The sequence below is a fragment of the Terrimonas pollutisoli genome (assembly GCF_029360765.1).
GTDB classification, from domain to species: Bacteria; Bacteroidota; Bacteroidia; order Chitinophagales; family Chitinophagaceae; genus Terrimonas_B; species Terrimonas_B pollutisoli.
The window spans coordinates 403,699-461,369 of the sequence record NZ_JARKNA010000003.1 but is presented as its reverse complement, the minus strand read 5'-3'; the positions used below and the strand labels follow the sequence as shown (position 1 = coordinate 461,369).

The following is a 57,671-nucleotide window of genomic DNA, read 5'->3' as shown; positions in this document are numbered from 1 at the left end:
TGGTTTTAAAAATAGTACATTTAGCTTTTACAACAATCTTAATTACAAATCTAACGACATGCAAGCTGTAAATAGAAATCAACTTTTCCTGGCTAGTTGTATTGCTTTAATTTTTACCTCACTCACTTTCGCTTTTCGTGCATCTTTAGAGGGAGTATGGGGTGCTGAATTTAATCTCACCAAAGAACAAGTAGGATGGATATTTAGTCCCGCCTTCTGGGGATTTACTCTGGCGATGGTAATTGGGGGGCCTTTGTGTGACGTACTTGGTATGAAACGATTGTTAGTCTTCGCATTTATAGGTCATATTGCCGGAGCTATTATTTATATTATAGCTAAAGATGCCACCATGCTGTTTATTGGTACACTTTGTATTGGTATTGGGAATGGAATGGTAGAAGCAGCTTGCAATCCACTTGTCGTTTCGCTGTATCCAAATAACAAAACCACTATGTTGAACCGTTTCCACGTTTGGTTCCCGGGAGGAAATGTAATTGGCGGATTGTTAGCTTTTGTTGTTCTTACACAACTGAATCTTGACTGGAGAATTCTTCTTGTGCCACTATTTATAGCAGTTGCTATCTATGGTTTTTTGTTTTTCAAATTGAAATTTCCTCAAACAGAAAGAGTAACAACAGGTGTAAGTACAAAGGAAATGTTCGCCGCTTGTTTGAACCCACTATTTCTCATCATGCTGGCTTGCATGTTTTTGACTGCCGCTACTGAATTGGGTACTACTACGTGGATATTGGCTTTGCTTGAAGGGTCAGGTGTTTCCGGAATCCTGGTGTTGGTTTTCATTTTCGGAATTATGGCATTAGGAAGATCATTTGCAGGCCCTGTTGTTCATCGTCTTAATCCAAACGGAATGCTGATCTTTTCAGCTTTATTTGCAGGAATTGGTTTATTGCTATTAAGCCAGTCAAGCGGATATGCTGCATTTGGTGCTGCCGCTGTCTTTGCAATAGGAATTTGTTTTTTCTGGCCCACCATGCTCGGTTTTGTGTCTGAATATGTACCCAAATCCGGCGCACTTGGTCTTTCACTAATGGGAGGCGCCGGCATGTTTTCTGTTTCCTTGATTTTGCCTGTTATGGGAAAATGGCTTGATGAGGCGAAAGCAAAAGCTATTGCTGAGGGAATTGATCCATCCAGAGCAGAAGCAATAGCAGGATCGGAGACTTTCATGAAGGTGGCTATAATGCCAGCTATCCTGTTAGTCATTTTCACAATTATTTATTTCGTAAGAAAGAGCAAACTTAAACCAGCGGTAGCCTGATCGCATTAAAAAAGTTAGGTACTCATTTCTTAATTATTTTCTGATTACATGAAATCAACAACTCGTATCCAGCTCTCCCTGATGATGTTTATTGAATTTTTCATTTGGGGAAGCTGGTTTGTTACACTCGGAACATTTTTAAGTGTTAACCTAAGCGCAACTGGCGGCCAAACAGCGAGTGTATTTTCTACCCAATCATGGGGCGCCATTATCGCACCCTTTATCATCGGCCTAATTGCAGACAGGTATATTAATGCTGAAAAAATATTAGGCTTCCTTCATATTGTTGGCGCCATCCTGATGTACCAGATGTATAGTGCCGATAGCATCGCTGTATTCTATCCTTACGTGCTGGCATATATGATTCTTTACATGCCAACTATTGCCCTGGTAAATTCAGTTTCATTTAATCAAATGAAAGACCCCGAGAAAGAATTTTCCAGCATCCGGGTATGGGGAACAATTGGCTGGATCGTGGCAGGTTTGTTGATCAGCTTCTTATTTCATTGGGATACCGAAGAAAACACAGCTAAGGGATTTTTAAAAAATACTTTTTTAATGGCTTCCGTTGCCTCGCTTATTTTGGGATTATTTAGCTTCACATTACCCAAAACACCACCTTCTAAAAAAAGTGGCGAAAAAGTGAGTGTAAAAGAAATTGTTGGACTGGATGCACTAAAATTGCTGAAAGACAAAAATTTCGCTGTTTTCTTTATTTCTTCTATTCTCATTTGCATACCCTTGGCGTTTTATTATCAAAATACCCATGCCTTTTTATCAAACATTGGTATGACCAATCCAACTGGTAAAATGACGATTGGACAGATATCGGAAGTATTATTCCTGTTGCTGCTTCCTATCTTCTTTAAAAAATTTGGCTTCAAGAAAACGATTTTAATAGGCATGCTGGCCTGGGCTCTTCGCTATGTTTTATTTGCATTTGGCAATGCAGGCGATCTGAGTTTTATGTTGCTGATCGGTATCGCCTTGCACGGTATTTGTTATGATTTCTTTTTTGTTTCCGGGTACATATATACCAATTCAAAGGCCGGAGAAAAATACAAAAGCGCTGCACAGGGCCTCATTACGCTGGCCACCTACGGTGTGGGCATGTTGATTGGGTTTGAAGTAGCCGGTATGATCACCGACTCATACAAGATCTCGGATAAAGAATTTGATTATAAAATGATCTGGCTTATCCCCGCTATCATTGCTGCGGTGGTATTTTTATTATTCTCCGTTTTATTCAAGGATGAAAAAAAGACAAATATTACAATCTGATTCTGGCGATACCATAATTCATTTGTAACTTGTAAGGCTCAAAAAAATGACAAACAAAACAACATCCCGACGTAAATTATTAAAACAACTGGCAGCCGGAACTTTAGCGACGGCGATCATTCCTCCATTCCAGGCATGTGCCACCGATACTATGGACGAACAAAAATTAAAAGGCAACATTAATCATTCAGTTTGCCAATGGACCTATGGCTTTATGCCGCTTGATGAACTTTGTGCAGAAGCAAAAAAAATGGGGCTAAAGGCCATTGACCTGATTGGCCCGAAAGATTGGCCAACGCTCCAAAAACACGGGCTTGAATGCTCCATGTGTTATATAGGTGGAAAAGTTAGCCTCAATGAAGGGTGGAACAATCCAAAATTTCATGATCAGTTGATAAAAGATTACCTGGAAGCAATTCCTCTGGTGGCAAAAGCAGGATACAAAAACCTGATCTGTTTTAGCGGCAACCGCAATGGTATGGACGACGTCACTGGCCTGAAGAATTGCGTGGAAGGATTAAAAAAAATCTTACCACTGGCCGAACAACACAATGTGATAATCCAAATGGAGTTGCTGAATAGCAAAGTGGATCACAAAGATTATATGTGTGATAAAACGCCGTGGGGAGTAGAACTCTGTAAACAATTGGGTTCACCCAATTTCAAACTTTTGTATGACATCTATCACATGCAAATTGACGAAGGCGATGTGATACGAACCATCCGGGACAATCACCAATATATCGGGCATTATCATACCGCAGGTGTTCCGGGCCGGCATGAGATCAATGAAACCCAGGAATTGTTTTATCCCGCTATCATGAAAGCAATCCTTGACACCGGACACAAAGGATATGTAGCCCAGGAATTTATTCCTACCGGTAAAACAACAGAAGATAAACTGGCAGCATTGAAATATGCGGTTAAGGTGTGTGATGTGTGAAGCCGGCCCCCTTCCGATCCCGACCTATCATCGGGACCACCAATACACAGCTCTTGCTTTTCAAAGAGAACGATAACAATTAATATTTCCGAAAGTGGTAAATAGGGTTATAATGTTGATGTGGTGGTTATGAATGTGATTAGAAATTTGCAGCACCGCCTCCTTTCTTTTAGAGCGGTAACCGAGAAACCGAAAGTTAGGAACGAAGTTCGGGGAAGTGAGGCTGGGCAGTGAACAGAGCCCTGAAGAGTGCGACGCAACGAAGCTGATAGTAGTAATACAGTTGGGGCAATAATAAATTAAAAATTAAATCTCTTCCCCTGAGATTTAAAAATTGAAACCGATTTAAAAACACCCCTTCAGGGGATGGGGGTTAAACTTATATCATGGCAGACAATGTATATGATGCAATTGTGGTTGGTTCCGGTATCAGCGGTGGCTGGGCAGCGAAAGAATTAACCCAAAAGGGTCTAAAAGTGCTGATGCTGGAGCGTGGCCGCAATGTGGAGCATGTAAAAGATTATGTAAATGCGAACAAAGAGATTTGGGAATTTCCTCACCGGGGTGAAAGGACGCAGCAGATGATCGAAGACTATCCCAACCTGAAAAGGGATTACCCTTTGAATGAGACAGTGCTTGATTTTTGGGTAAAAGACAAAGAATGTCCTTTCACGGAAACAAAACCTTTTACCTGGTTCAGGGGCTATCATGTGGGTGGTCGTTCGCTAACCTGGGGAAGACATAGTTATCGTTTTAATAAATGGGATTTTGAAGCCAACTTAAAAGATGGCCATGGTGTCGACTGGCCAATACGTTATGAAGACATTGCTCCCTGGTATAGCTATGCAGAAAAATTTGCAGGCATACAGGGCACAAGAGAAGGCTTAGAAGTATTGCCCGATGGTGAATACTTGCCCGGTATGGGTTTGAATGTGGTGGAAAAAGATGTGGCAGCAAGAATCAAAGAACATTTTAAAGGCACCCGTCATATGATCAATGCACGGACCGCCAATATTACCGAATCCAAACCCGAGCAGGGAAGAACAAATTGCCAATACCGTAATCGTTGCTGGCGTGGCTGTCCCTTTGGTGCTTACTTCAGTACTCAATCTGCTACCTTGCCTGCCGCCATGGCCACCGGTAATTTGACATTAAGACCGTTTTCCATTGTTACAAAAGTGTTATACGATAAAGACACTAAGAAAGCAACCGGTGTGGAAGTCCTGGATGCGGAAACAAATAAAACATACGAATACAAAGCAAAAATAATTTTCCTGAATGCTTCTGCATTTAATTCAACCTGGGTGCTCATGAACTCAGCCACTGATATCTGGCCTGATGGTTTGGGCAGCAGCAGCGGCGAGTTAGGTCACAACGTAATGGATCACCATTTTCGTTGCGGTGCATCAGGCCGCATGGAAGGTTATGATGATAAATATGAATACGGCAGAAGACCAGGGGCTATTTATATTCCCCGCTACCGGAACATTTACGATGATAAAAGAGATTATGTTCGGGGATTTGGTTACCAGGGTGGAGCAAGTCGACAGGGTTGGAAACGCCAGGTAGCTGAGCTGGCAATCGGTGCTGATTTCAAAGAAGCATTGACCGAACCAGGCAACTGGACCATCGGCATTACGGGCTTTGGTGAAATTTTACCCTATCATGAAAATAAGATCACATTGGATAAGAATACCAAAGACAAATGGGGATTGCCGGTGCTGAATATGGATGCGGAAATCAAGGAGAACGAACAAAAGATGCGCAAGGATATGATGGAGGATGCAAAAGAAATGCTGGAAGCAGCCGGCGTGAAAGATGTAAAGACAAGTGACTCGGGCTATATCTATGGAATGGGTATTCATGAAATGGGTACTGCCCGAATGGGGCGTGATCCAAAAACATCGGTGCTGAATGGCAACAACCAGGTATGGGATGCCAAAAATGTATTTGTTACTGACGGCGCCTGTATGACCTCGGCTTCTTGTATAAATCCTTCATTGACTTATATGGCAATGACAGCCAGGGCCGCAGATTTTGCAGTGAATGAATTAAAAAAGGGTAACCTCTAACCAATGCCCGATACTACAAAAGTCAATATCAATAACAGGGCTGAGCAACAAAATACCTATGATGCTATCGTAGTTGGTTCAGGTATCAGTGGTGGCTGGGCTGCAAAAGAGCTTTGTGAAAAAGGGCTCAGAGTATTGATGCTCGAAAGAGGTCGTGATTTTGAACATGTAAAAGATTATAAGTCGGCAGCTACTAATGTTTGGGACTTACCTCATCGGGGAAAAACAACACAGGAGCAAAAACAAAAATATCCGGTGGTGCATCGTGGCTGGGCCGCATCGGAAGCTGTGATGGACTATTGGGCCAATGAAGAAGATTGTCCTTATACAGAAAAAAAACCTTTTACCTGGTGGCGTAGTTATCAAATGGGTGGCCGCTCCATTTTGTGGGGCAGGCAAAGTTATCGCCTGAGCGATCTTGACTTTGAAGCCAATGCAAAAGATGGCATTGCGATCGATTGGCCCATTCGTTATAAAGATCTTGCTCCCTGGTACGATCATGTTGAAAAATTTGCTGGCATCAGCGGATCATTTGAAGGACTTGCCCATCTACCGGATGGACAATTTTTACCACCCATGCCCTTGAATGTGATAGAAAAAGATGTAGCGGCCAGGATCAAACAACAGTATAAAGGAAACAGGCATTTGATTATTGGGCGTGTTGCTAACCTTACCCGGGCAATCCCGGGAAGAACGGCTTGCCAGTTTCGCAATCGTTGCTGGGAAGGTTGTCCCTTTGGTGGTTATTTCAGTACACAATCCTCTACCCTTCCCGCTGCACAAAAGACAAACAATCTTACAGTAAGACCTTTTTCAATTGTAACAAAAGTCATTTACGATAAGGACACCAAAAAAGCAAAAGGTGTTGAAGTATTAGATGCAGAGACAAACCAGACCTATCAATTTTTCAGCAAAATTGTTTTTCTCTGTGCCTCTTCTTTAAATTCTACCTGGGTATTGTTTAATTCCGCTACAGATATCTGGCCGGAAGGCTTGGGTAGCAGCAGCGGTGAACTGGGGCATAATGTGATGGATCATCATTATAATCTCGGTGCACAAGGTAAAGTAGAAGGCTATGAAGATATGTACGTATATGGCAGAAGAGCCAACGGTTTTTATATTCCCCGCTTTGTGAATTTAGCAGGAGATAAAAGAAGTTACCTGCGTGGATTCGGTTACCAGGGCTCAGCCAGCCGGCAAGGCTGGAGCCGGGAAGTAGCTGAGCTAAATATAGGCGCTAATTTCAAAGAAGCTTTAACAGAGCCGGGGTCATGGACGATCGGTGCAACCGGTTTTGGCGAAATGCTTCCTTATCATGAGAATAAAATTTCATTGGATAAGAATAAGAAAGACAAATGGGGCTTACCTGTTTTGGAAATGGATGCAGAGCTTAAAGAAAATGAAATGGAAATGCGGAAAGATATCAAGCTCGAATTAAAAGCCATGCTTGAATTGGCGGGTGTAAAAGATATCACTACCTGGGATTCCGGTCATGCCGTAGGTCATGGCATACACGAAATGGGCACCGCCCGGATGGGTCATGATCCCAAAACATCGGTATTAAACAGTAACAACCAGGTTTGGGATTGTAAAAACGTTTTCGTAACAGATGGAGCCTGCATGACTTCTTCTGCTTGTCAAAATCCATCACTAACCTATATGGCTTTAACGGCAAGAGCAGCAGAACATGCGGTGAAAGAATTACAGAAAGGAAATTTATAACCGTAATAAGATAAACAGTGTTGATTTCATTTGAATTTTAAACTTTTTAAACTTAAAATATGGAACGCAGGGAACTTTTAAAAATGATTGCTTTAGCAACCGGTAGTGCATTGATCGGTGGTGAATTATTTCTTTCCGGCTGTAAAAACTCCCCGGCTCTTGGCGGTGCTACTTTTAATGAGCAGGACATTAGCTTCCTTGATGAAGTAGGTGAAACAATCATTCCGAAAACATCATCCCCCGGTGCAAAAGAAGCCGCTGTAGGATCATTTATGACAGTGATGGTAAATGATTGTTATACCAAAAATGACCAACAAATATTCCATGAAGGAATCAGGAAACTGGATGATGCTTGCAAGAAGGCCAATAATACCAGCTTCATGACTGCTACCCCTGAACAGCGCACCAGCTTGTTGACAGCTCTTGATAAAGAAGCAAAACAATACCAGGAAACAAAAAAGAAAGAAGACCCTTCTCATTATTTTACCATGATGAAGCAACTGACCTTATTGGGATTCTTTACTTCAAAACCAGGTGCTACACAAGCATTGCGTCATGTGCCTGTTCCGGGCAAATATGACGGAGCTTTCCCTTACAAAAAAGGTGATAAAGCCTGGGCTGAGTAATTATTTTATCAATCAATTAAAACATTGAAAAATGGATTTTAAAAGACGAACATTCTTGAGATTGACGGGCAATCTCGCCGCGGGCCTTGTGATAGCTCCTATGGCTTGTAAGCTGGATTCAAATAAAGAAAAGGAAACAGAATCAAAAGATTCAACTGCAGCAGCAGGTCCTTCAGCTACAGAAGCTGGTACCGCACTTACTACATTTGGTTTGCAGTTGTATACATTGCGTGATGACTTGCCAAAAGATCCCAAAGGTGTTTTAAAACAAGTAGCTTCATTCGGTTATAAGCAGATTGAAAGTTTTGAAGGTAAAGACGGAATGTTTTGGGGCATGAGCAATACGGATTTCAAAAAATACATGGATGACCTGGGCATGGTGATTGTGTCCAGCCATTGTGATATCAACAAAAATTTCGAAAAGAAAGCAGCAGATGCTGCAGCCATCGGAATGAAATATTTGATCTGCCCATGGATTGGTCCGCAAAAGAAAATCGATGATTTCAAAAAAATCGCTGACACTTTTAATCAACGGGGCGAAATATGCAAAAAGAACGGGATAAAGTTTGCCTATCACAATCATGCCTACTCGTTTGAACTATTAGATGGTCAAATGGGCCAGGATGTAATGATGACTAATACCGATCCTGCATTGGTAGATTATGAACTGGACATGTATTGGGTAGTAGCCGGTGGGCAAGACATTGAGACCTGGTTGAAAAAATATAAAAACCGTTTCAAACTTTGCCACGTTAAAGACAGAACTAAAGGAGCTACTGAAGCAGCCGATACCTGTACGTTAGGGGAAGGAAGCATTAACTACCCTGCTATCCTGAAAACGGCAAAAGAAACCGGAATGGAATACTTTATCGTTGAGCAGGAAAAATATGCCGGCACAACACCATTAAAAGCTGTGGAAGCAGATGCAGCTTACATGAAGAATTTGAAGATCCTGTCGTAAAGGAGCATTCATACAATTAATCATTCGGGAGTTATGTTCTGCATACTCCCGTTTTTTTTTAAAAAAAAAGCCTGAAAGACATTCGGAATTTTACTCTTTAACTTCTGCAAATTTTAATGAAAACCGTTTATTCTTTATAATTAGCCCGAAATAAGACAGGGCAAACGCTCCTCCTTCCAATATATAAAAATACAGGGGCATTTTCAGTGTGCTGGTAATGCAGTGAATCATTACCTGTGTGGCCAAAATGATGATACTGATTCTGAACAGGCCGTCTTTCAACATAGTCCTGATATTGTAGTTTCTGTCTTCTGCATATCCAAAAATGATCGACGCGGAAAAACTTATGATTATTGCAGTGACCCCCGCAGATTGATACCCGAAAAGAGGCACAAAAAACATGTTTAACCCAATACTACATAACACGGCAGAAATGTATGTAATGGAAATGAGCCGAACCTTATTCCTGAATTTCAGTTTCCACTCCGGAAGCCGCCCAAAACCCTTCACGAACTCGACGATGGCAGCCATAAATATGATAGGGTACCCGATACGAAATTCTTCGCCCAGCATGATAACGCCTATTTCCCTGGCATATAAAATAAAATAAACAGTGAGCGGCAGAAAGAGCAAAGCCCATGTATTAAAAGTCTGGGAAAGGCGTTTTTTGGTTACTTCGCTATCCATCTGAAATTCCAGCGACTTCAGCAAAGTCGCGTCCAAAGCAGCCCAGTAAACGTATACCAACGCTGCAATGCTTATCTGTGCGATATTATAATTTTGGTTATAAATCCCCACTTTAGACAACCCGTCGAAGTGTTCTATCACAAACCGGTCAGAAGATACTAACAGCGTCATGCAAAGATTCGCAACCAGCCCGATTTGTCCGTATTTATACAAAATGGTTAAATCTTCTTTGTTGACCCGATTAAATGATATTTTCATTTTGAGAATGTACGGAATAACGATAACGAGTATCAAAACAATATTTAAGAAAATGATACTGGTCAGGAAGGATTCGATACCATAGTCAAAAACAAAAGTGAGTAGCAATAACAAAACAAAACTGGCAACAGAGCGAATGATCTGTATGACGTTATACCTAAAGGCCCCTCCTTCCAGGCGAAGCGGGATCAAAAAAAGGTTAACTATTTCGGAAGTAAAAAATTGCAGGAAGCACAAAAAAATGAGCCTCTTGAGCAACGGATGGTCTGCTAACATGTGCCAAACCGCTGAAAAAATTAATATCAGGATAGAAAATAAAAGGAAAAGAAAAACCAGGTTGGAGAATAATACGCCCGTCCTGCCGTTCTGTTTATACTGGTAATAATATCGCCACCCGCAAGTCACGATCCAAGAGTAACAAATAATCGACACATAACTAAAGAATAAAAATACCAGGGAATAAATCCCGAAATCCTCCGTGGAAAAATGCCTGGTATAGATGGGCGACCTTACAGCCCCGATCAAGATCGGCACCATAGCGCCTACCAAGTAGAAAAAAGTATCCTTGAAAATAATATTTCTGCTACCTTTTTCCAATCCAGATAGAATTCATTAGTATCATTCTGTAATAGGTTTTAGCAAGCCACATTCGATGAGCGACTGCGGCGATTCATATTTTTTGGAAACCTCCGGATCAAAAAATGATACCGGAGAAGACGCTGAAAATTTATCCATATATCCTTTATACTCCATTCGCTCATGTATATTTTCCGCTGTCACTCTTTCCCTGTAATTTTCAAAATCCTGTGGCAAAAACTTATAATGTAACCATGCAAGTCGTTCAACACACTGTATATTGATTTTTCGGGGAAAAATCACATGTGTTTCAAAGAAAATACCTTTCTGATAATAAATCAGCCTTGTAATATGCAGCCAGGGCTTTACACCTAGGCAGCGGCTGCGCATGCCACCAAGAATGATCCTACCCATTTTGTCGTATTCATAGCCTGTTTTGTCAAAATAATCCATGCCCTCATAAAGGTCTTTCGCTTCGTTTGGATGTGGAGGCAAGGCTTCTTTGGGGTATACATCTACTACGATACCCGATACTGCAGTAATGCCCCTTTGCTGAAGATGGTCTGTCAGCGAAGGGATATCAGGCAATTTACGATTATCATACACCAACAGTTCATCTGCATCCAGCACCAGGAACCACCTGTTAAATCCATAGTAAGCCAGCATCCTGTTTATCCACGCAAGCCGGGCGTTGCTGGTATACCGAAAATTACTTTCAAACAGTTCCACATCCGGATGATTATAGAGGTATTCTCTTGTACCGTCGGTGGACTGATCGTCCAAAAAAGCAAATTTATGTACTCCAAGAGCGTTATAATAGGCAATGAATTTTCGGACACGAGCCAGCTCGTTTCTTACCACACAGATGATGATCAAACCATTGTCCCTCACTGAAACGGAAGGGTTTTTTCTGGCCACCCTGATATCTATATTCAAGAAAAGAGGTATTACGGTAAATGGATCTTCCTGAAAACGCATGCCTCCAAGGTAATTTACCATCCCGGCAAAAACTCCGCGGGGAATGGGCAGCCCCTCTTTTGGCGCATTAAAGAAGAATTGATAAAAAATACGGATCAACCCGGGCAGGTTTATGAACGCCCTGGCGGCCACCTTCCAAAACCCAAAAAATTTTGAATTTACTATTGCCATTAAATATCCCGTTGCTATCTCAGAAAAATATCGATTAGGTTCATCATGAATAAATCGTACTAACGCTTTTTAAGAGGAACTCTCTTTGTCTAACAACCCGCGGTAAACCCCTAAGAATTCTTTTTCCATAATTCCCCAGTTGTATAGCTCATTTACTGCCTTTACCCCATTTCGGGAGCATTTTTCATACAATGCCTCATCCGTTAAAAGCCTGATAATCGCATCTGCCAGTTCCCTCTCATTGCCTGCCTCAGCAGTGAGCCCGGCTTCATTTTCTTCCACATACTTTTGCATGTAGCCAAACCTGCTGGCGATGACCGGTATTCCAAAGTTCATATATTCAAACAGCTTGATCTGTATGATATCCCGATGTGCTTTCACATCCAACAACGGGTTCAGCCCGATTTTAACCTGGTTGTAAAAAACCGATATATCACGGTAGGGAACCGGTTCATGCAAAATAATATTATCCGAAAGTCCTGCTGATGCAATATATTCATTCATTTCTGCTGCCAGCCCATCTCCGTAAACTGGTCCCAGCAAAAGGAGCTTAAAATCCGGCAGCCTGCTCGCAACTATCCGGGCTGCTTGTAGCATGACCATGGCACCCCTTACTTTTGACAATCCGCCCACATAGGCTGCACCATATTGCCTATCTTTAACCGGCAAGTCTTTCCGCTTATCTGCCAGATTGGTAAAATTGTATATCACTTTCAGCGGTACCCCCGTTTTTTGCAACTGAAACCTTTCAAACAATCCGTCATCTACCGCGAACAGATAATCATATAGCCGGACCTTTTTATATTCCCAGTTTTGAATATACCTTGCATAGAGATTTATCAGGAATGCGGGTAGCGAAGAATTGCCAAATTCAATATCTTTTAAATTATTATCATGGGGCTCCCGTGCATCATAAATCAATTTTGGTTTATGGGGTAAGTTTTTCAGCTTATGCACAATGCGGTTTAGCCGCAAATCTTCAACCTGATAGGCATCCGCTTCTATTTCCCTGCAATAAATAAAAGCCGCATCGTATTCGGTCGTCAGGGGCAAAATCTTTTTAACAATCCAGTTAATGTATTTATTCTTAAAATACCTCCTGGAGCTTATCAGTTTAAAAAAAATACCTTCCGGAGTAATACCCTGCCCGTCTTCATCACCTATAACGAGATAATGTACTTCATAACCATTGTTCCTTAAAGAAAGGGCCTGCTTCCAATAAGTCCTGTCATCATACAGGCCATGCCTGTCAGCCAAAAAACATACTTTCTTCATTGCATCCGGAAGCTACTATTTCAGACTAAGTATTATCTCCCCAAATTCATCCGCCTTCAATGAAGCTCCACCCACCAGGCCACCATCAACATCCGGGCAGCTAAACAATTCTTTTGCATTGCTTGCTTTTACGCTTCCGCCATATAAAATGGAAATTTGATCCGCGATATTTTTGCCATACTGATCTGCAAATACCGAACGCAGATAGGCGTGCATCTCCTGTGCCTGTTCGGTTGATGCAGTTTTTCCTGTTCCTATCGCCCAGATTGGTTCGTAGGCAATCACAATATCTTTTATTTTATCGGCTGATAAATGAAAAAGCGATTCCTTCAGTTGGGTTGCAACAAATTCATTTTGTGTACCAGCTTCACGGATTGACAAAGGCTCCCCGCAACAGAAAATCGGCGTAACAAAATTTTCCAAACAAAGATTCAATTTCTCTGCAAGCATGGTATTACTTTCATTAAAATACTCCCGTCTTTCGCTATGCCCCAGTACACAATAGGGAACGCCGATAGAATGGATCATTTCGACGGACACTTCCCCGGTATATGCTCCCGACTTTTTATTGTAACAATTTTGTGCGGCTACATAATAATTTTTAGCATCATCTACTTCACTTCTTGCCATAAGAAGATAAGGATAGGGAACTGCAAATATTGCCTGCTGATGAGCAGCTAATACGATATTTTGCTTAAGTATTTCATTCAGTAAATTTTCTCCCTGTTGAAAAGTAAGATTCATCTTCCAGTTGGCTGCGGCGATCTGCTTTCTCATATTTTTTGATTAGGAATTTGGGGTTAAACTTTAAAAATGTTTAAAGATATATTTTAAAATACTTTTTTCGTTATCTGTGATCGAATGTTTTTTTAACTTCTTCCATCCGGTGATATCCTCGAGAGCCTTATCGAATCCATACCGGTCTATACCATCGCTTCCCCATGAAAAATTGGGAATATGTTTTGGTGTGAGCCCGTTGCCAAACACATTGCAACAAACGCCGATTACGGTTCCGGTGTTGATAGCTGTGTTAATCGCCGTTCGTGAGTAGTCCCCCATCATGACACCACATTTGTTACCGGCACTTAACTGACCTTTGGGTGTCCAAACCTTTACAATACCCGCATTATTTTTCAGATTAGAATTGGTAGTACCGGCCCCTATATTGCACCATTCGCCAATAACGGAATCACCGAGGTAACCGTCATGAGCTTTATTAGAGTAACCAAACAAGACCGAATTTTTTATTTCGCCAGAAACAATACAATAAGGACCTAACGAAGTTCCTCCATAAACCCTTGTTCCCATTTTTATAGAAGCTCCCTCTCCCATGGCAAAGGGTCCCCTGATCATCGCCCCTTCCATCACCTCAGCGTTTTTACCAATATAGATGGGGCCGTCTGATGCATTGAGATAACTATATTCTACACTTGCACCCTTCTCAATAAATATTTTACCACTGCCTACAATCTTATTGCTTGGAGAAATGGGCTGCGATTTTCTTTTTTTAGTAATTAGCTCAAAATCCTGTTGGATCGCCCAGTTATTCAATTGAAAAATATCCCAGGGGTATTGAATAGTTTTTATTTCTTCTTCGATTATAACCGGATTGGTGACTTTGATCTTGTGTTCTTCACTAACCTCTTTTTTCGAAAAACAAAAAACAATGCCCGTGTTATTGTTCACTGAAATAAACTCACCTGCCTTGAGACTGCTAACGGCTTTTATCAGTTTATTAGTTGGAAGTACATTTCCATGAATCATGATACAAATGCCATCCTCAGCGGCTTGCTGTATCGTTAGTGCCCGATCCAGGTCTTTATAGTCATCCTCATTCCTGTCATAAGAAATCAAACCAAGCGCTTTTTCCCATTTTTCCCTTATGGTCAAAATACCAACCCGGATGTCCTGTATTTGCCTCGTAAGAGTAAAGGGATAAAGATTCTCGGGCTGGCAATATTCTTCAGTAAAAAGGATCTTATTCATGGATATGAAATAACTGATACTATTTGGAAAGATACTTGAAAATAAATAGCCGGAAAAAAGCTGTCAACTTTTAAATAAAGGAGGTAATAAAAAAGCCCCCGATATATTCGGAGGCTGATAAAATATTTGAAGAATGAGAATCAGATTATTCTCCCTTCTTAGCGTATTTCTTTTTAAACTTGTCGATACGTCCCGCTGTATCTACCAATACATTTTTGCCAGTAAAAAAGGGGTGCGACATATTTGAAATCTCCAGTTTTACCAGGGGATATTCATTTCCGTCTTCCCATTTCACAGTTTCTTTAGACGCAGCAGTGGAACGGCTCAGGAATGAATAGTTGTTACTCATATCTTTGAATACTACTAACCTGTAACTTGCCGGATGGAGACCTTTTTTCATAACTCTTTGATTTTAAGGCTGCACGGATTTTGCCGTACTTATTTTATAATTTTTTGAGTGTGCGAAGATAAGCGCCATCTGCCTTTTTGCCAAATCTTAATTAAAACATTCTCCCACCCCACTTTAATTCGCCTGCCTTGCCATAAATTGAGCTTTTATTGTAAACATTTCACTCTAAGCGTTGCCATGAAGCCTCTTTTTACCCAGATAGGTAAAACCCCACAGGACAACCTGATTGTTGTCAAAAGAGAGGTTCCTTATTGGGATACCCCCTTTCATTTTCATCCGGAATGTGAATTAGTTTATACATTAAGCGGCACAGGAAAAAGAATAATTGGGGATAGTATTGAAGTATTTGGACCAGGCGATATGGTTTTTCTCGGTCCCAATATTCCACATGTTTGGTACAGCGATCCTTCTTTCTATAAAAACGACAACAACCGGCAGGCAGTAGCCATCGTCGTGTATTTCAGCAAAGAAATTTTTGGCGAAAAATTCTTTCAATTAGAAGAAACCCAACAGCTGAAAGAATTTTTAAAGAAAGCGGAAAGAGGTTTGAAAATACAAGGCCGGACATTTGAACAAATTGCTGAGATGTTGAGCAATATGGTTGAAAGCAACGGCATGAAAAAAATTGTGGGTCTCATGCAGGTGTTGGAACGCTTGGCCGGGTCAGAAGAAGTACGATCCCTGGCCAGCATCACTTATAAAAACTCTTACGACACCAAGGATAATCACAAGATCGACGAGGTTTTTTTATACCTCAACAAAAATTTTATGCGTGACATATCTATGCCGGAGGTAGCTGAACTATGTCATATGACGCCGCAATCATTTTGCCGTTTTTTTAAAGCAAGAACCAAAAGCACTTTTATCGATTTTTTAAACGATATCAGGATTAGCCATGCCCGTAAATTATTGATCGAATCAGAAGAGCAGACAATTGCCGAGATCGCCTATCTATGTGGGTATAAAAACTTGTCCAATTTCAACAAGCTTTTTAAGATAAAAACAAAGCTGACGCCAAAGGAGTATAAGAGGAACTTAAAAGCAAATTGGATCAAGGAGCTATAAAATAAGAAAGCACCAGAATCGATTCCTATACTTGCTTGCGCAGATATATTCCTTTTTTCCTGATGCTCTCGGGAGTTGTATTTATCCTGTTACAGATATTTACTTCTCCAAGCCACAATTTTATTTGTTTTACCAAATTTCTTGTAGCTATTGTTCATTGAAGGTACGTTACCGGAATAGCGTTTTCCAAATTTTTTTTCGTCTTGTTACGCACCTGTTTGCCACTTTTTTTTCCACCGTTTTCGGCAGTTGTGAAGATTTACAGGCCGGATATGCACATTTAGCTGCGCATATTCTCAAACTGAAGGGGAATACCCAGGTCCCAGCTTTTTGATGCCTGAATTACCTCCTGCAAATCGTCGATTTTTTTGCCCGTTACCCTTACGATATCGTCATTGATTGAGGCTTGAACTTTAAGCCCTGAATCTTTTATGTGTTTTACGATCTTTTTGGCATCCTCCTGTTTTAATCCATTTCTCACCACAACTTCTTTCTTCCATACCTTACCGCTCAGGCTCCCTTCTTTGGACAGATCAAAGGCCTCAGGAGCTATCCCCTGCTTGTGAGCCCGGTTAACCAATACATCCAGCAGCTGGCGCATTTTCATATCATCCTCTGTTTCCAGGTTTATTTTAAACTCTTTTTTATCCAGCTTAATCACTACATGTGATCCTTTAAAATCAAACCGGTTGGTGATTTCTTTGGTAACCACATTTACAGCATTGTCCAATGCTTGTGCGTCTACTTTGCTTACAAAATCAAATGAAGGCATACACTAATTAGCGCCAATTTTAACGGATGAACGCTAAGGTGCGAATGTACATGATTAATTGGATTCATTCCATTAGCGTCCATTCGCATTAATTCGAAAATATTGGCGTTTCAAACAGGTCCCCCGTAGAAACGGGAGACCTGTTCACATGAGAAAATTATTTTTATGGATTGGCGCCGCCTACCCTGTTTTGCTCATCCTGCGAACTTGAATTTCTGCGGCGTGGCTGACTTTGCTGGCCATTCTTACCAAACCTCCAGGTGAATGTAGCTGTAACCTGGCGTATGTCAGGCCGGGCAAGAAACTCGCCATCAACTTTTCCATATTTATTTATACCGGAAAATTTTTGCCATGCAAATGGGTCACGTACATTAAGCCGAAGCGTTCCTTTTCCTTTCATGATCTGCTTTTGTCCGCCCATACTTAGCTGGTAAATAGCTTTCATTTCGGTCAAGCCGTTGACTCCCCTGTGACGATAAAATCCACTCAGTTCCGCAGTATAGCCTTTGCCCAATGTGAAATTATTCGTGATATTGATCATAAATGAAGTGAAGTTGAAATTAATTTTAGTCGTATCGTAAACACCTTCATATTGATTGTTGAATACATTGGTGAAAACATTCGCATTCCACCATTTGACAAATGTGAAAGGCGCAGTAATGGAAAGACCAATATTGCGAAACTCAGCCACATTATCAACGGTAAGAAATCTCACTTTACTTTCAGGATTATTGGGATCCAATTTTATAATCTGTGAAATGACATCATCTGTTTTGCTATAATTTAAGGTGGTAATATATTTTCCCTTAAATGAATGAGACAACTCAATATTATGAGTGTATTGCGGACGCAGATAAATATTGCCCTGCCTGTAGGATAAAGAATCAAGGAAGTACGTAAATGGATTCATATCCTGGTAGTTGGGCCTATTGATGCGCCGCCCGTAAGAAAGGGTGAAAGTATTTTTTTCGCTCGCCTTATAACTTGCAAATGCCGTTGGAAACAGGTTGGTTGTATCTCTTTTAAATTTTGTTTGAGCAACTACACGATTACCTAGCTGATTGCCATGTGCAATTAAGTTTTCTACCCTGAGTCCTGCCTGGAATGACCATTTTTTTATTTGCCGGTTATAATTCACATAAGCGGCATTGATATTTTCATCATAAATAAAATGGTTTGACCGCACAAGGTCTTCTTCCCACTCTTCATTGATCAGATTTTCATAGTTCACTTCGTTATCATTTTTCACATAGCTGAATTTCAATCCTGCTTCTATACGGCCATTCTTTACCGGACGAACATAATCTGTTTTGAAAGTATAAATGTCAATATCAGAAGGCAAATGCCCACGTAAAGACGAATTACCTGTTTTTTGTAAATAACTGTTGTAATAATCAGTTTCCAGCACCATATCGGAAACATTACTGTAAACAACATAATCAAAATCAGCAGTGAGCTCCCTGCCGGTAGTATCAAAGCTATGTTTCCAGTTCAGGTTAAGTGTTCCGTTTTTAAATTTTATCCTGTTATCTGTCTTGGACACAAGCCTGCTCTCCAACTGGTGATTTGCATCGCTTAGATCACCAACAGTAGTAGGCCGCGGATGACCGCTGAAAGCAAAACCGCTTACTACTATCCCAAAAATATTTTTCTTATTGGCATACCAATCAAGCCCCAGCTTGAGTGTATGATTATTGTTACCAAATCGGAAACGGGTTTCTGTATTATTATAGCCAATTATATCATCACTGTTGGCAGCCAGGAAACGGTTTTCAAAAGTGAGTGTGTTGCGGCCGCGGAAAAAGTTTGGATTATAATTTCCAAAAAAATTAATCTTATTCTTTCGCCAGTTAAAGTTGATGCTGTTTTGAGATTTGGGAAGGAAATAGGTTGCATTGTGTATCCGGTATATACTTGACGTTGCTCCCACCATGACGCTACCGTTAAAACCATCATTCTTTCCTTTTTTAGTTTTAATATTTATAACACCGGAGTTACCTGATGCATCATATTTAGAAGAAGGATTTGTCATGATCTCAATCTGATCGAGAGCCGAGGCCGGCATATTTTTTAGCATATTTGCCAGGTCTGCAGCCGATAAATAAGATAACTTCCCATCAAGCATAACAATTACACCTGATTTTCCCCGTAGGCTTATATTACCATCATTATCCACTGTAATGCCCGGTGATTTTTCCAATATTTCCAATGCCGTGGCACCTGCACTGGTGGGTGATGATTCCACATTGACTATCGTTTTATCAATCTTTGTTTCAATAAAAGGTTTCTTACCGGTTACCGTCACCCCGGCAAGGCTTTTAGCTGTTTCAGTTATGTGGATAATCTCCAGGTTGATCTGGGGCACCGCTGCGGTAATTTCAAACACAGGACTAAAAGCTTTTTCATACCCTACAGATGAGACGGCTACCCGGTATTTTCCTGCCGGAATATTTACAAATTCATATTCACCACTCTTATTGGCGACAGCAAATTTTATGGATGATGAATCGGAAGCTTTTATAAGTGAGATAGTAGCAGACTGAATATTCTTTTGAGAACCATCTTTAATACTGCCGGTGACCCTTCCTATTTTTGATTGTCCGAATATAGCAGTAATCATGCTAAGAAAAACAACAGATAAGATTAAGATCTTTCTCATAATGCGGTTTAAGAGCATGAAGATGATAAATACAGAACTGATTTCTCAGTGAAATATGACAAGTTTCGTAGTTTCCGTGACGAAGGGTAAAAATTACTTATCAAACCACTGCAGTGATTTTTAAGAGTATCTAAGGAAGCCATCACCAAAACAAAAGTTCCCGCCCTTTGATCAGGCGGGAACTTGCTGAATTTTCTTTTAAAGGTCTAAAGGAAATGATCTTGATTGTCGATTAGTTTCCACCACCTGTATTAACTCTGTTTTGTTCGTCGCTTGCACCGCCTCTCTTTCTTCGTTCAGGAGCGATATTCTTTTTACCAAACCGATAGTTAAATGAAAGATTGAACTGGCGGCTATCTCTTTTGCTATATACATTCACATCCACATCGCTGTATTTTGCAAAACCACTGAATTGCTGCGTGTAGAAAACATCACGAACGCCTAACTTAAGTGTTGCTTGTTTTTTGAATAATTGTTTGGATATAGCTGTATTAACAGCGCCCATATCATTTGCTATTAATAAACCTTCGGCTACTTTCGAGCGATACCAACCACTTATTTCAGCAGTCCAACCTTTTTTCCCTATGGTGAAGCTATTTGTCATATTACCTCCAAAGCTGGTGAACTGTATATCAATCGGATCGTTCTTAGCTCCATCCTGGTAGATGCCTGAGTAATGATTGTTGAATACATTGGAATAGATATTCATATTCCACCATTTTGCTACCGGGAAGTTTGCCATCACGGCAAGGCCTATCTGCTTCATTTGATTAAAATTTTCCCGGGTTTGATAAGTCACTTTCTTTTCAGTATTCTGTTTCAGCATTTGCGTGATGATATCATCTGTCTGCGTGTAGTTCAACGTTGTTGTCAAAAATTTGTTGAAAGTATGGCTTGCTTCAAAATTGTGAGTAAACTGGGGTTGCAGGTAAGGGTTGCCCTGGCCATAAGTCAACGAATCCAAAAAGAAAACAAAAGGATTCAGATCATCATAGTTGGGGCGGGAAATCCTGCGGCTGTAACTGAAGTTGAATTGATTTTTTTCACTTGCACTATAACTTAAGCCAACATTCGGAAACAAATTGGTATAATTTCTTTTGAAAGAAGAATCTGTTTTGATCTGGTTGCCTTTTGCATTTGTATTTTCCAAACGAAGGCCTGCAGAAAGTTCCCATTTCTTCATTGACTTTGAAAAAATAGCATATACCGCATTTACATTTTCTTTGTACACAAAATGGTTGCTTCTGTCATCAACGGTCCAGCCTGCACCATTATTACGCATATACTCCACCTGGTTGTCTGTTGTTACATAACTTGTTTTAAAACCCGTTTCTAATTTTACACCGTTTTTGAAAGGATGTAAATAATCAACCTTAGCACTGTATATATCTATATTAGAAGGAATATCACCTCTTAAAACAACATCATCGCCATCTTTAATATTATTAGCATCAAAAATTTGGGTGGTAAGCTCTGTTTTGCTTTTGTTATTGTAAAAAGCATAATCCAAGTCTGCTGTAATCTCACGTCCTGTTGAATCAAAAGTATGTTTGAAGTTGATGTTGCTTGATACACCTGCCCATTTTCTTGTATTGTTACCGCTTGATCCTATCTTATAATCCACGGCCCCGGATGGAAACCTTACAAAGGAAGTGCTTGTAGGATCTTCATCATTATCGTTAAAATTTCCATTTGCAACAAAGCCCAGCACGGTTTTTTTAGAAAAATAGTAATCCATTCCTGCTTTTACACCATGATAGATACCTTTAAAATGCGGTCTTGATCTCTGGTCTGAAGATCCTTTTAATGTAACATTATCCGCTTCATAGAATTTACGGTCAATAGTAAGATTATTGTATCCTTCATACTTTCCTGTATTATATCCGCCAAACAGGTTTACTTTCTCATTACGATGGTTAAGATTAAACCCGCCGTTAAATCTTGCATAAAGCCCTTGTGTGTAGGATGCATTAGCAGATCCGTTTGTTCCGGTTACGATACCTTTTTTCGTTTTAATATTAATGATACCTGAATTGCCGGCCGCATCATATTTAGCAGGTGGGTTGGTCATTATTTCAATTTGCTCCAGGCTACTGCTCTGCATATTTTTCAATAAAGCTGCCAGATCGGCGCCGCTCATATAAGTGGGTTTGCCATCTACCAATATCATAACTCCCTGTTTGCCTTTAAGGCTGATGTTACCGTCATTATCAACAGTCACGCCAGGAGATTTTTCTAATAATTCCAAAGCATTTAAACCTGTATTAGTAGGAGAAGCTTCAACATTAATGAGTGTCTTTCCGGCCTTTTGCTCAATAAAAGGCTTTTTGGATGTAACGGTAACACCAGAAATTGATTTTGCCTGTGGTACCAGTTCAATGGTCTTGAGTGTAACATCCAGGTTGGTAGCTGAAATCTCGATTGGTTCAGAAAACCCTTTGTTGTGACCGATTGCCGAGATAGCGACAAAATATTTTCCCAGCGCAACATTTTCGAATTCAAACTTGCCGGTTTTATTGGCCACACTCATTTTAGCAACAGATGAATCTGCGGCTTTATGTAATGTGATGGTCGCGGATTCAATTGTTTTAGTGTTGCCGTCGATAACGGTGCCGCTGATTTTCCCTGAAACCCTTTTTTCTGTTTGAGTTTCGTTACTAAGTTGTGCGTAGCTGGCTAAGGATAAGGTCAAAACGACCGCCAGCAAAGTCAAAATCTTTTTCATGTGCGAGTTTTTATTGGTTTTTGGTTTAATGTTATTTTGGTTAGTACTTGTCTTTAATTATTACAGTCCAAAAGTAGGTACTATGCAATACAAAGAACATTGTTTTAAATTAAACGGCCATATTTCCTGATGAGTGGCCGTTTATTCTAAACACTTAGTTTGACGCAGCTCGGGAAATGGGGTTACAGGATGAGTTGAGTTTCTGATGAGTGGTTAAAAATCCATATAAATGGGAATATTTGCTAATAGACTCATTTTCAGTTGAAACTAGCACAAGAAAATATCCCAACAAGAGACAAAAACGGTAGCGGATGCTTCGGCGCAGCAGCCGCACAATTTATTTTTGGCTGAATTGATCAGAGGCTAAACTCGGCCCGTATAGCGTCATAATAGGTCCGGCCAGAGGTTAGGCGGGAGCCAGCCTTATCATCCATTAAGAAGAGATAGCGGCCGTTGAAATGCCGGTGCATCTCCTTTACTCTATCTTTATTTATAATATATGATTTTTGGATCCGGTAAAATTGCCCGGGAAGTTTCTCGCATAATGCTGCCAATGATTGATCTGTCAGATGCTTTTGCCCATCGGCGGTATAAACAAATACATATTTATCCTGCGCCTCCAGGTAAACAATATTTTCGAAACGAAGCAAAATAATCCTGTCCCCTGTTTTTATAGTTAGTGCCGTCGTTTTTGCCGGGGCCTGGAACTGGCGGATAATATCCTGCAAACCGGCAATATTAATCGACGAGTTTAGCCTGCCAAATTGTTTTAGTTTTTCAATGCTTTGCCTGAGCCTCTCTTCTTTGATTGGTTTTAATAAATAATCAATGGAAAAAGATTCAAATGCCTTGATAGCATATTGCTCATAGGCGGTGGTAAAGATGATATTGGGCTTTCGGCTTAACTTCTCTATCACTTCAAAACCGGTGAGATCCGGCATCTGGATATCCAGGAAAATGAGATCTGGATTTAGCTCTTCAATTTTTTGGATAGCCTCCTTGCCCGTTCCTGCTTCACTAATTATCTCAATTGTTTCTTTATAATCGTGTAAAAGGTTTCTCATCAACCTTCTTGCAGCCGGTTCATCATCGATCAAAATGGTTTTAAATAACGGGCTCATTTTTTATCATCTTTTGAACGTGTACAGAAACTTTTTTACGTGGTTCGTTACTGAAATGAATTTCATATTGGCCGGGGAAAAGCAGGTCCAGCTTATCGTACACACTCTTTACTCCATACCCTGCATTCAATTCATTTGGGAACGCCGGGCCTGAATCGGTAATGCTTAAAACAAGTCCGCCGTTATCTTCCCTGACTTCCAATTCTATCTCCGTCATTCTACCGGTGGCTTTCAGGCCATGCTTCACCGCATTTTCAACCAATGGCTGCAGCACAAACCTTGGAACCAGGTAATGATTTAACTCCGGGTCTACTTTTATCGTGTAATTAAGTTGATCTTCAAATCTTATTTTTTCAATTTGTAGGTACACTTCCGCCATCTCCACTTCATCTTTTACAGTAGAAAAATTGTTGTTGCTGTAATTAATACTATAGCGAAACAGATCGGCTAAGGCCACTGTCATTTTCCTTGCCTTGATTCCATCTGTAATAGAAAGATCAGCAATAGAATTAAGCGCATTGTATAAAAAATGTGGGTTTACTTTTGAATGAAGAGCTTCCAACTCTGCTTTCGCCTTCAACTCTCTTAATTTACTTAGCTCCAATTCTTTTTCATGAAATTTCCTTTTACGTTCCAGGTCGAGATAATCGATGACGGCATATACAAGACCGGTAGCTCCGGCAAGATAAATACCGGAGACAACAGCGTATTTCATATACTGTGCCGAAAACCCATATAGAATGTAATTCAGCGGCACATTGATGGCAAGGATAGTGACGATCAATGTCGCAAACACCAGTAGTTTATGTTTTACAAAAGATAATTTTTGTAATCGCCTGCTTTCTGCAACAATCCTCGCCAGGTTAAAAACAATTAATGTCAACAGGGTAGTCGAGATAAATTGCCCGGCTACCGCCCAGCCCCAGCCAAATTTGCCAAGTATATAAAAAAAACCGCCGCTCATCGGGATCATACCGCAGGAGATGCAAAAGATCACCACCCATGCAGCCAGGTTTCGGCGCAATATTTCGTTTTTGATTCGTCCCCGGAACAAGCGGCTAAAGTTTGCCAGCAGGTAAAGACCCAGCAGTGACATGATAAGACTGAATGCTATCAGCAAACCATATTCGAGGAAAGTTGGTTCTTTCATACAAACGCCAAATTAGCAAATCACTATCATTTATTATGCTGAGACCCGTCAACTGCCTGATTTGAGGAGTGAACTGATTATATTGCAAATAAATTCGGTGAATGTTTATTGATTTTCGTTCGGATACTGTTACCAAGCCTACTCCCGCCATGCTGGATGCGATGATGACGGCCAAAGTAGGCGACGATGTGTTTGGAGAAGATGATTCAATCAATGAATTGGAGACGTTGGCCGCCGGTATGTTCGGCATGGAAGCGGCCCTGTTTTGCCCATCGGGCACGATGACCAACCAAATAGCAATCAAATGTCATACACAGCCGGGGGACGAAGTTATTTGTGATGAAAGCTCTCATATCTATCAGTATGAAGGAGGTGGTATTGCATTTAATTCCGGGGCATCGGTAAAATTATTGCACGGAGACCGTGGACGCATTACCGCAGAGCAGGTGAAAGCAGCCATTAATCCCGAGGATGTACACCGGGCCTATAGCAGTCTCGTGAGTCTTGAAAACACCAGTAACCGGGGCGGAGGCAGTTGTTATGATTTTTCTGAAATCAAAAACATCCGAAAGGTATGTGACGAACACAAGCTGGGATTTCATTTGGACGGGGCCAGGCTTGTCAATGCGCTTGTGGCAAAAAAAGAAACACCCGAGCAATATGGAAACGTGTTTGACAGTATTTCTATTTGCTTAAGCAAAAGTCTTGGCTGCCCCGTAGGAAGCCTGCTATTGGGAAATGCCGCGTTTATAAAAAAAGCGAGAAGAATAAGAAAAGTGTTTGGTGGCGGTATGAGGCAGGCCGGTTTTTTAGCGGCGGCGGGCATTTATGCGTTGCAAAACAATATCGGCCGTTTGCAGGAAGATCATGAGCATGCTGCACAAATAGCAGTGGCCCTCGACAAGAAAGATTTTGTAGAAATGGTGCTGCCGGTTGAAACGAATATTATCATTTTTGAATTAAAGGAAAAACAAGGCGCCCCTGCATTGGTGGCTAAGCTCAAAGAAAAAAATATTCTCAGCTATGCCATTGCACCCAACAGGGTACGTTTTGTTCTCCATCTTGATATTACCAAAGAAATGGTTGCAAAAACCATTGACATCATCTCAACTTTATAATTGAACAGCATGTTACCAAAGATCAATCCAACTACTACCACTGCATGGTCACTGTTACAGGATCATTTTTCAGAAATGAAGACCGTGAAAATGAGAAGCCTGTTTGAAAGGGACAAAGACCGTTATCACAAATTCAGCACCCGTTTTGATGATATCCTTTTTGACTACTCCAAAAATATCATCACCGATAAAACCATTGAATTGCTGTTGCAACTGGCGCAGGAGTGTAAATTGAAGGAGGCGATCAGTGCCATGTTCAATGGTGAAATAATCAATGCAACGGAGCACCGGTCTGTGTTGCATACCGCTTTGCGCAATTTTTCCAAACAACCTGTCTATTCTGAAGGGAATAATGTGATGCCCGAAGTGAAAAAGGTATTACGCAAAATGAAATCTTTTTGCGAAGCAGTGCATAGTGGCGAACACCGGGGCTATACCGGCAAGCGGATAAAATATATTGTCAATATCGGTATCGGCGGCAGTGACCTGGGACCATTGATGGTAACAGAAGCATTGAAGCCTTACCAATCGCAGGACATCGAAACATTCTTTGTCTCAAACATTGACGGTACACACATTGCTGAAACATTAAAAAAAGTTAATCCTGAAAGAACGCTTTTCCTGGTTGCTTCTAAAACTTTTACCACGCAGGAAACTATGACCAACGCACATACGGCCAGGGAATGGTTCCTGATAAAAGCAAAAAACGAAAAACATATCGCCAAACATTTTGCCGCTCTATCAACCAATGAAAAAGAAGTAGTAAAATTTGGGATCGATAAGGATAATATGTTTGAATTCTGGGATTGGGTAGGCGGACGTTATTCCTTGTGGAGCGCCATCGGCTTGTCTATCGCTTTGAGTATCGGCTATAAAAACTTTGAACAGCTACTAAAGGGTGCCCATCATACCGATCAACATTTCCAGGAAACGCCTTTTGATAAAAACATCCCGGTGCTAATGGGGATGATCGGCTTATGGTACACCAATTTCTTTGGATCACAAACGGAAGCCATTCTTCCTTATGATCAATACATGCATCGTTTCCCGGCCTATTTTCAACAGGGAAATATGGAAAGCAATGGCAAAAGCATTGACCGCAATGGTGAGGCTGTCGAGTATGCAACCGGCCCGGTGATTTGGGGCGAACCCGGCACCAATGGTCAGCATGCATTTTACCAATTGATACACCAGGGTACACCACTTATCCCCTGTGACTTTATAGCACCTGCCCAGACACATAATCGTGTTGGCGATCATCATCAAAAACTATTGTCCAATTTTTTTGCCCAAACAGAAGCATTGATGAATGGAAAGACAGATGAAGAAGCAGAAAAGGAATTGGAGAAACAGGGATTAACACCAGAACAGATTTCGAAATTGTTGCCCTTTAAAGTCTTTGCGGGCAACAAGCCGACGAATTCATTTTTACTAAAGAAGGTTACACCTTTTACACTGGGCCAACTTATCGCCTTATACGAACATAAAATATTTACCCAGGGTATTATCTGGAATATCTTCAGTTTTGACCAGTGGGGTGTTGAACTGGGCAAACAACTCGCTAATAAAATCCTGCCCGAATTGGAAACGAAAGAAGATGTCAGCAATCATGATTCATCGACTAATGGATTGATCAATGCGTATAAAGCCTGGAGGAAATAACTAATGCCAGGATCTTTTTCAGAGATAATCAGTTTACTAAATTGTTCCGTAGGAACACATCATGGGTAACTGCTCATAGAATAAAGGCACCAAACGTTCCTTTGGAACGTCTTGTGCCTTTTCCGCTGATACTTTTACACCACAAATCATCCCTAATGGGATGAGAAACTCATATTAATTGTCATACTAACAACAATAACCACAACGATAACAGAATAAGCAAATAAAAATGCCTCCCAAAAGGAGGCATTTAATTATTTACACAAACGGTTATTACCATTTGTCAACTTCTTCCTGACTGTTGTTTTGCACATTGGCAGCAGTTTCAGTTATAGGAGCCACTGCAACTGGTTCTACCTTTGGTGCAATACCATTTGTTTTAACCTCAGAAGCTGGAGTTTCTTCAGTCGCAGCCGCAGATCCTTCTGCACCATATTCATCTACCTCATCGTGATTGAATGCATCAAAATCGAAATCAGGCATCAATTCTGTTTTCACGTAGTCAACTGATTCACCCAATGCCTTGATAAATTTGTTGAAGTCCTCTTTGTACAAAAAAATCTTGTGCCTGTCATACCCGTTATCATCAAAACGCTTACGGCTTTCCGTAATGGTCAGGTAATAATCATTACCACGGGTTGCTCTTACATCAAAAAAATACGTTCTTCTCTTTCCGGCACGGATTCTTTTGCTGTAAATACTTTCCATTTTCTTGTCGTTGTTCTCGTACGCCACAATAGTTAATTTTCAGATTTAAAAAATACTTCCCTTTTTATGAAGTCACAAATATAGAGATGTTTTTGAAACAGCCAAAAGAGATTGAATTTTTCAGTAAGTTCCCGCGACCGGGTTTATCGTTGAACGTGAATGGCTATAACCGGGGATTCAGGACATCCAATTTTATAGCATGCCTGCATATTCTCCATTCTCGGGAGTACCCTTTTCTTCCTGTTGTTGTCGCTGATACAAGGCCGCATAGAATCCTTTTTGAGCCAGCAATTCCCGGTGGGTGCCCTGCTCTACTATTTCACCATCCTCCAGCACTACGATCTTATCAAAATCAAATAGAGAGAATATCCGGTGAGTAATGATGATGGCGGTTTTATCCTGCAGGTATTCATTGAGGCTGCTGATGATCTCCTTTTCCGTTTTGACATCAACGGCGCTAAGACAGTCATCAAAAATGACCATGGCAGGATCTTTTATCAGGGCCCTGGCTATGGAAATGCGTTGCTTTTGTCCGCCGCTTAAGGTGACGCCCCGCTCCCCGATCATGGTACTGTATCCTTCAGAGAAGCCATGGATTTCCTTATGAACATGGGCCTGCGTGGCCGCTTTTTCCACAGCTGTGGCCGTCGTTTTTTCCAACCCAAAGCCAATGTTATTAGACACTGTTTCACTAAACAGGAATACATCCTGCGGCACATAGCTGATTTGCTCCCTCAGGGTGCGCAAGCTGATGTTTTTTATATTAACATCATCCAGTTCCACTTTTCCTTTCTGCGGATCATACATACGAAGCAGCAACTGGGCGACAGTTGTTTTGCCACTGCCGGTCCTTCCAACAATAGCGATCTTCTCTCCTTTGTTTACCTGCAAACTAAAATTCGACAAAGCCTTTATACCTGTATCCCGATAAATAAAATCGACATTCTCAAAACGGATATTCCCCTGCAGCTTTATGTCAACAGGCTTTCCAGGTTCTCCGATCGAAGGTTCCGTATCTAAAAATTCATTAATGCGTTTTTGTGAAGCAGCCGCCCGTTGTATCATACTTGCCGTCATACCAATGGCACTAACCGGGAATGTAAGCATGTTGATATACATGATAAATTCCACGATGGTATCTACCCCTATATTATGACTTCCGGTAATATAATAAAGCCCGCCGATCATTATCGTCAGCAACGTACTTAAGCCCACCAATAAAGTAATAGAAGGAAAATAGATGGCTTCCACTTTCGCCAGGCTTATCGCATTCTTCCTGTATTCTTCGCTGTTATTGGAAAAAAAGCCCAGCATCGCTTTTTCCTGCACAAAAGATTTAATAACGCGGATACCAGAATAGGATTCCTGCGCATTAGTAGTCAGATTTGAAAGTGAAGCCTGGATCCGTTCACTTTTTTTATGGATCATGTTGTTGACATAATAAATAGTAATGGCTAATATGGGTAAAGGCGCCAACACATATAAAGTCAATAAAGCATCTCTTCTGATCATAAAAAATACAGCCAGTGAGATAACAGCAATCAGGTTGACGAGGTACATGATCGCCGGACCTGTAAACATTCTCACCCTGCTCACGTCTTCGGCTATGCGGTTCATCAGGTCGCCGGTGCTGTTTCGTTTATAAAAAGCGGCGTCCAATTTCTGATAATGCCGGTAAACTTCATTCTTCTGATCAAATTCAATGTGCCGGCTCATCACGATAATAGTTTGCCGCATCAGGAAAAGAAAGAACCCACGCAACAGTGCCAGCGCCAATATCACGATGCCACATAGAACCACCACATTTGCGGGGCTATAGTTTACCGATTCCACCTTTGCAATGAACTGGTTTACCAATACATCATAACCGGGGCCATTATTTTTGGGTTTATAACCCGGCAGGTTCAATGCCTTTTGCACAAAATCGATTACATACCCGGTGATCTGGGGCGTCAGTACGTTGAAGTAGTTGGAAAGAAAAACAAACAGGATACCTATACCCAAACGGATACGGTATTTCCAAAAGTATTTATAAACGGCCTTGAGATTTTTCATGCAAGTATGCAAGTTATAGAACACCAGCGAGAGATAGGCTCCGTTCAAGGAACTCAGCTCAAATTTGAAAAGAATTTAACGCAATCAGCCCTGTTAAATAGTTTATTGGTATACGAGAAGAAAAAAGTAAGAGCCAAATCTGCCCTTAGCGACATGCTCTGTTCCACTTGTACTCAAAAAAAAACCGCCGACCTGCGAAGAGCAGACTAGCGGCTGGACGGTTCAACAAATCAGGAAGATAGTGGTTGTCTTGAAGTGGACGGGATTTTCAAGGACTAATATCTTTGTTGTTCTTCAGTATAGGGTACGGATTAATGATACAAAGTAAAGAAAGCAGCAGGCCCATGCAAATAGAACAAGTCCTCAATTTCCGGTCATAATTACTATAAGCGAATTGTAGAGTAACTACTACACTTTATACTAGCCCTATTGATTGCAATCAATGATTTTGCAAAAATTGCAAAAATCTTTTGTCATTTGATGCGTCCGTAACCCAACACTTTATCCATTCTCGTTTTTACATAGGAGAAGCCGGCAACATTCGCAGCTTTGTTGCCTTCTATTGTATATAAAAAACCGTCCTTAAAATGATGTACTATTCCAATATGCCCAAAGCCGGAAGCCATGCTCACCCGCCACCACGCTACTATATCGCCCGGTTGCGGTGAAGTAAGATTGGCATCATAGATCAATCCATTTTTTTTTAGTTGATTGTAAATATTTCTCGCACCTGCATTATACCGGAATGGCATACTCTTTTTTTCACCACCAGCTGCTTGTAAAAAACACCAACTAACAAACGCAGCACACCAACTATACCCCTCACCCAGTCCTGCCGGTTGTAAATATTTATGGACCCATGGCCCTTTATTATTACCACCTTCCTCTCCCGCCCCGGCATTCATTTCCCTGATAGCTGCCTGCAGTGCATTTCTTCCAACGACGCTACCACCAAAAGAAAGCTCCGGCATAATACCATAATTAATAGCTCCACCTTCCACTTTATTGCGAGGATTTTTAAGAGCCCACCAGGTTATATCACCTACCTCGCCATCTATTTCAAGCGGAAGATTGTGTTTGTCCAAATGACAGCTTTGAAAATTCCTCACCGCCTTATAAGTAGCTGTATCAAAAATGCCGGTGACCGGGATATTATAATCCAGCTCCCGTAAAATATTTTGCAGCTCTGTAACTGCTGGCCCCTGGCTTCCTTTTTTTATAAATGTCATAGTCAAAAATTTGAAGTTTGAGGTAGAAAGTGTTACCTGTTGCCGGTTACCAGTTTCCAGTAGCCGGAAACAGGCAACCGGTAACCTGAAGCTTACAATATCCTTTCCAATTGGTTTCGCATATCACTAATCTTTGCTTTCATCGCAATAGCCGTTTTCTTTTTGCTTAACGACAGCGCATCAGTTAAAAAATTAAAATGATCTATCTCACCCAGTTTCTTGCCCTTTGATCCGGCTTTATCCCATGTTTCTTTGTAGAGATCAAATGTTTCCTCATAGGTAGGAAGCTTTGACCTGCCTGTTTTATAATCGAGCATCAACAGGCACAGCCGGATATTGGCAGCAGACGCCCATTCCCAGTAGCTCAATTCATCGGGTGAAGAGCTGGTCAATGCATCAAGCATGTTATCGAGATCTTTTACTGCATCCTTAATGGTTGGTAAAGTATATTCGGTATTTTCCATTTTTACCACCTGTCCCCATTTTCTTATTTCCAGCAAAACAAGAATGTTTTCGATCTCCAGCCAGTTGGTAAGTGAATACGCTTCTTTCTTTTGATTATAGGCTTTATAATATTGCAGTGCCGCCTGTTTATAAGCATTCACTTTCTGTGTCTTTACTGAACTAATCAATGCTTTGTCTTTATAAGCACTACCTAACATATTCAGCCGTTCGGAAGTAGGGCTGTAATTGATCAGCAGGTTTAAGTCGTTAATTACATTATCAACCTTCGCCAGCAGCTCCTGCTGGTTGTTCTTATTTTTTCCATACTCACTCACATAAAACTTGGGCCGGATATTGCAATATTTTTCCATAGCCGAAAAAGAGAAAGAGGCATTTTCCATTTTCAGCAGGCTTTCATACTTGATCATCGCTTGTTCATACATGCACAAGCCGCCATAGATTAGGGCCTCTAATTCTGTTATCTCACCATTCCGGATATTAGCCTTATCAACGGCGGTGGCTATAGCGTTTAACTCAGCCAGGTGCCCTTCTGTGGTGTAACCAGTTATTTCAAGCTTATTCAACAAATTGCTCAGTTCTATTTCAGCCTCACGGGCAATGACAAATTCTTTTGGCGGCTGTTTTTTATAACCTCGTCTCAGGGTATAAAACTGGTCGCCATAACACTGATAAGCACCCCATGTATTGGTGTATTTGTATTTTTCATAAATAATTTTCCTGGCCTGCAATACGGCCTGTCCAAACTCCTCTCCATTAAACATACATTGATAAAACACATCAGTGAACTCTAATGCTGCTGCATCATCCACGGCCCAGCCTGCAGCAATCACTACTTTTACGCCGTTCTCAATCAACTGGGTTCCGATATTGGCTGCCAATTTAAACCGGTTTCGATACAAGTTTTCAGCTGCTCCATCTGTTTTGCCCAAATGGCAACAATTGACAAAAACCAATTCCGGCACTGAACTCATCTGGCATATTTCACGGGTTGACAAAAACACATTATCACCAATCAGCATGCCCGAACCTTTGGATGGATCTTCATTGAACACGCCATGTCCTGCGAGGTGAATGATCTTATAATCATCACTAAAAAGAGCCTGGATAATATCAGAGACCGATCCTCTCGAAATTTTCGTGGTAGTAAAATCTGTACTGCCTAAAATTTCGTTAACCAATTCTCCTTCCTGCAAAGCTCCCTGCAGTTGATTAGCGAATCCCTTCAAATCGGGATCGGCTATGATCAGTGCTGAGTCTTTTGTGACCGAATTAATCTTCATCCTATAATCGGAAGTTGCTAACTGGCGAACCATCCCGGCATTAATGCACAAAGGCTTTGCATTATGTGTACTATCCTGCAACAACTCCCAGGGATAAGAAGCGGTATCCTTATCCACGATCCAATTGATATTCGCTTGTTTTTTTAGCTGCTCTTTAAAATCATTCGGCACCAGCAATTCAAAAATTGTTTTAGCTAATTGCGGCGTCCATTGATTATTGCCAGACAGATCATTGATCAACTCCTGGATCATTTCACGACTGGTAAACAAGTCCCGCTGTTCTTCCCTTGCACCGCCAGTGGAGATATTAAACTGCATGCCTTTGATCCTTGCCGATCTTATTTCATACTCTTTCAATTTTACGTTGATCCGGGTCCACCATTCGTCTGTATTATCCAACGGCAATCGTTCTCTTGACCCCAATAGTTTTTTAATCCGCTTTTTCTCAAAAACGATGTTCACAGTATGATCATCTTCTTTTTCTATTTCATTTAAAACATAGAGACAACCCAATGCCCGGTCCTGGTATTGCTCAATAAATTCCAGGTGGGTGATGGTTTTGGCGCCCTCTCTTAATGTTTGCCTGATCTTAGTATTGGCATTTTGGACTCCCATTATAATGGCCCTGATCGATTTTTCAACTGACAGACCGCCATAAGAACAAGCTATAGCGAGTGATGAAACACCCACCTGTTGTATGCCCACACCGTTCGTAGTATGCGGAGCCTTACTGTTCAGATATAGTAAATACTTGGCCACTCCCTGTTCAACACTTTGTGTAAGCTGGTAAGCCGTCAACGAACCGGGATCGCCGAGCCCTACGATAATGGCTCCATTAAAATCTTTTTGATGTGTAATCACTACTTCGCTGGTACCAATCTCACCGGGATAAAGTCCCAATTGGTATCGTTCGGTCAATACGCCCCTCAAATTATAATCAATCGCTTTTTCTGCATACAGGATGCCATCATTTATAAAGTGCCCTGCCATCAAAGGATAAGAAGAATATTTCAGATCTCCGTTACTGATCGAAACACGAATAGGCACTTCGCCGGCTTCAGTTACTTTCTCCTCACCTAATCCCAAAATAGTATTCTCTACTCCTTCAGCTGAAAGATCAAAATCATTTACGACCGGTGTTCTAAACTGTAATTCGGCACCACGGATCACCGGTTTTGTTTTCTTTAATAGAAGAGTAGATCCATGCTCCAGTATCTCATCGATGCTTTTAAAAAGTGACGGATCATTAGACAATGCACCATGAGAAGCATCCGAATAATAGACTGAATTATTTTCAATCATTTTTTTAGGAATACCTGTTTCCCATGTCACACTTTGGTCACCAGCCGCCGTGCTGAAAAAAACAAGATTGTTGTTCTCATCTATTTCATAACCGGAGGGAGTTGAGTTGTCCCTGCCAGCTATATAAACAGCATTAGAGTAGTCAATATTTTTTACATTTTCATTGATAAAATCACGATAGGTTTTAAATGTATCCAATTGCTTTTTTGCAGGAATTGGCCAGGCAGCATCACCATTAGCCTTGCTCATTTTTTTCCAGGTTTCTTCTTTGGCAAAATCATTTTGATCATCATCTGATAAAGGCAGTAAACTTAACAAACCAGGAAAGTTGGAAAAGATTTCGAGCAATTGCTTTTTGCTATGAAAGATGTCAATCTTGCTGATCTTATCAATAATGGGGTCTTTGCCGTACAACACATACGGAATACGAAAAGAACCACCCAGCGGTGAACCCAAAAACAAAAGCCGGAAACCACTGGAGTTGTTTAACCGCTGCCAGGTATCCGGATGTGTTAAAATAAAATCACGAATCAGCACACCACCCATGGAGTGCCCAATTAACTTGATTGGTTGCCCATAAGCCAGTAATTCAATAATCTTTTCATTCAGCAATTTGGCACAATCATTCAGTTGCTGCCGCCAGTCAAATGCAAAGGTGACTACATCATAATTGGCACTTAAATGATCTGCCAGTTTTTTGTACGAAGTTTTGATCAGTGAAGGGGCTTCCACTCCTTTCTCAGTAATGCGCAGATCATTTAATTCTCCGCCAATAAAACGGAAATAGTTTATCCAGATCAGTTTTCCATTCTTTGACAAATTGGAACCCATGATGCCGGGTAGTAAAACAGCAATAGGTCGTTTACCGGTAACTGTATTTTTAAATACCTGCCCGCCATCCAACTTCAGGATAGCATTTCGATCGGCCAACATCGATGCACCCTGTTCCAACTTCACAAAGCCGGGGATCAGTGCATCATCCGTTGTCCTTAATGCATCCAGCAGGGCTGTACTTGTTTTAGGGTTTTTGAAATAATGAAAATGATCCACGGTGGCGCCTTCGTCAAAAAAGTATTGCATCATCTTTATCCGCTTTGCACCATTGTACATGGAAGCTGTATTTACGACGAGATCATTCTTCGAATCAAAGAAAAGTTTACTGGCTAATACAACCAATGCTTTAAAACTTAAATTAACACGGCTATTACCGGATATAACCGCCAGTGGACTGTCGATAGCTGCAGCAGGCCGGGGGTAGTTTAGTACCTTGATAAACGGCGAATCAGGATTCATCGCCTCCAGACCCGGTAATATACTTACATCTTCTTTGCAATCTACCACAGAAGCAAGCAGGTTTTTAAATGCATTATATACAGGATTAGCCGGGCCACCTATGGCGAGGCCAATTAAATTAAAAGTGACATTAAAAAAATTATCAAGCCTCTCGGAAGCCAATGTAGTCCCACTGGCCGGGCAGGCAACACGAATAAATTTTTGTACCGAAATATTTTTTGCTTTTAACGCATCTTTAATGGCCTTACTATATTTTATATCCTCATCCCGGCCTTCTTTTTTTAAGTAATTAATTTCTTCCGCAGAGAAGCCTGCATTGTTTTCATCGTCGACGCAAAACCGGGAAACAATATCACCGACCAAACCGCCGCGGGAATGACTGATCAGATGGAGAACGGCATTCGAAGGAAGTTGCTTTACCAGTTCAGCCACATTTTGTAAAGGACTTTTGGTAAGCGTCTCATGCTGGAAGGCCAATACATTTTGCTCATAGTTTTGAAAAATATATTTCCACAATTCGGTGCCAGCCAGTTCGCCAAATGATCCGCTGGTGGATGAATTAGTACCGTGCAGGAAAAGCAGGAAAGGCTTGCTGTTGCTGACAGGAATGTCTTTAAAAAACTGGAAGCTGGCATCGAGCCTGTATAAACCGCTTTTGTTATCCAGTTGTTTTTTCTCAAGATCAACAGCCAGTTCCCGTACTCCTTTTTTTATGCTCTTTTTGGTGAAGACCTTTAATAACTTCAATGCTACTGTTCCGATCCCCCGCTCATCAGAAGTGGATTGAATGTAATAAGGAATTTCAAAGTCACTGTCAACAGACCGGCTTTTAAGGGCTGCGGCCTCAGGGAAAACATCCTGGATCGTTTGATCAGAACTAAGCCAGACCGTATTATCTTCAAATACAAATTCTACTACCTGGTCTTTTTTTAGCTGAATGCTGTGCCGCTCTGCTTCACCCCTCGTGGAGCTTCCTAACAGGTAAACTTCTTCCAGTTTAAGATCATCGGCTGATTCAAAGGTTGATTGGCTGGGTTGTTTTTCACCGCGGATGGTGATCTTGTTAATTTTCATATTCTACAGGTTGAGGTTATGCGATTTCAATTCATCAATTTAATTAACGAATGCTACAACCAGGCCTACGATAGAAAATAAATGAGCAATAGACTAAACCAGCACAAATCCTGCTACTATTGCTGAAAGGTGGATAGATCAGTGAGAAATACAAGTTTTCGAAGAGTCCGAAAAATTGCAGTGTAAAAATTAAGTAAAAAAAATGAGGTGGCAATACTACAGGCAGGTAGATGGATCAATCAGAGTTGAAAAATTTTAGCAGAATCAGTAGAGTGTTAGTTTGTAAATCTAGTTGTCAACAACAGATCCGGGTGTATTCATCAGCAATAGCGTCAATTCCTTAATTTCGGCAATGCCTATATCAATTGCAACCAGCGAAGACATTCCTGCACTCGTTCAGCTTATCAACAGCGCTTACCGGGGTGAAGACTCCAAACAAGGATGGACCACCGAGGCTAATTTTTTAAAAGGCGAGTTGAGAACGGATGAGGCCTCACTAAACTCGCTTCTTGAAAATAAGGACGCCGTACTATTAAAATATTTCGAAGAAGATGGAACCATTACAGGTTGTGTATACCTGCACAAACAGGAAAGAGGTTTGTATTTAGGCATGTTAACCGTATCACCCATTTTGCAGGGTTCCGGCATCGGGAAAAAATTATTGGCAGCCGCAGAAGAGTATGCGGAAAAAAATAATTGTTCCTACATTTTTATGAACGTGATCTCCCTTCGTGCTGAATTGATAGCCTGGTATGAAAGACATGGGTATTACCAAACCGATGAACGTAAACCGTTCCCCAAAGATCTACGCTTTGGCATCCCAACGCAACCGTTGGAGTTTGTCATCATGGAGAAGAAAGTGAAATGAGTGAAAAGTCAAAAGAGAAAAGTGCCATGGACCATAACTCTGAATTCTAAACTCATTTTCCCACTTTATTTGCCCGTTAATTTTTTTTGCCACAATTTTAGATTTTATAGCAAACCCAACAGGATATGAGAAAAACTGTCTTGCTCATTAGTTTGATTGTCGTTAGTTGCTTGCAAGTAATGGCTCAGCCAAAACCATCTTCCCCTGCAACAGCAGATGAAAAGCCGGCAGCAAAAGAAGAAAAGGTTGTCTTACCCAATATTATTTTCAATCCTGATAAAAATGTAGTCACCGATCATACCACTACCATCAAGGGGCAGCGCATTGCTTATAAAGCCACAACAGGCACCATGCCGGTTTGGGATGAAGAAGGAAAATGTATCGCCGGTTTATTTTATACTTATTATGAACGAAGGGATGTAAAAGACAAAACGATAAGGCCACTGGTGATCTCCTTTAACGGCGGACCCGGTTCTGCTTCTGTTTGGATGCATATCGCCTATACTGGTCCACGATTGTTGAATATCGATGATGAAGGTTACCCGGTGCAGCCTTATGGTATAAAAGAAAACCCCTACTCCATTTTAGATATCGCGGATATTGTTTTTGTGAACCCCGTTAACACAGGCTATTCAAGAGCAGTGAGCAAGGATATACCCGGCACTAAATTCTTTGGTGTTCGTGCTGATATCAAATACCTGGCCGAGTGGATCAACACGTTTGTTACACGTAATAACCGCTGGGCCTCACCTAAATACCTGATCGGTGAAAGCTATGGTACTACCCGGGTATCAGGCCTTGCATTAGAATTACAGAATGCACAGTGGATGTACCTGAACGGTGTGATATTGGTTTCACCCACTGAATTAGGGATTGAAAGAGACGGGCCGGTAGATGCGGCTCTTCGTCTCCCCTATTTTGCTGCCACAGCATGGGATCACAAAATGTTATCAGCCGATCTGCAGCAAAAAGATCTGACAGCAATGTTGCCGGAAGTGGAAGAGTTTACCATGAATGAACTGATACCTGCTATGAGCCGCGGCAGTTCTTTAACCGATGAAAAGAAAAAAATGATCGCTGAAAAGATGGCCCGCTATTCCGGCCTTTCATCAAAAGTAATATTGCAACACAACCTCGATGTGCCCGTTAATTTTTTCTGGAAAGAATTGTTACGTGATAAAGGCTATACTGTCGGTCGTCTTGACTCCCGTTATCGTGGCATCGATCGTGAAGATGCGGGTGATGGTCCTGATTTCAACGCTGAGCTGACGTCCTGGCTGCATTCGTTTACGCCGGCTATCAATATGTATTTGCGCAATGAATTAAACTATAAAACCGACCTGAAGTATTTGATGTTTGGTAATGTAAGTCCGTGGGATCGCACAGGTGACCGCACCGGTGAAAACCTGCGGCAAGCCATGGCACAAAATCCTTTTTTGCACGTGATGGTTCAATCCGGTTATTATGATGGCGCCTGTGATTATTTCAATGCCAAATACAGTATGTGGCAAATGGATCCCGGTGGCAAACTCAAAAAGCGGCTTAGCTGGAAAGGTTATCGCAGCGGGCATATGATGTACCTGCGCAAACAGGATTTGGAAACAGCGAATGAGGATATAAGAGAGTTTATCAAAGCTTCAACACCGAAGCAGGGAGAGGCGGCGAGATATTGATCATTCATTGTTTTGGAAACAAATTTCGCCACAGAAAGTAGTGGTTGTTTTATTCGACACGTCATGCAAGTTTTTAATTCCAAAAAATATACTGAGACACTTCGAAAACACTACGAAAATTATTTCGGCAAGATTGGCAAGCTGTTAAACCTTAACTATGGCCCGAAAGAAAAACTTCATCCTGATTTTTCCGTTCTTGAAGTGACACCAAATAACCGACATAATATGTTTTGCTATTGCACCGTAGGTATGTCCGTTGACAGAATGGATGAAAATTTAATTGAACTCGTACTTTATTCACCTCGACCCGACAAAAAACAAATAAATTATCTAAACCCAAACAGAGACAGCCTGGTCATTTAGCCATAAGCTTATGTGTTATCAGCAACCTATAGGCAATTCTTAACTTCAAATCATATTTAATGAGGACTCTTGAAAAAATTAAATGGTTCCTTTCTGGCATAGCCGATGTTTCGCTTGGCTATAACGAAATAAACTTTTTTCAGGCAGACACTTTAGAAGATGAACAAGTAGGTTATAGCTTTGACACAGCAGGTAAATCACTTACTACAGGACAAGAAGGAGATTGGCAAAAAGAATGGATTGCAATAGCAAGCGACCAAATGGGCGACCCGTTTATTGTTGACACAAGTTCCACCAATCTGAGAGTGTTAAGTGCTGCACACGGTGAAGGAGCGTGGGAACCTTTTATTGTCGCTGATAATTTAGGCAGCTTCAAAAGTATTATTTCAATTCTCAACGACGTTTCAAAAAAAAGAACTAATCCCGTTGACTTAGAGAAAAATCCAATTACAGAAAAAGAACGCCAAAACGCATTAAGAGAGATTGAACAACAAAACCCTGATTCAGAACTTTGGTTTTGGGAGAACTACCTTGAAAACGATTGAATGTCGGAAAGAGCAGCAGTCGTCAAACGGTATATAATAGCGATATCATCAGCTACGTTGTAGGATAGTTTTTTACTCCATAGTTTTTTAATGGACTGTTGTTCCAAAGAAGAATAACGAAAAGTAACTTTTTCTACGAATTTTAAACCACCTGATCTTTCTAAAAACTCAACCACAATCAATGCCCAAATCAAAAGACATCCATGATTCGGCGGCTGTTACGGCCTATATTCAAAAACTCGATCCTGTCTTTGCTAAAGCAATCGAAACATTGCGGCAGGTGATTTTAGGAGTTGGCAAAGAAGTTGGAGAACAAATAAAATGGAACTCACCCAGCTTTTTTTACACCGGTGAAATGAAAACCTTTAACGCCAAAGAATATAAACGGGACATCGTGGTGATGAACCTTCACAAAGGAAATATCCTGCTGGTGTTCCCCACCGGCGCTACGGTTGACGACAGCACTGGTTTGCTGGAAGGCGATTATACCGATGGCAGAAGCATAATTCGTTTCAAGGACCTGGCGGATATCAAAGCAAAAAGCAAAGCCTTGCAGCAAATCATCCGGACATGGTTGAGCCAGGTAGAAAAATAATAGTTGTATGAAACCGCCTGATGCGTTTTTCCTGAAACTCGCCAAACCGGCCCAACGGGCTTTGGCCAATGCAGGCATCACTTCATTGGAGCAATTGGCAAAATACAGTGAGCAGGAAATTGCGCTGCTGCATGGCATTGGTCCCAATGCACTCAGGCAAATCAAGCAGGCGCTTAAAGAAAAAGGATTGTCTTTTACAAAGAAGAAATAAAGAATCAACGGAAAGTCGTCGCTGCGGGCAAACGGGCCGGTTTGCAATTTTCTCTGGCATAGCTTTTTTATCACTACCGGTAAATTACGACGCCGTGGCTCGTTTCCCACGAGTCATTTTTATTGCACTGGTTCTTTTGGCTTCAAAAAACCTATTTCTTTAAAAGTGAAAAATTTAAAACTACTTACCTTAAAGTTTCCTTAGTCGATCTTTCCTAAAACTTAACTATCACCAATGCCTGAATCAAAAGACATCCACGATCCGGCGGCTGTTACAGCCTATATACAAATACCCGATCCTGTCTTTGCTAAAGCAATCGAAACATTGCGGCAGGTGATTTTAGGAGTTGGCAAAGAAGTTGGAGGACAACGTTTGCTTATGTAAGGGTTGATGTGTAATTTCGAAAAATGCCCGATTTTTTAAGATAAACAGGGTAAAATAAATGCCGATACCAAAAATAATCCATCAGACCTGGAAGAATGAAGAAATACCTGCCAGGTGGTTGAACTATCAAAAAAAAGTAAAAGACTTACACCCTGATTGGCAGTATTGCTTATGGACAGATGACGATAATAATGCGTTTGTAGAAAAAGAGTTCCCCCGCTTTTATCCTGTATACAGTGCGTTTCCTAAAAATATTATGCGGGCTGATGTTATCCGCTATTTAATTATGTACAAAATCGGCGGATTGTATTTAGACCTGGATTATGAAATGCTGAAACCGTTTCAATATACGGATAAAGAACTTGTGCTCCCTGTTAGCAGAAATATTTCTTTTGGTGATAACAGGGATTTATTAGGCAATTGCATTTTTGCGTCCGCGCCCAATCATATTTTCTGGAAAAACATGATCGAAGATCTGCAAAATAACCCGCCACAGATTGACAATTACCTGGATGTCTTACACACCACAGGGCCTGACTTCCTGACAAGGATATTTTATGCAGGCAATTATAATGATGCATTTTTGCCAGAGCGTTTGATGTTTCACCCTCCCGTTAAAAATAAAAGCCAATATAATAAAGTCATTCAAAATGGCATTTCAGAAGGCATTCATCATACAAACGGGACATGGAGAGAAAAAACAATAATGAGCAGGATGAAAAACGGGGTAAGGAGAATATTCAAATAACAGATTGGTTTTATTTTCGGTTATTCATCATTTAGCCAGGTGGAAAATAAAAGTGCTATGAAACCGGTTGATGAGTTTCCCTTGAAATTAGCAAAGCCTGCTCAACGGGCACTGATCAATGCAGGCATCACTTCACTCCACCAATTGGCAAAATACAGTGAAGAAGAAATTGCGCTGCTGCATGGCATTGGTCCCAATGCACTCAGGCAAATCAAGCAGGCGTTTAAAGAAAAAGGATTGTCGTTTACGAAGAAGAAATAAAGAATCAACGGAAAGCCGTCGTTGCGGGCAAACGGGCTGGCTTGCAATTTTCTCTGGCATAGTTTTTTTATCACTGCCTGTAAATGATACATTATGCAAAATTGGTTAAGAACGTTACTGGCCGGCTACGGCGCTTATAAATGGGGTGGTGGCTGTTTAGGCTTTATTGTCGTGTTTGCCTTGTTATATTGGTTATTGGGTCATTGCTAAGCTCTTTCTGAAAATTGTTGATTTTTTTACACAGGTGGGCTATATCAAAAGTCAGTTTGTTTGTCATATTGAGTATATCGAAATATTGACAAGCAAACTGTCAGGCATTCGACAAGCTCAGGCTGGCAATACTTTTGACAGCCCCTTTTTTCGCATAAAATAGGTCGGCTTATTTTGCGTTGTTGGGATTGTTAAGTACATTACTAGTCCAAAACCTGTCTGCATGAAATACGCTTTTTACCCCGCCTGTTTTTTAGTGATGGTGCTGGCTGCTTGTGAAAATTCCGGTGGTGGTATCCAAAGGGAGCAAAGCCAGAAACCACTTACTATTCCGTCTTTAAATTCCAATTCAGGCGCCACTCCAACAACTACCCAGGGACCTGTGCCCGTAACACAAACCCCTATTCAACTTAACAGCCCATCGCCGTCAGCTCCAGTGGTTGCCTCAAATCCTTCTGCTCCTGTCATTGGATCAAAAATCAACCCGGCGCATGGCCAACCCGGACATCGCTGTGATGTAGCAGTAGGTGCTCCTATACCAGCAACTGCCCCGGTTTTAAATACTTCTGCAATAAAGCCAGCCGCAAACAATGCGGTTGCTACAACGACGCCTGCAATCACGCCAGCCACGACGACTTCAACTGCACCGGCATCCGGACTAAATCCGGCTCATGGTAAACCCGGACATCGTTGTGATATTGCCGTCGGCCAACCGCTGAATAGTCCGCCGGCCGCAAAAACAACTACTTCCCCTGTAGTGACTACAGCTCCTACTTTACAGGCATCACCACTGCAAACAGCCACGACCGCCACTACGCCAGCGAATGGGTTGAACCCAGCTCACGGTAAACCCGGTCATCGTTGTGATATTGCCGTCGGCCAGCCACTGAGTAGTGCTCCGGCCGCAAAAACAACTACTTCCCCTGTAGTGACTACAGCTCCTGCTTTACAGGCATCACCACTGCAAACAGCTACGACAGCCGCTGCGCCAGCGAATGGGTTGAACCCAGCTCATGGTAAACCCGGTCATCGTTGTGATATTGCCGTCGGCCAGCCACTGAGTAGTGCCCCGGTTAAAAACAAAAAGTAAGGTTCACAGAAATCCTTCTTTTACCAGGCTCCAGAAATTATCGAGGGCCAGCATCCGTGGTTTTAAAAAAGAAATGATAGCCGGCCAATCAGCATTATTAAAAATATTGACGCCATTGATCGTTTTACTGATACGAGAAACCGGCTTGCCATCTTCATCCACTGCATGAAGCTGCCAGTCCCATTCTTCCTGCAACGTGTCGTAAAATACATTCTTCAACGCAACAAATTTTTGAAAATATTCCTGTTGTGTTGAAGTATCAGGATGGCGCATTTCGATAGCAATACTGGCTCGTCTATTATCAGCATCCATCCTGAAATAGAGATGCCTGATGCCGGTTTTATAATTCAGCCAGTTTACCGTCTCTCCTTCTGCATTTGGCAGGGGACGCATATACTGTCCAAAGCTTGTCCAGAAATTTTTGCGTAGCTGCGATGCTTCCTGCCGGCTGTACATGGTGGCAAAATAAATACATGAATTTTATAGCAAAAATTTATTTATGGCTGATCAGACAACTGCGATCGAAATCAATTCATCTATCTTTATCGAAACGATTATTAAATGAAAAAGATTGGTCTTATTGGCGGATTAAGCTGGCTTTCTACTATCGACTATTATCGCATGTTGAATGAAATGATCAATGAAAAAATGGGCGGTGTATCATCGGCGAAGATCATTTTATACTCCGTCAATTTTGAAGAAATAAAACAACTAACTGAAGCTGGACGTTGGGATGAAATAGAAAGAATAATGATAGGCATTGCAAAAAACCTGCAAGCAGCGGGTGCAGACTGTTTGTTACTCGGCGCTAACACGATGCATAAAATTGCTGACAATATTCAACAGTCGATCGGCATTCCACTGATCAATATTGCCGAAGAAACTGCCAAAGAAATAACACAACAACAATTACATACGGTCGCCTTGCTTGGCACGAAATACACCATGCAATTTGATTTTTATAAAAATAAGCTGGCAGCGCAGGGCATTACAACCATCATACCCGGAGAAGAAGATATTGAGTTTATCAACACAGCTATTTATTCAGAAATGGGAAAGGGGATTTTTTTACCCGCTACCAAAGAAAAACTCCTGGCGATAATCGGTAAGTTGGCAGAGCAGGGAGCACAGGGAGTTATTCTTGGCTGCACCGAAATTCCTATCCTGATCAAACAAAGCGATTGTAAAGTAACCCTTTTCGATACTACAAAAATACATTCGGCTGCCGCTATCCGTTTTGCACTCTCGTAAAGTTAATTTGGCATACAATTATCTATTTTAAAAAGGAAGAGCTCTGTTAAGGAGTTACGGAATCCTTAATAAAATAAAATTTGAGTATGAAAAATAAACGGCTTCGCAATTACCTGCAACAAAAAGCGACCATGAAGGCAAACAGCCCCATAAAAGCTGATGCCATACAAAACCTCCCGGATAAAAGGATAGACCAGGATTTTGTAGGTTACCCGCATGCACCGGCAAAAGAAGAATTGATCAATCCCAAAACAAAAGAGCAGAAGAAAACAGCTGCAGTGAATGTAAAAGACGGTGAAAAAATGGATCAAAAGAATAAGAAAAAACAACCCGGCGAGGAAAGATCGGATGGTTCGTCCAACGCCTTTAGAGGCACAGAAGAAGTAAAGAATGACGATTGACTTCAATAAACAAAAAAACATACAATGAGCCAGGCATTTGTAAAAGAAAATGAAGAGCAATGGTTACATGATGTGCCACCTGCCCTTTCCGCATTAGTCATCTATCTTACCCGTGAAAACAACGGCATCAGGGTATATGAAAAAAGTAATCACTACAGTAAAAAATGGGAACGTGATGTACATGTGATGAGCAACGGTCTTGGATATGCAAAGGATGATGAAGGAAAATGGTTTATAGCGGAGTGAGTGAATGAGGTGCAGGGATACGGGATGTGGGATGTGAAATAATTATTGCAATGCAAAAAGACTGCCTTTTGGGACAGTCTTTTTGCATTGTGATATTCTAAGGTTAGAAGTAGTTCAACTTTAATTCTACCCGACGGTTCTTTTGACGGCCCGTTGCAGTTTTATTGTCAGCTACCGGCTCTGTTTCGCCATGACCAACTGATTCAAGCCTGCTTTCGTCCACACCTTTTTTAACCAGGTAGGCCTTTACTGCAGCGGCACGGTTCTCACTCAGCTTTTGGTTAAATGCATCATTACCTACATCATCGGTATGTCCGTTTATTGCCAGTTTCAGATCAGTATTTTCTTTCATGATCTGTGCCACCTCATTTAATCCCTTAAATGATTTGCTTAGCAAAGTAGATTTACCCGTTGCGAAATAAATATTCTGCGCCGCATAGTTTACTTTTTTCACCACTTCTTCTTTCACTTCCGGGCAACCCTGGTTTTCTTTTGTACCAGCCAGGTTAGGACATTTATCTTCAGGATCAGGAATGCCATCACCATCGGTATCTACAAAGGGACATCCCTGGTTGCTGGCGGGACCGGCTTCAGCGGGACATTTATCTTCCTCATCATTGATACCGTCTTTATCTGTATCGGGAATCGGGCAGCCCTGGTAGCGGGCAAGACCGGCCGCCGCAGGGCATTTATCTTCTTCATCATTGATGCCATCCTTATCACCATCAGGAACAGGGCAGCCTTCATATTTCTCCAGGCCCGGCACTGTAGGACATTTATCAAGACTGTCATTAATTCCATCCTTGTCGGTATCTGCAGGTGGAGCCGGTGGCAACGGTTTTAATTCTGGTTCTTTCTTTTTACCAATTCTTCCGGCAATGCCAATTTGATTGAAGAAATGGTGCACGGCAGTTTCTGTCGTAACGGGAACCCTGTATTGAGACGTAGCAAAAAGATGTGCGTCATCAAACAGGTTTAATTTCATTCCAAGACCTAATGGCACAAATGCTCCAAAATAGGTACCGCCATACATTTGCGCACCAATGCCTGCTATAGCATAAGGTTGCACCCAATATTTTTCAGAAACGAGTTTGAAATTTAAAGCAGCATCTGCTTCCAGTAAAAAACGATCACCGGAAGTAGGCGCACGGTTAGGAAGATCAAAACTTGGAAATGTACCGGCAAGTGTACCTGAAAAATCCATTAATCTTCTCAATCCTTTAAAATAACTGATAGCAATGCCGGGCGACATATCTGTCAACTTTGCCCAGCTACCTTTATTTAAAACACTTGAGAGGGAGGTAGAACGGATACGGTCAGCAGTTGTAAAATCATTTAACAGAAAACTTACTCCAATTGCTGCGGGCCTTATTTCATCATCCTGCGAAAAACCTGCAGGACCTGTTAAGGACAGCATCAATAAAACGGCTAAGATCTTCTTCATAAGCAGATAGTTTTGTTTTTAAACTAAACAAAAATAGCGGGTCTGTTTTATTTGTTGAAAAAAATATTACCCCTACAAACCGCGTAAATATTACAAGAAAAACAATTGGAAAGCTTGAAAGTGCAATAGAAACAGAGAATCAAAATCACTAAAGCAGGTTGTGTTCTCACTTACCTTCCTGCAAAATATTTTGCCTGCAATGCCTTGTCCTCACCATAAATATCATCATAAAATACCAGCTTTCCTTCTTTACCCTCACAGGTAAAATAACGAATATAAAGAGGTAAACGCTTTTTAACAGGGATCACATGTTTTTCCTTACGTTCCAGCCAGGCTGTCAGTGAATCTTCCGTTGGCGAAGGCTCATCGAAGTACAGGTCTTTATTATCATAGCGAACAATATAATAGGCCAGCTCTTCCCATTCCTGCACTCTTACGCAACCATGACTTAGTGATCGCATTTCACGACTGAATAAATATCGCTGGTTGGTATCATGCAGGTACACTGCGTATTTGTTAGGAAAGTTAAATTTCAGGATGCCTAATGCGTTTTCATCTCCACTACCCTGCACCACTTTGTATGGAATGCCCTTAGTATATTTTGACCAATTGACATCAGCAGGATTAATAATATCGCCGTTGTTATCGATCAGTGTATATCCCTTGCGGGCCAGGTAATTCGTATCTTTTTTTAAGCCCGGCAATATTTCCTTAACAATAATACTGGTAGGAATTGTCCATTGCGGATAAGTGATCATATCTGATATGGCACTGGTGAGTAATGGGGTACGGGTAATATTTTTTCCGCAAATGATCTTCGATGAAATCAATACCGTATCATTTTCTATCAACTTCAAATTAAAAGCAGGCAGGTTCACCCAGAGATACCGCTCAGGCATTTTTTCCGGCAACTTTTTATACCGGTCAAGTGTAATGGCGATACGAATAAACTTATCCCTGTCCGATTCATTTAGCAGCCGCAAAGTACCCTCGCCGGCTTTTCCGTCGACTGTTATTTTTTTACTGCGTTGAAATTTTTTAACGGCGTCAGCTAAGCTTGCTGAATCGGCCTTAATGCTGTCATAAGCGATAAAGCCACCTTCATACAACCGGCGCTGTAATAGCACAGGGTAGTTAATTGAATCTTTTTTGGGTGATGGAACTATTGTGTAAACCCGGTTATCAGCGCTATCCAGGAAACCTTTAATTCCTTCTTTCAAATTGACGTACCCTTCATGAGCCGGTTCCAGTGCCTCAAAGATATTGGTGATTGACCTGCTCTGTTGAGCTTGCTCAAATTGCTGCAGGTAAAAGTCATCGATCAATGTCGTGTCTTTTCTCTGCGTCATACTGTCCTTCGGCAACCGCCCCAATTTTAAATCTTTGACGATGTGAATGAACGCATCCGACAGCATCAGATCAGCCTTTGCCCAAAGCACGACGTCTTTTTTTGCCAACGTATCCGTCAGCAATTTTTTATTCAATGAATCCAAATCGTCGTGGTGGTAATCCTGCGGGAATAAACCAAACAATTTTGCATCCCTTATAAACCGAAACATTGAATCGGCCAGTGGTTCCCAGCTTTCCTTACTACTCCATACAGAAGCAAATTTGCTTTTCTCATACACCAGTTGCACCTGCGGTGTATAGGACAACCGGATGCTGTCATCGATCTTCCCATTATTGGATAATGCAAAGGCCAGTGAACTTTGGATAATGTCCGGTATCTTCTTTTCCAGTTCTTCCGGTGTTTTTGCAATCTCAGTTACAGGGGGACGCTTGTCATTATTGCATGCGATAACTATGCAACAAAAAAATGAACACAAAAAAAGAGAGTACAACAATACTTTTTTAACCATGCTAAATCCAGGATGTGGTGGTGATCTTATTATACGACCTTAATCCCATCAACACATATTCATAACAAATTAAGCAATCCTGCCAGTATTTGTGGGTTGCCAGTTTGTTATTTTTCTAAGATGCTGCTAATAAACAGAACAAAAAAGAAAAGCCGTAAAAAAATTTATTAAAGGGTTTTGTCCACCGTAAGTTTAGCGGAATTTGTCCGTTTTTTCATTCGCAGTTATACTCCGGTCGCTCCTGATCTGCAACTGTACATTACTGATCCACTCAGCGCAGCCTTTGCTGTAAAGAAATTCGTTTATCGCATGAATGACTTGCGTGACCTCATCGTAGGTTCCTTCCAATACAGTGGCAAAAGGACCCACTTCGTGACGAATGCCTGACTGCCGAATGATGGCAATGGCTTCATCCACCCATTCATAAGGGTGTTTATCCAAAACGATCGGAACAATTTGAATGGATGCGTTTACAAGGTACTGGTGCATATCTTTAGATTGCTATTACATCTGTCACGGCTTCCATATTGATAGGGCCGTATACATGGGGGAAAGTGTCTTTGGTGGAGGGTGACCAGTCAAATACAAACCGGCTGGTGAGTTTATCGGTGTCTATAACCAGTTTTATTAGACCGGTTTTGTCAGAAAAATATCTTTCCAAAACGCCGGCTACCTGGTGCTCCTGCGAGCAATGAATAAAACCTTCTTCTTTCAGGGATGGGGCTTCATAATAACCTTTCTCTTTGGCTGCATTCCATTCGGTAGCAGTGGTGACATGATAAATGATTGGCATAATCGTTATTCCTTTCTTTATGATATTACTCTTTTTACCTGTTGCTCCAATAAAATTAAGTCAACCAACGCAATTGCCGTGGCAGCTTCGAGGATAACAGGTGCCCTGAGCGCAACGCAAAGATCGTGACGACCTTTGATAGAAAAATCTTCCACTTTACCGGTATCCCAATTCAAACTGTTTTGTTGCTTGGGTGTCGAGGCTGTCGGCTTGATAGCAATGCGAAACACCAACTCGTTGCCATTGCTGATACCACCAACAATACCACCCGCATTATTGGTTCTCGTTTTGCCCTCCATATTTTCAATCGCATCGTTATGCTGCGAACCAAACATCCTTGCCGCCGCAAAGCCGGCTCCAAATTCAATTCCTTTTACGGCGGGTATCGCAAAAGCGATATGGGCAATTTGCGATTCTACCGAATCAAAAAACGGTTCACCTAAGCCAACAGGTAATCCATTAACGCGGCATTCTACCAACCCGCCTACCGAATCTTTGGCGTCGATAGCTTTTTGCAACCCTTTTTCTAAATCTGTTTCGCCGCTAATTTCAGTGACAGCCGCTACGATTGAGACCTCACCCTCCGGCTCCCTCTCCAAAGGAGAGGGAGAGTCAGACTCCGATGATTGAGAATTCACTTTTGATTGTTGAAGTGCTTCTTTTATTTTTTGAAGCACTACAGGCATTTGATTTAGTACTTCTTCATTCGTAAATCGTAAAAAAGAATAACTGTGCTCTTTCAGCCATTGAGATCTTGCCTCGTCATATTTGATTTGTTCTTCTACACTATGATATCCTCCGTCAATTTCAACAATTAATTTCTTTTCCAGGCAAACGAAGTCAGGGATAAATGCTTTCACCGGATGTTGCCTTCTGAATTTATAGCCCTCGATGTTTCTATTTCTGATTTCCTGCCACAGTTTATCTTCAGCTTCAGTCGGATGATGCCTGTTATGCTTTGCAAATTCTTTTAAAAATGTATAGTTATCTGCCGAGGTAGTAAAGTACCCCAATTTATCAGAGTCGCCCATTCCCCTCTCCTTTGGAGAGGGGTTAGGGGTGAGGTGTCGCATCAGCTTCTTCGCAATAGCGCCTGCTGCAACCAATCCCGTAGTTAGCCTGGCACTGAAATGCCCGCCGCCGCGGTAATCCTCGTTGCCACCATATTTTTGATGGGCTACCCAATCTGCATGCCCGGGCCGGGGAAAACTTCTTTGTTTTTCATAATCACCGCTACGGGTATTGTTATTTTCAAACAATATCGTAATCGGAGCGCCGGTTGTTTTTCCATTAAACAATCCACTTTTAAAAAAGGGATAGTCGGCTTCCTGCCTGGGTGTTGTTCCTTTTTGCTTCCCTCCTTTCCTTCTTTCAAGATCAGCTAACAGATCTTCTTCCGATAAGGCAAGGCCTGCCGGACAGCCATCAATAACAATACCTACTGATTCGCCATGCGATTCACCAAAAATATGTACACGAAATATGCGGCCAAATGAGTTCATGAATTGAACAATAATTGAATTTGTGTAGAATTATAGACCTGCTGAAAGTCCTTTTTTATTAACCCGTTATAGAGCCTTTTATCGCCTGTCCACAGGCAGCCATTAATCAATAAGCAGGCCGCTACAAGATGCATGTCATTGATATCAATATTTTTTACAAGTTCAAAAGCTTCACCTATTATATCAATAGTAAATAAATCAGATGAAATAATAGTAACCTGCGATAGTATGGTAATTTTCAATCTTTCAAAATCATCGGCTGACAATTTTGAGACCTTTAAGAGTTTTGCCCGGTGAGTATTCAATTCTTCCAGGGTAAAGTCATTTATAAAAAGTTCATTCTTCTTTCGGATGCTCTCAAAATATGAAAAAATTCTTCCATCAGGTTTTACCAGGATACTGAACAGGATATTGGAATCAAGTACAATATTCATTCTATGGTTTTATTCCGGCCTTTTTCAACAGAGCCTGTACCCTAGGTCCTCTCTCCTTTTTTATGTCGGCAAGTATTTTATTAATATCTTTTTCCGTAGCTTTTGATTTGCTTACAATTTTCCTAAACTGAATGTAGTCAAGAAACTGCTGTACATTCTTATCATACAGTTTCCGCGGAATCCTGATAATTATATCATCATCTTTTTCTTTGACTGGCATAAATTATCTTTTTCCAAATTTAAATAATTAAAGCCGGATAATCCACTGCGCCACCCAGTTGCTTTAGATCACGGTAAAAATCAGGATATGATTTCTTCACAGCCATAGCTTCATCAATGATCACTTCACCCTCGGCCCGTAAAGCAGCAACAGCACAGGCCATAGCAATACGATGATCGTGCCTTGAATGAACCCTTGCTCCCCTTACTTTATCGGATCCATGGATGATCATAATATCTCCATTCAATTCGATCTTTACTCCCATCTTTCCAAACTCTTCCTGCAATGTCAACCCACGGTTACTTTCTTTATGTGCTAAACGGCTTACTCCTTTAATACTTGTTTTCCCTTTACAATAAGCTGCCAGTGCAACCAGCGGCGGAAACAGGTCAGGGCAATCAGTGGCATCAAAATCAAAGCCCGTCATGGCTGCCGGAGTGAGTTGTATGCCTTTTGCTTCAATAGCTATACCGGCATTGGCTTTCATTAATGCATCCACAATAGCTTTGTCCGCTTGTGTTGACATAATATCCAATCCTCTTACAGTGATAGGACCTGCAATGGCACCTGCTACTAACAGGAAAGCACCGCCACTCCAATCTCCTTCAACAGTATAGGTGCGTGTTTCACATTGCAGTTGATGATCTTCGTTTCCAAAGTAAAACGCCTCGTAATTCCTGTTCTCCGGCATTTTCATGCCAAACTGTTTCATGACATCCAATGTCAGGTCGATATAAGGCTTACTTTTTAAGTTGGTTACTTTCAAAGAAACATCTTTTGCATTAGCATAGGAATAAGCCATCAGTAATCCCGTAAGAAATTGTGAGCTCAAAGACCCATCTACTTCAATTGTTGCCGGTTGCAATGGTCCCTGCACCACTAAAGGCAACTTGCCATCATTGCTTTGGATATTGACTTTTAGCAACGGGAATACCTGGTCAAAAAAATCCATCGGTCTTGTCAACAGGCTTCCTTCACCAGTGATGATGATCTCGTCCTTACTTAATGCAGTGATAGAAGCAAACATCCTGATGCTTAGCCCGCTTTCACCGCAATTTACCTTTCCTGCAACAGGGTCAATGCCGTTGCTTTTGACGTGCCAATCCTGGTCGATTAATTCGGTGGTAGCACCTAATGACTGTATGATACCTAAGGCAGCTTTATCATCATTGCTGCGACCCGGGTTCTGAATAATTGTTTCTCCTTTCGCCAATAAAGCAGCTGCACAAGCCCGCTGCATCGAACTTTTGGAAGCTGGCGTCTGGATGATACCTTTTAACTGCGATGGTTGTATTGTTACTTTCATGCCCCTATCCCCTAAAGGGGTATTTTAAAATTTATTTATAATTTGTTCCAGTTTTTGTAAACTGATTTGCTTTACCACTCCCTTTCCTATTTTTTCCAATAACACGTAATTCATTTCTTTTCTTTCTCTTTTCTTATCCATTTTCAACACGTCAAACACTTTTTGTTTGTCAAAAGACAGGTAAGTTGGCAAACCATATTGCTCCAACACTCTTACGACTTTATCGGTTTGCTTAAACCCGGTGAGCTGTTCTGAAATATGACAGGCATAGGTCATCCCTATCGATACTGCCTGGCCGTGCATCAGGTCATACTGGTTTTCCAACGCATGACCGAGTGTATGCCCGAAATTCAACAGCCGCCTTTCATTTTTTTCAAACTCATCTTTCTGCACCACTTTGGCCTTGATCATAGCGTTTCGCTGCACGAGGTTACAGATAGCTGTCTTTCTTTTTTGATACATGAGCAAAGAATTCATTTCCAGGTCACGGAACATAGCTGCATCTTTTATGCACGCATGTTTGATGATCTCTGCAAAACCATTTTCCCATTCCCGTTGCGGCAGGGTATTCAGAAAAATCATATCGTGGAGGATAAAAGAAGGCTGGCGAATAACACCTACCATATTTTTATACACGCCGACATCAATTCCATTTTTACCCCCGATCGATGCATCTACCAATGCCAGAAGAGATGTTGGAATAAATCCAAACCTCAATCCCCGCATGTAGACAGAAGCAACATAACCTGTAATGTCGGTGATAACGCCGCCACCAATTCCGACCAACGTTGTTTTGCGGTCCGCCTCCATGTCAATCAACTGTTGAATGATTGTATCAACCGTTGACTGCACTTTAAACTCCTCACCCGGTTTTAGCACAATCGTTTTCCAGCCTTTGAATCTTTTTGCATGAGCATCAAAAAGGTTTTGATCCGTGATCAGTATCGTTGCCTTTGGGTCAGTAATCTTTTTGAGATGACTGAACCCCGCAGCAAAAAAGAAAGCCGTAGATGAACTGCCAAACTTGTATGTAATACCGCCATCTCCGCCAACCGGCGGAGGGCTCGGAAAACTCTTACTCATTTGCTAAACAGAATTACAGAACGATGAAGTGTGCGACGCAACAGGCGATGCCATGAAAAACTAAAGCCGGTAACACAGCAACAATTATCTTTTAAAAAACTTACAAATAAACAAGGGCACATCGACCTAAGTCCTCCCTTTAGGGAGACAGAGGGTTTCTATGCATCCAACACCTTCTTCTGGTGATTGATGCTTTCCATGTGCACCGCATCAAAATATTTCACGATAAACTCCTTGCTCAATCCGATCTTTTCTCCTTTTTGGGAGGCTCTTTCGAGTATCTCGTTCCAGCGGTTGGTTTGCAGAATAGTGATGTTGTTATCCTTTTTATACTGACCGATCTTATCAGCGATCTTCATACGTTGACCCAATAATTGCATCAACTCATCATCGAGGTGATTGATCTGCTGGCGCAATTTTTCTAATGCAGCATGAAACTCATCTGAATTGATATCTTCTTTTCTCCAGATGATCGTATCCAGCATTTCTTTCAACTGTTCAGGAGTTATTTGTTGTTTGGCATCGCTCCAGGCGTTGTCCGGATCAATGTGGCTTTCAATCATCAGACCATCAAAGTCAAGATCTATTGCACGTTGTGACACATCCAACAAAATATCACGACGGCCGCAGATATGCGAAGGATCATTGATGATCGGCATACCGGGGTTACGACGTTTCATTTCGATAGCCAAATGCCACATCGGTGCATTGCGAAACTCAGTATTACCATACGAAGAGAACCCACGATGGATCAAACCAATTTGTTTGATGCCAGCTCTTGCCACACGTTCAACCGCACCACTCCACAACTCGAGGTCGGGATTGATTGGGTTTTTGATCAGCACCGGTACATCCACGCCACGCAGTGCATCGGCTACTTCCTGCACACTGAATGGATTTACGGTTGTTCTGGCACCAATCCACAATACATCCACATCAAAAGTGAGTGCATCCTGCACTTGCTTACCGGTTGCCACTTCAACTGTTGTGGGGAGACCCGTCATTTTTTTTGCCTGTTGCAGCCAGGGTAAACCTTTGGCGCCAATACCTTCAAACAAACCGGGTTTGGTACGGGGTTTCCAGATGCCTGCACGAAGCATATCCACTTTGCCTGTTGCGGCTAAACGTTGCGCTGTTTCCAGCACTTGTGCCTCTGTCTCTGCACTGCACGGTCCGCTGATGATCAGTGGCCGTTTGCCCCATGCCTTCTGCACGGTTTCATTTGTTGGTTGTTCTGTTGTTTGCATATACACTTATTGGTTTGTAAAGTTAAGCTCCATTTGTGTGAAGCATTTTAATTTTATGTTTTATGTTACCAGTTTTTGTTTTTCATGGCATCGGTCGTTGCGTCGCACTCTTCAGGATTCCCTAATTTCAATTCAGCTATTCAAATAACTGTTTAAAAACCCAATTAAAAGTAACAGTGTAATTCCCGAGATTAACAAAATCATTTGCTTCTTCGAGTATCCAAAAAAATCATCAATAATCGCTCTTGACTCCTTATCGGTCACATACTCTCTAAGTTTTTTATATTGACGGATAGATGCCCGACCATTCCACAAATCACCGATAAGATGCGAATATTTATTGCGAATATTCGAGGCTATAGCAAACATTTTCCATTGCAGATATAAAACTGAAACGAAAGTAATTATAGCTACTACGTTAAATATTATTGCAAAAATCACTTTATTATCCTCCTGATCATGTTCGCATGTTCAATCAATCCTTTCAATTCTTCTGCTTGCCCATTCTGTATACTATCCCTAAACTTTTTCAATTGATCAATATGTTCGTTCAATACATCCAATACATTTTCCTTATTCTGCATAAAAATGGGCACCCACATAGCAGGGTTACTTTTTGCCAGTCGCACCGTACTTTCAAAACCTGCAGAGGCTAATTCAAAGATGGCATTCTCTTCTTTTTCCTTTTCCAATACTGTGTTCGCCAAAGCAAAAGAGGTGATATGTGAAATATGACTGACATAAGCAGCATGCAGGTCATGAGCTTTTGCTTCCATCTCCAGCAGGTGCATGCCAATTTTCTTATACATTCCTTTTACCCATTCCAGCGCATCCACGTCACTTTCCTCTGCGTTACAAATAATCACTGCCTTATTTTCATAGGCGCCACGCACCGCTGCCTGTGGACCGCTGTATTCGGTACCCCACATTGGATGCGTGGCTACATATCTCCCCCTTTTGGGATGATCTTTTATTACTTCGATCAATTGACGTTTGGTAGAACCCAGGTCAATCACAATTTGCTGATCAATCTTATCCATAATGGATGGTAACAGCCCCACCAGTTTATCAACAGGTATCGCCAACACAATAACATCCGATTCACTGATTGCTTCATCCAACGGTAAGGTTTCATCTACCAGTTCCAGCTCAACAGCCTTTTTTGCATGTTCAGGATTTACATCCACGCCGATCAACTTCGACGAGAGCTTCTTCTCATGCAACTGGATGGCCAATGACCCACCGATCAGTCCAACGCCGACGATGGCTATCCGCTTTCTTTCCAAAGCCCCCATCCGACTTCCCCCGGTGGGGGAAGCCACCACTTCACTAACCTCGCTTTTCGAAGACCCTGATTGCTTTGATAGCTCCTTCATTAAATTATTTTTCAAATCAAATAATATAATTCCAACTTCCAGACTCTAAAGTCTCCCTTCAGGGAGATTTAGAGGGTGTTCTTTATTCTTTCAATGGCTTCCTCAAATCTTTCGATCGATCCACACAGGCTTACCCGGATATATTTTTCTCCGGCACTACCAAAAATTCCACCCGGCGTAATAAACACATTACAGTTGTATAAAACTTCGTCACTTAATTCATAACCATCTTTATATTTTTTAGGAATTCCGGCCCAAACGAAAAGTCCAACCTGCCCACGGGAGTATTGGCAGTGTAATAGATCCAGCAATTCAAAAACCTTCTCTCTTCTTTCCCGATAAATAGCATTCACTTCATCCTGCCATTCTTTACCGAGGCTAAGTGCTTTTGCGGCTGCCAACTGTACCGGTAAAAACATCCCGCTATCCATATTGCTTTTGAACCGGAGCACCTCTTCAATCCTCTCTTTGGCGCCACAAAGCATACCTACCCGCCAGCCCGCCATATTGTGACTTTTGCTTAAAGAGTTTAACTCGATCACCCATTCCTTAGCCCCTTCGATGCTTAATAAACTCAATGGATTATCATTCAGAATAAAACTATAAGGGTTATCATGAACAATAAGTATCCTATGTTTTTTGGCAAAAGCAATAATTTT

At 41.4% G+C, this 57,671-nt stretch carries 50 protein-coding genes (1 of these 50 running past the window's edge); 22 read left to right on the top strand and 28 right to left on the bottom strand.

Annotation, left to right across the window (positions count from 1 at the left end):
- Positions 1-58: 58 nt before the first annotated feature.
- The 7 genes from P2W73_RS08625 to P2W73_RS08595 all read left to right on the top strand — a co-directional run bounded on the left by P2W73_RS08625 (position 59) and on the right by P2W73_RS08595 (position 8,884).
- Entirely contained in the window at positions 59-1,279 is a 1,221-nt protein-coding gene (locus P2W73_RS08625) for an MFS transporter (RefSeq protein ID WP_276501612.1), read from the top strand.
- 48 nt (positions 1,280-1,327) lie between these two features.
- A complete protein-coding gene (locus tag P2W73_RS08620; protein ID WP_276501611.1) occupies positions 1,328-2,560 on the top strand; it encodes a nucleoside permease in 1,233 nt (410 codons plus the stop codon).
- A 46-nt stretch (positions 2,561-2,606) separates the two neighbouring features.
- On the top strand, positions 2,607-3,503 hold the full coding sequence (locus tag P2W73_RS08615) for a hydroxypyruvate isomerase family protein (protein WP_276501610.1): 897 nt from the start codon (positions 2,607-2,609) through the stop codon (positions 3,501-3,503).
- A gap of 386 nt (positions 3,504-3,889) precedes the next feature.
- Positions 3,890-5,575: a GMC oxidoreductase gene (locus P2W73_RS08610; protein WP_276501609.1), complete on the top strand. Its 1,686-nt coding sequence runs from the start codon at positions 3,890-3,892 to the stop codon at positions 5,573-5,575.
- Positions 5,576-5,578: 3 nt separating this feature from the next.
- Positions 5,579-7,297, top strand: coding sequence for a GMC oxidoreductase (locus tag P2W73_RS08605; RefSeq protein ID WP_276501608.1), 1,719 nt, complete (start codon positions 5,579-5,581; stop codon positions 7,295-7,297).
- Between the two features lie 59 nt (positions 7,298-7,356).
- Entirely contained in the window at positions 7,357-7,923 is a 567-nt protein-coding gene (locus P2W73_RS08600; RefSeq protein WP_276501607.1) for a gluconate 2-dehydrogenase subunit 3 family protein, read from the top strand.
- Between the two features lie 31 nt (positions 7,924-7,954).
- Complete coding sequence (locus P2W73_RS08595) at positions 7,955-8,884, top strand: sugar phosphate isomerase/epimerase family protein (protein ID WP_276501606.1); 930 nt, start codon at positions 7,955-7,957, stop codon at positions 8,882-8,884.
- Between the two features lie 90 nt (positions 8,885-8,974).
- Here P2W73_RS08595 and P2W73_RS08590 read toward each other — a convergent pair whose 3' ends face one another.
- The 6 genes from P2W73_RS08590 to P2W73_RS08565 form a co-directional block, all read right to left on the bottom strand.
- Entirely contained in the window at positions 8,975-10,426 is a 1,452-nt protein-coding gene (locus P2W73_RS08590; protein ID WP_276501605.1) for a lipopolysaccharide biosynthesis protein, read from the bottom strand.
- A 21-nt stretch (positions 10,427-10,447) separates the two neighbouring features.
- Positions 10,448-11,482: a glycosyltransferase family 2 protein gene (locus P2W73_RS08585; protein WP_276501604.1), complete on the bottom strand. Its 1,035-nt coding sequence runs from the start codon at positions 11,480-11,482 to the stop codon at positions 10,448-10,450.
- Between the two features lie 141 nt (positions 11,483-11,623).
- Positions 11,624-12,829 (bottom strand): glycosyltransferase, encoded by a 1,206-nt coding sequence (locus tag P2W73_RS08580; RefSeq protein ID WP_276501603.1) that lies wholly within the window; start codon positions 12,827-12,829, stop codon positions 11,624-11,626.
- 15 nt (positions 12,830-12,844) lie between these two features.
- Positions 12,845-13,606, bottom strand: coding sequence for a triose-phosphate isomerase (gene tpiA / locus P2W73_RS08575; RefSeq protein WP_276501602.1), 762 nt, complete (start codon positions 13,604-13,606; stop codon positions 12,845-12,847).
- A gap of 30 nt (positions 13,607-13,636) precedes the next feature.
- Positions 13,637-14,815: a putative sugar nucleotidyl transferase gene (locus P2W73_RS08570; protein WP_276501601.1), complete on the bottom strand. Its 1,179-nt coding sequence runs from the start codon at positions 14,813-14,815 to the stop codon at positions 13,637-13,639.
- A 145-nt stretch (positions 14,816-14,960) separates the two neighbouring features.
- Entirely contained in the window at positions 14,961-15,215 is a 255-nt protein-coding gene (locus P2W73_RS08565; RefSeq protein ID WP_276501600.1) for a type B 50S ribosomal protein L31, read from the bottom strand.
- Between the two features lie 186 nt (positions 15,216-15,401).
- Between P2W73_RS08565 and P2W73_RS08560 the strand changes: the two genes are divergently transcribed.
- On the top strand, positions 15,402-16,289 hold the full coding sequence (locus P2W73_RS08560) for an AraC family transcriptional regulator (RefSeq protein WP_276501599.1): 888 nt from the start codon (positions 15,402-15,404) through the stop codon (positions 16,287-16,289).
- Positions 16,290-16,569: 280 nt separating this feature from the next.
- Here P2W73_RS08560 and P2W73_RS08555 read toward each other — a convergent pair whose 3' ends face one another.
- The 5 genes from P2W73_RS08555 to P2W73_RS08535 form a co-directional block, all read right to left on the bottom strand.
- Positions 16,570-17,061 carry a YajQ family cyclic di-GMP-binding protein gene (locus P2W73_RS08555; protein WP_276501598.1) on the bottom strand — a complete coding sequence of 164 codons (492 nt, stop codon included), beginning with the start codon at positions 17,059-17,061 and terminating at the stop codon, positions 16,570-16,572.
- 163 nt (positions 17,062-17,224) lie between these two features.
- Positions 17,225-19,720 carry a TonB-dependent receptor domain-containing protein gene (locus P2W73_RS08550; protein WP_276501597.1) on the bottom strand — a complete coding sequence of 832 codons (2,496 nt, stop codon included), beginning with the start codon at positions 19,718-19,720 and terminating at the stop codon, positions 17,225-17,227.
- 232 nt (positions 19,721-19,952) lie between these two features.
- A complete protein-coding gene (locus P2W73_RS08545) occupies positions 19,953-22,445 on the bottom strand; it encodes a TonB-dependent receptor (protein ID WP_276501596.1) in 2,493 nt (830 codons plus the stop codon).
- Positions 22,446-22,801: 356 nt separating this feature from the next.
- A complete protein-coding gene (locus P2W73_RS08540) occupies positions 22,802-23,566 on the bottom strand; it encodes a LytR/AlgR family response regulator transcription factor (RefSeq protein ID WP_276501595.1) in 765 nt (254 codons plus the stop codon).
- Positions 23,550-24,716, bottom strand: coding sequence for a sensor histidine kinase (locus P2W73_RS08535; protein ID WP_276501594.1), 1,167 nt, complete (start codon positions 24,714-24,716; stop codon positions 23,550-23,552). The genes P2W73_RS08540 and P2W73_RS08535 overlap by 17 nt, the downstream gene beginning before the upstream one ends.
- A 101-nt stretch (positions 24,717-24,817) precedes the next feature.
- Here P2W73_RS08535 and P2W73_RS08530 point away from each other — a divergent pair, with 101 nt between their 5' ends.
- Together P2W73_RS08530 and pgi are read left to right on the top strand one after the other, a co-directional pair.
- Positions 24,818-25,834: a threonine aldolase family protein gene (locus P2W73_RS08530; protein WP_276501593.1), complete on the top strand. Its 1,017-nt coding sequence runs from the start codon at positions 24,818-24,820 to the stop codon at positions 25,832-25,834.
- Positions 25,835-25,843: 9 nt separating this feature from the next.
- Positions 25,844-27,496, top strand: a complete 1,653-nt coding sequence (gene pgi, locus P2W73_RS08525; RefSeq protein WP_276501592.1) for a glucose-6-phosphate isomerase — start codon at positions 25,844-25,846, stop codon at positions 27,494-27,496.
- A 273-nt stretch (positions 27,497-27,769) separates the two neighbouring features.
- Here pgi and P2W73_RS08520 read toward each other — a convergent pair whose 3' ends face one another.
- The 4 genes from P2W73_RS08520 to P2W73_RS08505 all read right to left on the bottom strand — a co-directional run bounded on the left by P2W73_RS08520 (position 27,770) and on the right by P2W73_RS08505 (position 36,902).
- On the bottom strand, positions 27,770-28,231 hold the full coding sequence (locus tag P2W73_RS08520) for a DUF3276 family protein (RefSeq protein WP_276501591.1): 462 nt from the start codon (positions 28,229-28,231) through the stop codon (positions 27,770-27,772).
- A gap of 165 nt (positions 28,232-28,396) precedes the next feature.
- Positions 28,397-30,259 (bottom strand): ABC transporter ATP-binding protein, encoded by a 1,863-nt coding sequence (locus tag P2W73_RS08515; protein ID WP_276501590.1) that lies wholly within the window; start codon positions 30,257-30,259, stop codon positions 28,397-28,399.
- Between the two features lie 473 nt (positions 30,260-30,732).
- Positions 30,733-31,488 (bottom strand): CHAP domain-containing protein, encoded by a 756-nt coding sequence (locus P2W73_RS08510; RefSeq protein ID WP_276501589.1) that lies wholly within the window; start codon positions 31,486-31,488, stop codon positions 30,733-30,735.
- A gap of 92 nt (positions 31,489-31,580) precedes the next feature.
- On the bottom strand, positions 31,581-36,902 hold the full coding sequence (locus P2W73_RS08505) for a CHAT domain-containing protein (RefSeq protein WP_276501588.1): 5,322 nt from the start codon (positions 36,900-36,902) through the stop codon (positions 31,581-31,583).
- Between the two features lie 352 nt (positions 36,903-37,254).
- Here P2W73_RS08505 and P2W73_RS08500 point away from each other — a divergent pair, with 352 nt between their 5' ends.
- From P2W73_RS08500 to P2W73_RS08460, 9 genes are all read left to right on the top strand, one after another.
- Positions 37,255-37,770, top strand: a complete 516-nt coding sequence (locus tag P2W73_RS08500; protein ID WP_276501587.1) for a GNAT family N-acetyltransferase — start codon at positions 37,255-37,257, stop codon at positions 37,768-37,770.
- A 125-nt stretch (positions 37,771-37,895) separates the two neighbouring features.
- Positions 37,896-39,443, top strand: a complete 1,548-nt coding sequence (locus tag P2W73_RS08495) for a S10 family peptidase (protein WP_276501586.1) — start codon at positions 37,896-37,898, stop codon at positions 39,441-39,443.
- 422 nt (positions 39,444-39,865) lie between these two features.
- Positions 39,866-40,351, top strand: coding sequence for an SMI1/KNR4 family protein (locus P2W73_RS08490; protein WP_276501585.1), 486 nt, complete (start codon positions 39,866-39,868; stop codon positions 40,349-40,351).
- 181 nt (positions 40,352-40,532) lie between these two features.
- Positions 40,533-40,946: a DUF1801 domain-containing protein gene (locus P2W73_RS08485; RefSeq protein ID WP_276501584.1), complete on the top strand. Its 414-nt coding sequence runs from the start codon at positions 40,533-40,535 to the stop codon at positions 40,944-40,946.
- A gap of 7 nt (positions 40,947-40,953) precedes the next feature.
- Positions 40,954-41,157, top strand: a complete 204-nt coding sequence (locus P2W73_RS08480) for a helix-hairpin-helix domain-containing protein (protein WP_276501583.1) — start codon at positions 40,954-40,956, stop codon at positions 41,155-41,157.
- A gap of 234 nt (positions 41,158-41,391) precedes the next feature.
- On the top strand, positions 41,392-41,541 hold the full coding sequence (locus P2W73_RS08475; RefSeq protein WP_276501582.1) for a hypothetical protein: 150 nt from the start codon (positions 41,392-41,394) through the stop codon (positions 41,539-41,541).
- A 58-nt stretch (positions 41,542-41,599) separates the two neighbouring features.
- Entirely contained in the window at positions 41,600-42,289 is a 690-nt protein-coding gene (locus P2W73_RS08470; RefSeq protein ID WP_276501581.1) for a glycosyltransferase family 32 protein, read from the top strand.
- A gap of 57 nt (positions 42,290-42,346) precedes the next feature.
- Complete coding sequence (locus P2W73_RS08465; RefSeq protein ID WP_276501580.1) at positions 42,347-42,550, top strand: helix-hairpin-helix domain-containing protein; 204 nt, start codon at positions 42,347-42,349, stop codon at positions 42,548-42,550.
- A 433-nt stretch (positions 42,551-42,983) separates the two neighbouring features.
- Positions 42,984-43,850: a hypothetical protein gene (locus tag P2W73_RS08460; protein ID WP_276501579.1), complete on the top strand. Its 867-nt coding sequence runs from the start codon at positions 42,984-42,986 to the stop codon at positions 43,848-43,850.
- Between the two features lie 3 nt (positions 43,851-43,853).
- Here the strand turns inward: P2W73_RS08460 and P2W73_RS08455 are convergent, their stop codons facing one another.
- Positions 43,854-44,306, bottom strand: coding sequence for a DUF4268 domain-containing protein (locus tag P2W73_RS08455; RefSeq protein WP_276501578.1), 453 nt, complete (start codon positions 44,304-44,306; stop codon positions 43,854-43,856).
- 105 nt (positions 44,307-44,411) lie between these two features.
- On the opposite strand from P2W73_RS08455, the gene P2W73_RS08450 reads away from it, so the two are divergent.
- From P2W73_RS08450 to P2W73_RS08440, 3 genes are all read left to right on the top strand, one after another.
- Positions 44,412-45,101: an aspartate/glutamate racemase family protein gene (locus tag P2W73_RS08450; protein WP_276501577.1), complete on the top strand. Its 690-nt coding sequence runs from the start codon at positions 44,412-44,414 to the stop codon at positions 45,099-45,101.
- An 86-nt stretch (positions 45,102-45,187) separates the two neighbouring features.
- Entirely contained in the window at positions 45,188-45,502 is a 315-nt protein-coding gene (locus P2W73_RS08445) for a hypothetical protein (RefSeq protein WP_276501576.1), read from the top strand.
- A gap of 24 nt (positions 45,503-45,526) precedes the next feature.
- The gene (locus tag P2W73_RS08440; protein ID WP_276501575.1) at positions 45,527-45,748 is read left to right on the top strand and encodes a hypothetical protein; all 222 of its coding nucleotides are present in this window, start codon (positions 45,527-45,529) and stop codon (positions 45,746-45,748) included.
- A gap of 103 nt (positions 45,749-45,851) precedes the next feature.
- Here the strand turns inward: P2W73_RS08440 and P2W73_RS08435 are convergent, their stop codons facing one another.
- From P2W73_RS08435 to P2W73_RS08380, 12 genes are all read right to left on the bottom strand, one after another.
- Positions 45,852-47,192: an OmpA family protein gene (locus P2W73_RS08435; protein WP_276501574.1), complete on the bottom strand. Its 1,341-nt coding sequence runs from the start codon at positions 47,190-47,192 to the stop codon at positions 45,852-45,854.
- 170 nt (positions 47,193-47,362) lie between these two features.
- On the bottom strand, positions 47,363-49,051 hold the full coding sequence (locus P2W73_RS08430; protein WP_276501573.1) for a L,D-transpeptidase family protein: 1,689 nt from the start codon (positions 49,049-49,051) through the stop codon (positions 47,363-47,365).
- Between the two features lie 192 nt (positions 49,052-49,243).
- On the bottom strand, positions 49,244-49,540 hold the full coding sequence (locus P2W73_RS08425) for a thiamine-binding protein (protein WP_276501572.1): 297 nt from the start codon (positions 49,538-49,540) through the stop codon (positions 49,244-49,246).
- A gap of 4 nt (positions 49,541-49,544) precedes the next feature.
- Entirely contained in the window at positions 49,545-49,844 is a 300-nt protein-coding gene (locus P2W73_RS08420) for a DUF952 domain-containing protein (protein WP_276501571.1), read from the bottom strand.
- 17 nt (positions 49,845-49,861) lie between these two features.
- Positions 49,862-51,346 (bottom strand): chorismate synthase, encoded by a 1,485-nt coding sequence (locus tag P2W73_RS08415; RefSeq protein ID WP_276501570.1) that lies wholly within the window; start codon positions 51,344-51,346, stop codon positions 49,862-49,864.
- On the bottom strand, positions 51,343-51,780 hold the full coding sequence (locus tag P2W73_RS08410; RefSeq protein WP_276501568.1) for a PIN domain-containing protein: 438 nt from the start codon (positions 51,778-51,780) through the stop codon (positions 51,343-51,345). Before P2W73_RS08410 ends, P2W73_RS08415 begins: the two co-directional genes overlap by 4 nt.
- Position 51,781: 1 nt before the next feature.
- Positions 51,782-52,000 (bottom strand): hypothetical protein, encoded by a 219-nt coding sequence (locus P2W73_RS08405; protein WP_276501567.1) that lies wholly within the window; start codon positions 51,998-52,000, stop codon positions 51,782-51,784.
- Between the two features lie 19 nt (positions 52,001-52,019).
- Entirely contained in the window at positions 52,020-53,306 is a 1,287-nt protein-coding gene (gene aroA / locus P2W73_RS08400) for a 3-phosphoshikimate 1-carboxyvinyltransferase (RefSeq protein WP_276501566.1), read from the bottom strand.
- A 24-nt stretch (positions 53,307-53,330) separates the two neighbouring features.
- The gene (aroB, locus tag P2W73_RS08395) at positions 53,331-54,389 is read right to left on the bottom strand and encodes a 3-dehydroquinate synthase (protein ID WP_276501565.1); all 1,059 of its coding nucleotides are present in this window, start codon (positions 54,387-54,389) and stop codon (positions 53,331-53,333) included.
- Positions 54,390-54,547: 158 nt separating this feature from the next.
- Positions 54,548-55,636, bottom strand: coding sequence for a chorismate mutase (locus P2W73_RS08390; protein WP_276501564.1), 1,089 nt, complete (start codon positions 55,634-55,636; stop codon positions 54,548-54,550).
- A gap of 437 nt (positions 55,637-56,073) precedes the next feature.
- On the bottom strand, positions 56,074-57,012 hold the full coding sequence (locus P2W73_RS08385) for a prephenate dehydrogenase (RefSeq protein WP_276501563.1): 939 nt from the start codon (positions 57,010-57,012) through the stop codon (positions 56,074-56,076).
- Between the two features lie 68 nt (positions 57,013-57,080).
- On the bottom strand, positions 57,081-57,671 hold the 3' end of the coding sequence (locus tag P2W73_RS08380; RefSeq protein ID WP_276501562.1) for a pyridoxal phosphate-dependent aminotransferase. 657 nt of this gene lie beyond the right edge of the window; the window shows 591 of its 1,248 coding nt (coding positions 658-1,248); its start codon lies off the right edge, out of view; it ends in the stop codon at positions 57,081-57,083.

Coding starts and splice junctions, on each gene's coding strand:
- P2W73_RS08625 (WP_276501612.1), top strand. CDS start 59: ATGCAAGCTGTAAATAGAAATCAACTTTTCCTGGCTAGTTGTATTGCT.
- P2W73_RS08620 (WP_276501611.1), top strand. CDS start 1,328: ATGAAATCAACAACTCGTATCCAGCTCTCCCTGATGATGTTTATTGAA.
- P2W73_RS08615 (WP_276501610.1), top strand. CDS start 2,607: ATGACAAACAAAACAACATCCCGACGTAAATTATTAAAACAACTGGCA.
- P2W73_RS08610 (WP_276501609.1), top strand. CDS start 3,890: ATGGCAGACAATGTATATGATGCAATTGTGGTTGGTTCCGGTATCAGC.
- P2W73_RS08605 (WP_276501608.1), top strand. CDS start 5,579: ATGCCCGATACTACAAAAGTCAATATCAATAACAGGGCTGAGCAACAA.
- P2W73_RS08600 (WP_276501607.1), top strand. CDS start 7,357: ATGGAACGCAGGGAACTTTTAAAAATGATTGCTTTAGCAACCGGTAGT.
- P2W73_RS08595 (WP_276501606.1), top strand. CDS start 7,955: ATGGATTTTAAAAGACGAACATTCTTGAGATTGACGGGCAATCTCGCC.
- P2W73_RS08580 (WP_276501603.1), bottom strand. CDS start 12,829: ATGAAGAAAGTATGTTTTTTGGCTGACAGGCATGGCCTGTATGATGAC.
- tpiA (WP_276501602.1), bottom strand. CDS start 13,606: ATGAGAAAGCAGATCGCCGCAGCCAACTGGAAGATGAATCTTACTTTT.
- P2W73_RS08570 (WP_276501601.1), bottom strand. CDS start 14,815: ATGAATAAGATCCTTTTTACTGAAGAATATTGCCAGCCCGAGAATCTT.
- P2W73_RS08565 (WP_276501600.1), bottom strand. CDS start 15,215: ATGAAAAAAGGTCTCCATCCGGCAAGTTACAGGTTAGTAGTATTCAAA.
- P2W73_RS08560 (WP_276501599.1), top strand. CDS start 15,402: ATGAAGCCTCTTTTTACCCAGATAGGTAAAACCCCACAGGACAACCTG.
- P2W73_RS08555 (WP_276501598.1), bottom strand. CDS start 17,061: ATGCCTTCATTTGATTTTGTAAGCAAAGTAGACGCACAAGCATTGGAC.
- P2W73_RS08550 (WP_276501597.1), bottom strand. CDS start 19,720: ATGAGAAAGATCTTAATCTTATCTGTTGTTTTTCTTAGCATGATTACT.
- P2W73_RS08545 (WP_276501596.1), bottom strand. CDS start 22,445: ATGAAAAAGATTTTGACTTTGCTGGCGGTCGTTTTGACCTTATCCTTA.
- P2W73_RS08540 (WP_276501595.1), bottom strand. CDS start 23,566: ATGAGCCCGTTATTTAAAACCATTTTGATCGATGATGAACCGGCTGCA.
- P2W73_RS08535 (WP_276501594.1), bottom strand. CDS start 24,716: ATGAAAGAACCAACTTTCCTCGAATATGGTTTGCTGATAGCATTCAGT.
- P2W73_RS08530 (WP_276501593.1), top strand. CDS start 24,818: ATGTTTATTGATTTTCGTTCGGATACTGTTACCAAGCCTACTCCCGCC.
- pgi (WP_276501592.1), top strand. CDS start 25,844: ATGTTACCAAAGATCAATCCAACTACTACCACTGCATGGTCACTGTTA.
- P2W73_RS08515 (WP_276501590.1), bottom strand. CDS start 30,259: ATGAAAAATCTCAAGGCCGTTTATAAATACTTTTGGAAATACCGTATC.
- P2W73_RS08510 (WP_276501589.1), bottom strand. CDS start 31,488: ATGACATTTATAAAAAAAGGAAGCCAGGGGCCAGCAGTTACAGAGCTG.
- P2W73_RS08505 (WP_276501588.1), bottom strand. CDS start 36,902: ATGAAAATTAACAAGATCACCATCCGCGGTGAAAAACAACCCAGCCAA.
- P2W73_RS08500 (WP_276501587.1), top strand. CDS start 37,255: ATGCCTATATCAATTGCAACCAGCGAAGACATTCCTGCACTCGTTCAG.
- P2W73_RS08495 (WP_276501586.1), top strand. CDS start 37,896: ATGAGAAAAACTGTCTTGCTCATTAGTTTGATTGTCGTTAGTTGCTTG.
- P2W73_RS08490 (WP_276501585.1), top strand. CDS start 39,866: ATGAGGACTCTTGAAAAAATTAAATGGTTCCTTTCTGGCATAGCCGAT.
- P2W73_RS08485 (WP_276501584.1), top strand. CDS start 40,533: ATGCCCAAATCAAAAGACATCCATGATTCGGCGGCTGTTACGGCCTAT.
- P2W73_RS08480 (WP_276501583.1), top strand. CDS start 40,954: ATGAAACCGCCTGATGCGTTTTTCCTGAAACTCGCCAAACCGGCCCAA.
- P2W73_RS08475 (WP_276501582.1), top strand. CDS start 41,392: ATGCCTGAATCAAAAGACATCCACGATCCGGCGGCTGTTACAGCCTAT.
- P2W73_RS08470 (WP_276501581.1), top strand. CDS start 41,600: ATGCCGATACCAAAAATAATCCATCAGACCTGGAAGAATGAAGAAATA.
- P2W73_RS08465 (WP_276501580.1), top strand. CDS start 42,347: ATGAAACCGGTTGATGAGTTTCCCTTGAAATTAGCAAAGCCTGCTCAA.
- P2W73_RS08460 (WP_276501579.1), top strand. CDS start 42,984: ATGAAATACGCTTTTTACCCCGCCTGTTTTTTAGTGATGGTGCTGGCT.
- P2W73_RS08455 (WP_276501578.1), bottom strand. CDS start 44,306: ATGTACAGCCGGCAGGAAGCATCGCAGCTACGCAAAAATTTCTGGACA.
- P2W73_RS08450 (WP_276501577.1), top strand. CDS start 44,412: ATGAAAAAGATTGGTCTTATTGGCGGATTAAGCTGGCTTTCTACTATC.
- P2W73_RS08445 (WP_276501576.1), top strand. CDS start 45,188: ATGAAAAATAAACGGCTTCGCAATTACCTGCAACAAAAAGCGACCATG.
- P2W73_RS08440 (WP_276501575.1), top strand. CDS start 45,527: ATGAGCCAGGCATTTGTAAAAGAAAATGAAGAGCAATGGTTACATGAT.
- P2W73_RS08435 (WP_276501574.1), bottom strand. CDS start 47,192: ATGAAGAAGATCTTAGCCGTTTTATTGATGCTGTCCTTAACAGGTCCT.
- P2W73_RS08430 (WP_276501573.1), bottom strand. CDS start 49,051: ATGGTTAAAAAAGTATTGTTGTACTCTCTTTTTTTGTGTTCATTTTTT.
- P2W73_RS08425 (WP_276501572.1), bottom strand. CDS start 49,540: ATGCACCAGTACCTTGTAAACGCATCCATTCAAATTGTTCCGATCGTT.
- P2W73_RS08420 (WP_276501571.1), bottom strand. CDS start 49,844: ATGCCAATCATTTATCATGTCACCACTGCTACCGAATGGAATGCAGCC.
- P2W73_RS08415 (WP_276501570.1), bottom strand. CDS start 51,346: ATGAACTCATTTGGCCGCATATTTCGTGTACATATTTTTGGTGAATCG.
- P2W73_RS08410 (WP_276501568.1), bottom strand. CDS start 51,780: ATGAATATTGTACTTGATTCCAATATCCTGTTCAGTATCCTGGTAAAA.
- P2W73_RS08405 (WP_276501567.1), bottom strand. CDS start 52,000: ATGCCAGTCAAAGAAAAAGATGATGATATAATTATCAGGATTCCGCGG.
- aroA (WP_276501566.1), bottom strand. CDS start 53,306: ATGAAAGTAACAATACAACCATCGCAGTTAAAAGGTATCATCCAGACG.
- aroB (WP_276501565.1), bottom strand. CDS start 54,389: ATGAGTAAGAGTTTTCCGAGCCCTCCGCCGGTTGGCGGAGATGGCGGT.
- P2W73_RS08390 (WP_276501564.1), bottom strand. CDS start 55,636: ATGCAAACAACAGAACAACCAACAAATGAAACCGTGCAGAAGGCATGG.
- P2W73_RS08385 (WP_276501563.1), bottom strand. CDS start 57,012: ATGAAGGAGCTATCAAAGCAATCAGGGTCTTCGAAAAGCGAGGTTAGT.